Origin of the sequence: Pseudonocardia sp. EV170527-09, assembly GCF_008369905.1 — a bacterium.
GTDB lineage: Bacteria > Actinomycetota > Actinomycetes > Mycobacteriales > Pseudonocardiaceae > Pseudonocardia.
Genome location: NZ_VRMC01000020.1, coordinates 1 through 56705, shown reverse-complemented (window position 1 = coordinate 56705; position 56705 = coordinate 1). Strand labels below are relative to the sequence as shown.

The following is a 56705-nucleotide window of genomic DNA, read 5'->3' as shown; positions in this document are numbered from 1 at the left end:
GGTGGCACTGACCCCGGCGGCCGGGCCGGGGTTCGCCGCGCTGCTCGGCACCGGGTTCTGCGGGGCGTTCACCACCTACAGCACCTTCGGCTGGGAGACGCTGTCGCTGCTCGAACGGGGTCGCACCGCGCTCGCCGTGGGCTACGCGGCGGCCAGCGCCGTCGTCGGTGTCGCGGCGGCGCTGGCCGGACACGCGCTGCTCACCGCCGTGGCTGGCTGAGCAGGCCCGGAAGGCGGCGGCCGGGTCAGCGGATGCGGCCGCCGGTGGCGATGCGCAGCAGGTCACGGGCAGTGCCGCGGGGGGAGGTGCCCTCCTGCCAGACCGCGCGGAACTCCCGGGTCAGGTCGAGGCCGCGGACGTCGACGACGACCAGGGACCCGGCCGCCACGTCGGCGGCGACCACCGCACGCCCCAGCACCGCGGGGCCCGCACCGGCGCGGACGGCGGCACGCAGGGCGGCGTCCGCGGCGTACTCGCGACGCGGCGGAGCGAGCTCACCGGCGCCGGCGGCGTCGAGCGCGGCCTCCAGCGCGGGCCGGGCCCCGGCACCGGGCGGCCGGGTGAGCAGCGGGGTACCCGCCAGCTCCGTGGCGTCGACACCGTCGGCCGCGGACCACGGGTGCCCCGGGGCGACGACGAGCACCAGCGGGTCCGACGCCACCGTCGCCGCGTGCAGGTCCTCCAGCGGGCCGGGCGTGGACACCACACCGACGGCCGCGTCACCGGACCGGACCGCCGCGGCGGGGTCCGGCGTGTCGCGCAGCACGACCCGCCCGCCCGGACCGTCGCGCAGCTCGACCAGCCAGCCCTGCAGCAGACACTCCGCGACCACCGGGTTCGCCGCCAGGACGACCGTGTCCTCCCCGGCGTCCTCCCCGACCGGCTCCTCGCGCAGGGCCGCGACCGCGACGTCCAGATCGGCCGCGGCGGCCAGCAGCGGGCCCGCCCACTCCACGAGCAGGACCCCGCGGGTGGTGAGGCTGCTCGACCGACGCCCCCGGCGGCCGCGTTCGAGCACCGGCCCGCCGACCTGCTGTTCGGCGGCCCGGATCCGCGCCGACGCGGCCTGCACCGTCAGCCCGAGCCCCTCGGCCGCGGTGGCCATGCTCCCGGAGCAGGCGATGTCTCGGAGCAGGGCGAGAGCGGTCAGGTCGGGGACGCGTGCAGGTGCGGTGGCCATCGGAACCACCCTAGGTGGCGGGCGGGGTCACACTCCCAGCAGCCCGCGCAGATAGGCCGCCTGACCGGCGTGCTGGAGGTCGTCGCCGACCACGCTGACCAGGCGTTCGCCGAGGGTCACGTTCTCCCCCCCCAGGTGGGCGGCAGGATGCGGGACAGGTCCTCGTCGGCGAGGCCCGCGAGGTGCCCGACGGTGCGTTCGTGCACCGCCGCGCCGTAGCCGGTCAGCAGGTCGGCGGTCGTCCGCACGGCGTCGACCTGCGCCGAGGTGTGCCCGAACCCGGTGTCGGCGGGGTCGAGGTCGAGGCCGAACCGCTCGGCCCAGCCCTCGCCGGTCCAGACCTGCGCGGCGTCGAAGGCCTCGGCGACGTGGTCGTCCTGCACCCGCAGCAGGTGCCACACCAGCCAGCCGATCGGGTTGCCGGGGCCGTCCGCACCCTCCAGGCGGCGGGCGAGGTCGGCCTCGGACAGGCCGTCGACCACCTCGCGCACGAGCTCGTCGATCCGGCCGACGTGGTCGGTCAGCAGTTCCGCGGTCGTCGTCATGCGGCAGGCGTTCCCGTATGCAGGCCTCCGCATGCGGGTTCGTGCGGGTTACGGTGGGCCGTGGTGACCGAGAACGTGAGGACCCACAGCGCGCACTGGGGCGTGTTCCACGCCCGCTGGGACGGCAGCAGGCTGCGGGTCCGCCCGCACCCCGGCGACCCGGACCCGTCGCCGGTGCTGGACAACGTCCCCGCGGCCGTCGGGCACGCCGCCCGGGTCGCCGCACCGGCGGTGCGCCGCGGCTGGTGGGACCGGGGTCCCGGCCGTGACCCCGGCCGCGGGCGTGACGGCTATCGCACGGTGTCCTGGGACGCCGTGCTCGACCGGCTCGCCGAGGAGACCCACCGGGTCCGTTCCACCCACGGCGACGAGGCCGTCTACGGCGGCTCCTACGGCTGGGCGTCGGCCGGGCGGTTCCACCACGCGCAGAGCCAGCTGCACCGGTTCCTGGCGCTGACCGGGGGCTACACCCGCTCGGTCAACACCTACTCCGGCGGCGCCGCCGAGGTGGTCCTGCCGCACGTGCTGGGCACCTTCGACGCGGTGACCCGCTACGCGGTGACCTGGGACCAGGTCGCGGCACACACCGACACCGTCGTCGCGTTCGGCGGGATGGCGCTGAAGAACTCCGCGATCGCCGCGGGCGGGGTCAGCCGGCACGTCGAGCGCGGGGCGATGCGCGCCGCCCGTGAACGGGGCGCGGTGTTCGTGCTGGTCAGCCCGCTGCGCCCGGACCTGCCGGAGGGCCTCGACGCCACCTGGCTGCCGATCCGGCCGGGCACCGACGTCGCCCTGATGCTGGCGCTCATGCACACGATCGTCGAGGCGGGGCGGGCCGACACCGACTTCCTCGCCTCGCACTGCGACGGCTGGGACCGGCTGCGCGAGCACCTGTTCGCCGCCCCGGCGCGCGACGCCGGGTGGGCCGAGGGCATTACCGGTATCCCGGCCGCGACGATCCGGGAGCTGGCCTGGCGGATGGCGCACGGCCGCACCCTGGTCACCGTCGCGCAGTCGCTGCAGCGGGCCGAGCACGGCGAGCAGCCGGTGTGGGGCGGGACGGCGCTCGCCGCGGTGCTCGGCCAGATCGGCCTGTCCGGCGGCGGCTTCAACTACGGCCTCGGGTCGCTCGGGCACTACGGACGCCCGCGCAACGCGGTGCCGGTGCCCACGTTCTCCCGGGCGCCCAACCCGGTGACCTCGTTCATCCCGGTCGCGCGGGTCGCGGACATGCTGCTGCACCCGGGGGAGACCTACTCCTACCAGGGCGTCGACCACACCTATCCGCACGTGCGGATGGCGTGGTGGGCCGGGGGCAACCCGTTCCACCACCACCAGGACCTGCGCCGGCTGCGGCGCGCGGTCGCCGAGCTCGACACGTTCGTCGTGCACGACCCGATGTGGACGGCGACGGCGCGGCACGCCGACGTCGTGCTGCCGTCGACGACGACCCTGGAACGCGACGACATCGGCGCCACCAGCTCCGACCCGCTCGTCGTCGCGATGAAGCAGCTCGTGCCCCGGCACGGCCAGGCCCGCGACGACTACGACGTGCTCGCCGACCTGGCCGCGCGGCTCGGGCACGGCGAGGCCTTCACCGAGGGCCGGACGTCGCACGAGTGGCTGGTCCACATGTACGACCGCACCCGCAAGGGCCTGGCCGACCGGGGACTCGACGCGCCGTCGTTCGAGGAGTTCTGGGAGCGCGGCGAGCTGGAGCTGCCCCAGCGTCCCGACGACGGCGGGGTGCTCGGCCGCTTCCGCGCCGACCCCGCCCGGCACCCGTTGCCGACGGCGTCCGGCCGCGTCCAGCTCGGGTCCGGCCCGATCGCCGCGCTCGGGCTGCCCGACCACCCCGGCCACCCCGCGTGGATCGAGCCGACCGAGGTCCCCGACGACCGGCATCCGTTCTGGCTGGTCTCCAACCAGCCGGCGACCCGGCTGCACTCCCAGCTCGACTTCGGCGCCCACTCCGCCGGGGCGAAACGCTCCGGGCGCGAGGTCGTGCGCATCCACCCCGACGACGCCGCCCGGCTCGGGATCGGCGACGGCGACGTCGTCCGCATCCACAACGACCGCGGCGCCTGCCTGGCCGCGGCGCGGGTCACCGACGACATCCGGCCCGGCGTGCTGCAGCTGCCGACCGGAGCGTGGTGGGACCCGCGCCCCGACCCGGACCGTCCCGAGTTCGGCGACGACGGCCTCTGCGTGCACGGCAACCCGAACGCCGTGACCCGCGACCGCGGGACGTCGAGCTTCGCGCAGGGCTGCAGCGGTCAGCTGTGCGCGGTCGCCGTCGAGCGGTACCGCCACGACGCCCCGGAGGTCACCGCGCACGTACCGCCGGTCATGCGGTGACCGGGCCCGCCAGATCCTTCTCGATCTCCTCCAGGCTGCGGCCCTTGGTCTCCGGCAGGAGCCTCGTCGCGTACAGGTAGGCGGCGGCCGTCGTCACCGCGAAGAACAGGAAGTTCCAGCCCGCCCCGAACGCCTCGAGCAGCGACGGGAACAGCAGCGCGACGGTCATGTTGAACAGCCAGTTGAACGTCACGCAGAACGCGACCGCGCCGGCGCGGACCCGCAACGGGAACAGCTCCGGCAGCAGCACCCACTGCACCGGGCCCCAGGAGATCGAGAACGAGGCGATGTAGACGACGATCCCGGCCAGCGTCAGGCCGAGCAGCAGCGGTCCCTGCTCCAGGCCGACCAGGTTCGTGACCGCCAGGACGATCATCGCCAGGCACATGCCGACCGCGCCCCACCGCAGCAGCGGGCGTCGCCCGGCGCGGTCGATCAGCCACATACCGGGCAGCGTCATCAGCATGTTCACCGCACCGATGGCGACGTTGGCGCCGATCGCGTCGGTCGCCCCGAAGCCGACGTCGGTGAGCAGGGTCGGCGCGTAGTAGATGATCGTGTTGATGCCGACGAAGTTCTGGAAGAACACCAGGAGCATCCCGATCAGGGTCAGCCGCCGCAGCCGCGGGGAGAACAGCGTGCCGATCGCGACCTTCTCGGTGTGCTCGCGCTCGACGCGCACGCTCTCCCGGATCTCCGACAGCTCGGCCTCGGCCGCCTCCGGGGTGCCGCGCAGCCGCTCCAGGACGGCCCGGGCAGTGCTGACACCGTTCTCGCCACCGCCGGGTCCGTGCGCGACCAGCCAGCGGGGGCTCTCCGGCTGGGTGTAGATGCCGATCGCGAGGACGACCGCGGGGATCACGCCGAGCCCGATCATCCAACGCCAGTCCCGGGCGTCGGCGAAGGCGTAGTCGACGACGTAGGCCAGGAAGATCCCGACGGTCACCAGCAGCTGCATCAGCGAGGTGAGCCGCCCGCGGATCCGGGCCGGGGCCAGCTCGGACAGGTACATCGGCACGACCACCGACACGATCCCGACGCCGACGCCCATCACGAACCGGAACCCGACGAGCATCGCGACGTTCACCCCGAGGGCCGCGCCGAGCGTGCCGACGACGAACACGATGCCGCCGAGCAGGATCAGTGGCCGTCGGCCGAGGGTGTCGGCGAGCCTGCCGGAGACGCCCGCCCCGAGCATCGCGCCGACGAGTAGCCCGGACACCACGGTGCCCTGTTCCAGCGAGGACAGCGGGATGTCGTCGGGGATGAACAGGATCGCCCCGGAGATGACGCCCGTGTCGTACCCCCACAGGATCCCGCCGAGTGCCCCGAAGAACCAGATCGCCCACTGCGACGGCCGCTTCGCCGTCCCTGCCCCCGAACTCATCCGCCGATCCTCCGACGGGGTGTTGCGGGCCGCAACAGGAGGCGTCAGGTGCGGTGTCGGGAGGCGTCGAGCCGACGACGCCCGCCGTCGGTCGTCGCGTCGACCTCCCGGACTCCCAGTGCCTTCGCCAGTCCCGATGCCGGCATGTCCCCGTAGACCGTCTCGAACTCTCCGGCGACGAAGGTCTCGTGCCAGATGCCGACGGCCCCGGGACAGCGACGGGCCCGCCGGTTGAACGCGGCCCAGGCCGGCCGGTGCGTCGTCGTGGTGTCGCTCGCATAGGCGTAGAGGGACTCGCGGTCGCGCCAGTACTGGACGAGCAGTGGGCCGCCGGGGCCGAGCCCCGAGCGGGTCCCGAGCAGCCCGTGGGCGGGCTCGCGTTCCAGCTCGCGCAGCATCCCGGCCATCGCGGTCACGACCGGGAGCCAGGCCCGGACCTTCCAGGGCCGGTTGAAGCGCATCCCGATCAGGAACACGACGACCTGGTCCTCGGTCGGCTGGATGGTCGTGCGGGTGTAGGGCGCCATCGGTCCACTCCCTCGTACGGCGAGTTGTGGATACTGACACTATCCGATGGCGGTGTCATCCGTCGCGGTCGAGCCAGGCCCGGACCTCGGCGGAGTCGGCCCCGAGTGGCGGGGGTGAGCGGCGGTAGGACGGCGGGGTCACCGACCAGTCGACCGGGTTGCGGACGGTCGGGATCGCGGCGGCGTCGTCGGCCCGGACGACCGGGTCGAGCCCGAGCTCCTCGGCGAGGGCGACACCGCCGTCGACGGTGTTGATCGGGCCGCAGGGAACGCCGGCGGCGGTGATCGCGTCGTACCACTCCTGGGCGGTGCGGGTGGCGAGGCGGGCGCGCAGCCGCTGCTCGATCTCCTCGCGGTGGCCGATCCGGTCGGACATGGTCGCGAAGCGCGGGTCCTGCGCCATGGCCGGGTCGCCGAGGATCGTCGCGAGCTTGCGGAACTGGCCGTCGTTGCCGGCGATGACGATGAGGTCGCCGTCCGCGGTGGGCATCGGCTGGTACGGGAACACGCTGGGGTGGGCGTTGCCCATCCGGCGGCCGACCGCGCCGGCGGCGACGTAGGCCTCGCTCTGGTTGACCAGGGTGGACATCGCGACCGACAGCAGGTTGGTCTCCAGCAGCTGGCCCTGCCCGGTCCGCTCGCGGTGCCGCAGCGCCGCGCTGACCGCGAGTGCCGCGTGCAGCCCGGTGAGGACGTCGAAGACCGCGACCCCCGCGCGGAACGGGGGGCCGTCGGAGTCGCCGGTCAGGCTCATCAGCCCGGACACCGCCTGGACCAGCAGGTCGTAGCCGGCCAGGTGGGCGCCGCCGCGGGCCCCGAACCCGGTGATCGAGCAGTACACGACCCCGGGGTTGTCACGGGCGACGCTGTCGTGGTCCAGCCCGAACCGCGCCGCACCGCCCGGCCGGAAGTTCTCGACGACGACGTCGGCCCGCCGCGCCAGCTCCCGTGCCGCCGCGAGGTCGCCCGGGTCGGTCAGGTCGAGCACGACCGACCGCTTGTTCCGGTTGATCGACAGGTAGTAGGTGGAGATCTCGCCCTGCTCGGGGTCGCTGACCACCGGGGGCTTCCAGGTGCGTGTGTCGTCGCCGCCCGGGCCCTCGACCTTGATCACCGTCGCGCCGAGGTCGGCCAGCATCATCGTGGCGTAGGGCCCGGCGAGCACGCGGGAGAAGTCGGCCACCAGCACGCCGTCGAGCGGTCCGCCGGTGGGGTCGTCGCCGAAGGGGGAGTGGTCCACGTCCCGGCACGCTAGCCGCGACGACGCCCGGCCGCTTACGGTGGGGCGACCGCTCATGGCGGGTCGGTGTTGGATGACCAGGGATCATCCCAGGGAGAGCTGGATGTCCCCGTTCCGGACGGCGGCGTCGGTGAACGTCACCTCACCGCGATGGCCGACCTCCACGGTGTAGAAGTCCGAAGCCGGTACGTCGTCGACGACGAAGGAGAAGGTGCAGCCGTAGCTGCTGCCCGTCCCGCTGTCGAGCGCACCGACGCCGGCGATCCTGCCGGCGGAGTCCCGGACGGTCACCGCCGTCCCGGCGACGATGTCGTCGTAGCCGCTCGACAGGTGGCAGGAACCGTAGGACGAGCTCGAGTAGAGCGAACTCGTGCCGTTCATGACCGTCATGGCTCCGGTGATGCTCCGGGTCGAGGTGCCCGCCAGGGCGAGGAGCAGCCCGGTCGCGAGGGCCAGGACGACTGCGACCGCGGCGGCCGTCAGGACACGGCGGGAGGTTCGGGACCCGAGCTGGACATGGCCCGGCATCGCCGCGGCAGCGGCCCAGGGAGCCCGTGGCTGCGGGATCGGGGTCTGTGCGACCCGGGATTGGGCGACCCGGGATTGGGCGACCCGGGACTGGGCGACCTGGGACTGCGCGTGCTGCCACTCCCGGAAGCGGGCCCACTCGTGGCGCTCCTGCTCCGACATGGACTCCCACTGCTGCACGTTCATGGTCTCCCGATCTCCGCCGTCCGGCCGTTCCCGACTGGTCCGTTCGGACGGCATGTCGACGGTCGCGCCCGGCGCGTTGCACGAAGTCCCCAGTTCTGATGAGGCGGCCCTGATGAGGCGGCGCCTACCCGACCTCACCGTCGACGTAGAACCACAGCCCGTCCTCCCGGACGAACCGGCTGCGCTCGGCCAGCACCCCGTCCGTCCGGTGGGCCCGGAACTCGACGGTCCCCGCGGTCTCGAACATCGTCCCGCCCGAACGCGCGACGATCTCCAGCCCCGTCCACACCGACCCCGGCTCCAGCCGCAGCCGCCGCGGCCGCGTCGACGGGTGCCACGACGCCAGCAGGTAGCCGCGGTCACCCCGCACGAAGGCGGTGTAGCGGCTGCGCATCAGCGCCTTCGCCGTCGGCGCGGGGCGCCCGGCGAGCACGGGGGCGCAGCAGGTCTCCTCGGGGCGGCCGGTACCGCAGGGGCAGAGCACGGTCGTCGAGCATGCCGCACGGCGCATGTGAGGTGCCCGACCGACCCGACGGGACAGTTGACCACCTCGACGGACGTGTGGTCGTCTCATCCGTCGCCGTGCCGCGTACCGCAGGAGGAATGCCGACGTGACGGACTTCTACGACGTCCTGCACTCCCGCCGTGACGTCCGTACCGGCTTCCGGCCCGACCCGGTCGCCGACGACGTCCTCACCCGCGTCCTGGCGGCCGCGCACGCCGCTCCGAGCGTCGGGTTCTCCCAGCCCTGGGACTTCGTGCTGGTCCGCGACGCGGCCGTCCGCGAGCGCGTGCACGCCCTGGTCTCCGCCCAGCGCGACCGCTACGCCGCGTCGCTGCCCGCCGCCCGCGCCGAGGCGCTGCGCGCGATCCGGGTGGAGGCGATCCGGGAGACCCCGCTGAACGTCGTCGTGACCGCCGACGCCACCCGCGGCGGCCGCCACACCCTCGGCCGGCACGAACGGCCCGAGATGGGCCCCTACTCCGCCGCGCTCGCGGTGCAGAACCTGTGGCTGGCCGCCCGGGCCGAGGGCCTCGGCGTCGGCTGGGTGTCCTTCTTCGGCGACGAGGGGCTCACCGAGCTCGGCGCACTGCTCGGGCTGCCCGCACACGTCGAGGTCGTCGCCTACCTGTGCGTCGGCCACGTGGACGCCTTCCCCGACCGGCCCGAGCTGGAGCAGCACGGCTGGGCCCGGCGCCGCCCGCTGGACTGGGCGGTGCACCAGGACACCTGGGGCGCCCGCGGGCTGCCCGGTGCCGCACCCACCGCGCTGCTGGAGTCCACCGTGGAGGCCGTCGCGCCGGTCGACGAGGCCGCCCGGGCCGCGGCACGCGACCGGCTCGACCGCATGACCAAGCCGCGTGGCGCGCTCGGCCGGGTGGAGGACGTCGCCGTCGCGCTGGCCGGGATCGCCGGCGCCGAGGTGCCGCCGGTGCCGTCCCCGGCCGCGGTCGCGATCTTCGCCGGCGACCACGGCGTGCACGCCCAGGGCGTCACCCCGTGGCCGCAGGAGGTCACCGCGCAGATGGTCGCGAACTTCACCGCGGGCGGTGCGGTGGTGAACGCGTTCGCCCGTCAGCTCGGGGCGGAGGTGCTCGTCGTCGACGTCGGGGTGGCCGCGGAGCTGGATGCCGTCCCCGGGCTGCTCCCGCGCAAGGTCGCGTCCGGCACCGCGGACATGACCGCCGGGCCCGCGATGACCCGCGAGCAGGCCCGCGCGGCACTGGAGCACGGCATCGAGGTCGCCCGCGACCTGGTGGCCGCCGGGAACCGCTGCCTGCTCACCGGGGACATGGGCATCGCCAACACCACCGCCGCGGCCGCGCTGGTGTGCGCCTTCACCGGGGCCGACCCGGCCGTCGCGACCGGGCGCGGCACCGGCGTCGACGACGAGACGCTGGCCCGCAAGACCGACGTCGTGCGTCGTGCCCTGGAACGGCACCGGCCCGATCCGGCCGACCCGCTCGGGGTGCTGGCCGCCGTCGGCGGGCTGGAGCACGCGGGGCTGGCCGGGTTCGTCCTGGGCGCCGCCGCGCTGCGCACCCCCGTGGTGCTCGACGGCGTCATCGCCGGCTCCGCCGCGCTGGTCGCCGCCGCGTTCGCCCCGGAGATCGCCGGCTACTGCCTGGGCGGGCACCGCTCCGCCGAGCCGGGCGGTGCGCTCGCCCTGGACCACCTCGGCCTGGCGCCGCTCCTGGAGCTCGACATGCGCCTCGGCGAGGGCACCGGCGCGCTGCTCGCGCTGCCGGTGCTGCAGGGCGCGGCGCGGGCGATGGCCGACGTCGCCACCTTCGACGCCGCCGGGGTCACGGACAAGACCGGTGGGTGACCCGCTCACCGTCGTCGGGGTCGGCGCCGACGGGTGGGCCGGGCTGCCGGAGACCCACCGCGACGCCCTGCGCGACGCCGAGGTGCTGCTCGGCGGGCCCCGCCAGCTCGACCTGCTGCCCACCGACGTCGCCGGGGAGCGGCGGGCGTGGCCGTCGCCGCTGGTCCCGGCGCTGCCCGGGATCCTCGACGAGCTGTCCGGCCGCCGCGTCGCGGTGCTCGCCTCCGGCGACCCGATGTTCTTCGGGATCGGCGCCACGCTCGCCCGCGTCGCCGGACCCGACCGGCTGCGGGTGCTGACCCACCCGTCGTCGGTGGTGCTGGCGTGCGCCCGCCTGGGCTGGGGATCGGAGCACGTCGCGGTGCTCAGCGTCGTCGGCCGGCCGCTCGACGCGCTGCGCCGGGCACTGGCCCCGGGCGCCCGCCTGGTCGTGCTCTCGGCCGGCGCCGGGTCGCCCACCGAGATCGCCGAGCTGCTCGCCGGCGCCGGGTGGGGTGGGTCGCGGATGACGGTCCTGGAGCGGCTCGGCGCGCCCGACGAGCGCATGGTGTCCGCCACCGCCGTGGCCTGGCGGGGCGAGGTGGACGCGTTGAACGTCGTCGCGGTCGAGTGCGTGCCCGACGCCGGGCTGGTCCCGCCGGGGGAGACGCCCGGTCTCCCCGACGACGCCTACGACCACGACGGACAGCTCACCAAGCGCGAGGTCCGCGCCGTCACTCTCGCCCACCTCGCGCCGCGCGCGGGGGAGCTGCTGTGGGACGTCGGCGCCGGGTCCGGGTCGATCGGCATCGAGTGGATGCGGGCGCACCCGCGGTGCCGCGCGATCGCCGTCGAGAGCCGTCCCGAGCGCGCCGACCGGGTCGCCGCCAACGCCGCGGCCCTCGGTGTCCCCGGCCTGCGGGTGGTGACCGGCCCCGCGCCGGACGTGCTGGCCGGGCTGGAACGACCCGATGTCGTGTTCGTCGGCGGCGGGCTGACCCGCGAGGGCGTCCTCGACGCCTGCCTGGCCGCGCTGGGGCCGGGCGGTCGCCTGGTCGCCAACGCGGTCACGGTGCAGACCGAGGCGGCCCTGGCCGCCGCCCACGCCGCGCACGGCGGGGACCTCGTGCGGGTGCAGGTCGCCCGCGCCGTTCCCGTCGGCGGCTTCCACGGATGGCGCCCCGCCATGCCCGTGACCCTGTGGAGCTGGAGGAACCCCTCGTGAGGACCGAACCGTGACGGTGCACTTCATCGGGGCCGGACCCGGTGCCGTCGACCTGCTGACCCTGCGGGCCCGCGACCTGATCGCGGCCTCCCCGGTCTGCCTCTACGCGGGCAGCCTGGTGCCGCCGGACATGCTGGAGATCTGCCCGCCCGGGGCCCGCACCGTCGACACGGCGCTGATGACGCTCGACGAGATCCTGGACGAGATGGTGCGCGCGCACCGGCACGGGCTCGACGTCGCTCGGCTCGCCTCCGGCGACCCGTCGGTGTTCTCCGCGATGGCCGAGCAGATGCGCCGGCTTGAGGCGGCCGGCGTGCCCTACGACGTGTGCCCCGGCGTCCCCGCCTACGCGGCGGCCGCCGCCGCACTGGGCCGCGAGCTCACCGTCCCCACGGTCGCCCAGACGGTCACCCTCACCCGGATCGCGGCGCGCGCGACCCCGATGCCGGAGAACGAGGGTCTCGACAAGCTGGGCAATGCCGGCGGCACCGTGGTGCTGCACCTGGCCGTGCACCGCATCGCCGAGGTCGTCGACGCACTCGCCCCGTCCTACGGCGGCGACTGCCCGGCCGCGGTGGTGGCGCACGCGTCGCGCGCACACGAGATCGTGCTGCGGGGGACCCTGGAGCAGATGCCCAAGGCCGTCGACGAGGCAGGCATCCAGCGCACCGCCGTGATCATCGTCGGCGAGGCGCTCGCGGCCCGGCACTTCCCGGACTCGCACCTGTACAGCGCGGACCGCTGCCGGAGCTGACGACGCGGCGACCGCTCGTCGTCCGTTCGCCGCGGGAGGGTGGCATCCGGGCGCGCGACGATCATCGACGGAACGCGCACGTGGCCCACTGGACGCACCCGATCGGAGGATCGGCGTCGGTCGGTGGGAGGAAGCAGCCGTGCAGATCAGGAGCGTCGTCACCGGGATCGCGGCCGCGGTCGGCATCGTGCTGGCGGGCGTCGTCGCCGCCCCCACCGCGGGCGCGGCACCCGCCCCGCCGACCGGATGCCCGCAGATCGAGACGATCGCCGTACGCGGCAGCACCGAGGCCCAGGGCGGCGGCAGCATCGCGGGCCCGCAGGCGTCGTCGATCCAGTCACGGTCCGCGCAGACCGTCCGGACCCACGACCTGGTCTACCCGGCCTCGCTCGGCAACTACGCGAGCAGCGTGCGCCAGGGGGTGTCCGCGCTGCGCAGCAGGCTGGCGGCGACCTCCGCGCAGTGCCCGTCCACCCGGTTCGTCCTGATCGGCTACTCGCAGGGCGCCCAGGTCATCGGGGACACCCTGGCCGCGGGCGGCGTACCCGGCGCCGACCGCATCCCGGCCGTGCTGCTCTTCGGCGACCCGACGTTCAACGGTCGCGAGAGCTACAACACCGGCAGCTACTCCGCGGCCCGCAACGGCGTGTTCGCACGCTCGCGCGGCGCGCTGTCGGCCTACGCGTCGTCGATCCGCTCCTACTGCAACGCCACCGACAACTTCTGCCAGCGCGGGGCGAGCGGCGCGGGTCACTACCGCTACGCGAGCGACCGGACCGCCGCCACGACGTTCGCCGTGCAGCGGAACGGCGGCTGAGCCCGGCTCAGTAGTCCTCGTGCCAGGCCCGGCCGTCGCGCTCGATCAGCGCGGTGGCCGAGGCCGGGCCGTGGCTGCCCGCGCTGTACGGGCGCGGCCGCTGGTCGGTCGACTCCCAGGTCCGCAGGATCGGCTCGGCCCACCGCCACGCGGCCTCGATCTCGTCGCGGCGCATGAACAGCGTCGGGTTGCCGCGCAGCACGTCCATCAGCAGCCGCTCGTAGGCGTCGGGCAGCCGGTCGCCGAAGGTGCGGGCGAAGCTCAGGTCCAGCGGTGCCGGGATCGGGCGGATCCCGCCGGGGCCGGGCTGCTTGGCCGTCATGTGCAGGCGCACACCCTCGTCGGGCTGCAGCCGCAGGACGAGCCGGTTGGCCGGGATCTCCTCGCCGAACGCGGGGAAGATCGAGTGCGGGACCGGCTTGAACTGCACCACGATCTCCGACGCGTGGGTCGCGAGCCGCTTGCCGGTGCGCAGGTAGAACGGCACCCCGGCCCAGCGCCAGTTGGCGACCTCGGCGCGCAGCGCCACGAAGGTCTCGGTGGAGGAGCGCTCCCGCTCCTGCGGGGTCCCGGCGCGGGACTCGGCCAGCTCGGTGGCGTAGCCGGGCACCGCGGTGCCGTCGACGAGCCCCTCGACGTACTGCCCGCGCACGGTGTCGCGCACGACGTCCGGACCGTCGAGGGGCCGCAGCGACTGCAGGACCTTCAGCTTCTCGTCGCGCACGCCCTCGCCGTCGATCTTGGCGGGCGGCTCCATCGCGACCAGACACAGCAGCTGCAGCAGGTGGTTCTGCACCATGTCGCGCAGCGCGCCGGAGCCGTCGTAGTAGTCCGCGCGGTTCCCGACGCCGATCGACTCGGCGACGGTGATCTGCACGTGATCGATCTGCGAGGCGTTCCACAGCGGCTCGAACAGGGAGTTGCCGAAGCGCAGGACCAGCAGGTTCTGCACCGTCTCCTTGCCGAGGTAGTGGTCGATCCGGTAGATCTGCTCCTCGGCGAAGACCGAGCCGACCTCGTCGTTGATCGCCTGCGCCGACGCCAGGTCGGTGCCCAGCGGCTTCTCCAGCACGACGCGGGTGTGCTCGTCGACGATGCCTGCGGCCGCGCTGCCGACGCAGATCCGGCCGAACAGCTGCGGGGCGGAGGCGAGGTAGAGCACCCGGGTGCGGCCAGGCGAGGGCGGCCCGATCAGGTCCGAGAGCAGCGACCAGTCGTCGTCGGCGACGTCGAGGGTCACGTGGTGCAGCCGGTCCAGGAAGCGGCGGTGCTGCGTGTCGTCGGCGCAGGCGTCGGGGCCGGCCCAGCGCGGCGCGGTGCGCCGCAGCTCGGAGTCGACCTTGTCGCGGTAGCCGGGGTCGTCGAGCCCGGAACGGGACACGGCGACGATGCGGGTGTCGTCGGCGAGCTGGCCGTCCCGGTCGCGGAGGTAGAGCGCGGGCAGCAGCTTGCGCATCGCGAGATCGCCGGTGCCGCCGAACACGACGACGTCGGCGGGGGCCATGACGGGAAGGGGGTGCGGCACGAGCCGTCTCCTCGGTAAGCGAACGGGTGCGGGTCGAGCGGTGCCAGGGCCCGCATGACGGGCACTTCCGTACTGTACCGATTCCGTTCCGCCCGCGAAAGGCGGAAGGGGTGTGCGGTCAGGCCAGCCGCCCCGCCCCGTCCGACGGCGTTCCGGTGAACACGACCGGCTCGGTCCAGCCGCGCTGTGCGTAGGCCTCGCGCACCGACGCCGCGACCGCGGCCGCGCCGTCGGCCTCGACCAGCGCGATCACGCAGCCGCCGAAACCGCCGCCGGTCATCCGGGCGCCGGTCGCGCCACCGTCGCGGGCCGCCTCGACCGCCACGTCGACGTGCGGGACGGTGATCTCGAAGTCGTCGCGCATGGAGGTGTGCGAGGCGTCGAGCAGCGGCCCGATCGCCCGCGGGTCGGCGCCGCCGGTGAGCAGCCGCACGGTCTCCACGACCCGGTCGTTCTCGGTCACGATGTGCCGGGCCCGGCGGCGGATCCGCTCGTCGGCGATGCGGGGCAGGTCGTCCGGGCCCGCGTCGCGCAGGGCCGCGACGCCGAGCGCGGCGGCCGCGGCCTCGCAGTCGGCGCGCCGGGCGCCGTACTCGCCCGAGGCGTGTGCGTGCGGCGCACGGGTGTCGACGACCAGCAGCTCCAGGCCGTGCGCCGGCAGGTCGAAGGGGACGAGCTCGACGGTGTCGTCGCGGGTGTCGAGGAACACCAGCCGACCGGCGCGGCCGTGCATCGAGGCCATCTGGTCCATCCCGCCGGTGGGGGCGCCGACGAACTCGTTCTCCGCGCGCCGCGCGATCCGGGCCAGCGTCGTGGGATCGACGTCGACCCCGGCCAGCCCGGCGAGCGCGACGCCGACCGCGCACTCCACCGCGGCCGACGACGACAGCCCCGCCCCGACCGGCACGTCGGAGTCCAGCTCCAGTTCGACCTCGCCCACCGGGTACCCGGCCTCGCGGAACGCCCAGCAGGTCCCGGCGACGTAGGCCGCCCACCCGGGGACCTCGCCCGGCACCACCGACGCCGCGGAGAACTCCACCGCCCCGCCGGGCTCCTGCACCGACCGGACCCGGCTGCGGCCACCGGTCGCGGGCGCGGCGGCGACGACGGCCCGGTGCGGCAGCGCGAAGGGCAGCACGAACCCGTCGTTGTAGTCGGTGTGCTCGCCGATCAGGTTGACCCGCCCCGGGGCGAACCAGACCCCGGTCGGGGCCGCCCCGTGACGGGTGGTGAAGGCGTCGGAGACGATGGACATGGCAGCTCCGGTCGTACTGGTGCGTGATCGCTGGCGGACTCGGTGGCGGACTCGGTGGCCGGTCCGGGGGCGCGGGCACGGTAGCCGACCCCCGCGCCGCGGGGCCGGGGAGCCGGGGCACGATGACCTCCGTGCCCGACGTCTCCGATCGCCTCGAGTCCGTCCTGAACGACCCGGTGACCTCCACCCTGCGCGGGCGGCTGCGCGCCTTCGGGGCGACCCGCGGTGGCGCGGTGCGCTTCGACCCGGAGGTGTCGCCGTTCGGAGCACTCCCGCTCGACCGGGACGGCCACGGCAGCGCCGGTGACTGGGCCGACCTCGCGGCGCTGTGCGGGCCGGGCGGTGAGGTGGTCGTCGTGCGCGCCGCCGACGGGCCACCCCGGGTCCCGGCGGGCTGGGAGCTGCTGCGTGCGATCCCCGGGGTGCAGATGGACGGCTCCGCTGTGCCGGGCGCGCCCACCGACGACGTCGTCGAGCTGGGCCCGGCGGACCGGGCGGAGATGGCGGAGCTCACCGCGCGCACCCGGCCGGGGCCGTGGCTGGCGCGCACCGCCGAGCTGGGCCGCTACCTCGGCGTCCGCCACGACGGCCGGCTGGTCGCGATGGCGGGGGAGCGGATGCGCCTCGGCGGCGAGGGCGCCGCCGGGGCGACCGAGATCAGCGCGGTCTGCACCGACCCGCAGTACCGGGGCCGTGGCCTGGCCCGCCGCCTGGTCGACGCCGTCGCCGCCGGAGTCGTCGCCCGCGGCGAGCGCCCCGTGCTGCACACGGCCGCCGACAACCACGGCGCGATCCGGCTCTACGAGGCGATGGGGTTCACGCTGGCCCGCGCGATGCGGTTCGACCTGTTGCGCGTGCCGCACCGCTGAGCGGCTCAGGCCGACAGGGCGGCGTCGACGGAGCCGGGGGAGAGCACCTCGTCGAGCACCAGGATCGCGCAGCCCATCACGCCGGAGCGCCCGCTGAGCAGGCCCGGCTCGATGCGCAGGTTCTGGGTGGCCGCGGCCATCGAGCGTCGGTAGATCGCCTCCCGCACGCCCGCGACGAGCGGGTCGAACGCCCCGACCAGGTCCCCGCCGATCGCGACCAGCGCGGGGTTGACCAGGTTCACCGCGGCGGCGAGGACCTCGCCGAGCCGGCGCCCGGCGATGCGCACCAGCCGCACCGCGTCCGGATCGCCCTGCTTGACCAGCGCGACGACGTCGGCGATCGCGGTGACCGGCTGCCCGCACTCGGCGAGGTCGCGCACCAGGGCGCGGCCCGAGGCCAGCACCTCCAGGCAGTCGATGTTCCCGCAGCCGCAGCCGATGCCCGGCCCGTCGTGGACCGGGGTGTGCCCGATCTCGCCCGCCGCGCCCCAGGCGCCACGCTGCAGCACCCCGCCGCAGACGAGCCCGGCGCCGACCCCGGACCCGATCTTGACCATCAACAGGTCGTCGACGTCGGGATGCGCGTCGTGCTCGGCCAGGGCCATGACGTTCACGTCGTTGTCGACCAGCACCGGGGCCGGGAAGCGCGCGGTGAGCAGCGGCGGCAGCGCGATCCGCTCCCAGCCGGGCAGCGCGGGGACGCCCGCCGACCAGCCTCGCTCGCCGTCCACGGTGCCCGGGATCGACAACCCGATGCCGCGGATCGTCGCGTCGTCCACACCGGCGGTGACCAGCAGCTTCTCCAGCCGGATGACCGCCTCGGACAGCAGGTGCTCCGGACCGGCGGAGGTCGGGATGTCCACGACCTCCTCGGCGAGCACGGTGCCGGACAGGTCGCACACGGCGGCCTTGGACCGGCTGACCCCGACCGAGAGCGCCAGCACGGTGCCGCCCGCGGCGTTGAACTCCAGGCGCGCGGCGGGGCGCCCGCCGGTCGCGGCGGCGCCGACCACCTCGGTGACCAGGCCGTCGGCGAGCAGCCGGTCGACGCGTGCGGCGACCGCGGTCCGGGACAGACCGGTCTCGCGACCGATCTCGGTCCGGGTCCCGGCCACGCCGTCCCGGACCAGCCGGAAGATCTCGCCCGCCGTGGCGGGCGCGCTGGTCGGGGTGCGTCCTCGCATTCGTCCAGTGAACCACAGGGCTTCCACCTGGTGAAACGCTGATGGCGTCGCACTAACGTCTTGTGAGTACATAAGTCAGTCGATAGAGTGCTTATCGAACGGTTCGCCAGGCCCCCCACCCTCTGGAGATCGACGTACCGTGACCGCTTCCGTCCCGCTGCACCCCGTCGTCGACGCCGTCACCCGGCGGGTCGTCGCCCGCTCGGCCACCACCCGATCCGCCTACCTCGAGCGCATCCGTGCGGCCGCCGCCGCGGGGCCCGCAACCGGTCCCGGCCGCGCCGACCTCGGATGCGCCAACCTCGCCCACGCCGTCGCCGCGTGCGGCCCGGACAAGCTGACGCTCACCGCGTCGCCCGCCCGCAACATCGGCATCGTCACCGCCTACAACGACATGCTCTCGGCGCACCAGCCGTTCGAGACCTACCCGGCGCGGATCAAGGCCGCGGCCCGCGCCGCGGGCGGGGTCGCCCAGGTCGCCGGCGGGGTCCCCGCCATGTGCGACGGGATCACCCAGGGCCGCGCCGGCATGGAGCTGTCGCTGTTCTCCCGCGACGTCATCGCGATGTCCACCGCGATCGCGCTGAGCCACGACATGTTCGACGCCGCCGTCCTGCTCGGGGTCTGCGACAAGATCGTCCCCGGGCTGGTGATGGGTGCGCTGTCCTTCGGTCACCTGCCGGTGCTGCTCGCCCCGGCCGGCCCGATGACCTCCGGCATGCCGAACAAGGACAAGGCACGCGTCCGGCAGGCGTTCGCCGCGGGCGAGGCCGACCGCGCCGAGCTGCTCCGGGCCGAGTCGGCCAGCTACCACGGCCCCGGGACCTGCACCTTCTTCGGCACCGCGAACTCCAACCAGCTGCTGATGGAGGTCATGGGCCTGCACCTGCCGGGGTCGTCGTTCGTCAACCCCGGCACCGCGCTGCGCGACGCCCTGACCGACGAGGTCGCCCGCCGCGCACTCGACGCCGCGGGGGACCCGGACCGGGCGATGGGCGCCGTCGTCGACGAGAAGGCCGTGGTCAACGGGATCGTCGCGCTGCTGGCCACCGGCGGCTCCACCAACCACACGATGCACCTCGTCGCGATGGCCGCCGCCGCGGGCGTGCAGATCACCTGGGACGACTTCTCGGACCTGTCCGCGGTCGTGCCGCTGCTGGCCCGGATCTACCCCAACGGCTCCGCGGACGTGAACCACTTCCACGCCGCGGGCGGCACGGCGCTGCTGGTCCGCGAGCTGCTCGACCACGGCCTCGCCCACGACGACGTCCGCACCGTCGACGGCCCCGGCCTGCGCCGGTACACCCGCGAGCCCTTCCTCGACACCGGCAGCGGCAGCGGCATCGGCAGCGACACCGGCGTCCTCGTCTGGCGCGAGGGACCCACGGAGAGCCTGGACAAGTCGGTGCTCCGCTCGGTCGCCGACCCCTTCTCCCCGGACGGCGGGCTGCGCGTGCTGCACGGCAACCTCGGTCGGTCGGTGGTCAAGACCTCCGCCGTCGAGCCCGACCACCGCGTGGTCGAGGCCCCGGCGGTGGTCTTCGACGACCAGGACGACCTGCTGGCCGCGTTCGCCGCGGGCGAGCTCGACGGGCGCGACCTGGTCGCCGTCGTGCGCTACCAGGGCCCGCGCGCCAACGGCATGCCCGAGCTGCACAAGCTGACCCCCGCGCTGGGGCTGCTGCAGGACCGCGGCCACCAGGTCGCGATCGTCACCGACGGCCGCATGTCCGGCGCCTCGGGCAAGGTCCCGGCCGCGCTGCACGTCACCCCGGAGGCGGCACAGGGCGGACCGCTGCGCAGCGTCCGCGACGGCGACCTGGTACGTCTGGACACCCTGAACGGCACGCTGTCCCTGCTGGTCGACGCCGACGAGTTCGACGCCCGCGAGCCCGCCCGACCCACCCGCCCGTCCGGTCCGACGACCGGCACCGGGCGCGAGCTGTTCGGCGCGTTCCGGGCGGCCGTCGGACCCGCCGACGCCGGCGCGACCGTCGCCCTGCCCTACTGAGAGGACCCCGCCCGTGAGTGAGAAGCTGCTGGAGCTGGCCCCCGTCGTCCCCGTCGTCGTGCTGCACGACGCCGCGACGGCCGTCCCGCTCGCCCGCGCCCTGGTCGACGGCGGGCTCCCGGTCATCGAGGTGACCCTGCGGACCCCGGCCGCGATCGAGGGCGTCCGACGGATCGCGGCCGAGGTGCCCGACGCCGTCGTCGGCACCGGGACCGTCCGCACTCCCGACGACGTGCGCGCCTCGGTCGAGGCGGGCGCCCGCTTCCTGGTCAGCCCCGGCGCGACGCCGCGGCTGCTCGACGCGATGGAGGACTCCGGGCTGGACTTCCTCCCCGGCACCGCGACCATCTCGGAGATGATGGCCGTCGCCGAGCGCGGACACACCGCGTGCAAGTTCTTCCCGGCCGAGGCGGCGGGCGGGCGCCCGTTCCTGAAGGCCGTCGCCGGGCCGCTGCCGGACCTGCGGTTCTGTCCGACCGGCGGGATCACCGTCGACTCCGCGCCGGACTACCTCGCGTTGCCCACCGTCTCCTGCGTCGGGGGGTCCTGGCTGACCCCGGCCGACGCCGTCGCGGCGGGGGACTTCGACCGGATCCGCGGGCTCGCCGCGGCCGCCGCGGCGCTCGGCTGACGGTTCGGCGAACGCAGCACTGCCCGGGCCGCCAGCACGGCCAGCAGCACGTAGCCGAGGACCAGGGTCGCTCCGGCGATGTCGCTCACCGCGCCATGGTGGCGCCGCCGCGGCACGGGCGGGTGGGATCCGGACGCGATCCTGACGCCCGGGGACGGCACGAGGGGGCCGCTCCGGGGCGTCGGCCGCCGGTGGTGTGCGCCTCGAACGGGCTGACGCCGACGCCGGCGGCCGTTAGGATCCCGTACCGGTGTGCCGGGAAGTCTGGTCGGCGAGCGCTGCCCGCTGCCCGCCCGACCTCCCCGGAGCCCCGTGAACACCGGTCCCGTGCCCACCACCCCCACCCGCCGAAGCCTGTTCCCCCGCGGGTCCTGGCCGCGCGCACGCCGGGTCGCCGACGTGCTGCGCACCGAGACCGTCGGCGGTGTCCTGCTCGTGAGCGCGGCCGCCGCCGCGCTGCTGTTCGCCAACTCGCCCTGGCGCGACGCCTACACCGCGCTGGCCGGGTTCACCGTCGGCCCCGCCGCGCTGCACCTGGACCTGTCGCTCGCGACCTGGGCCGCCGACGGGCTGCTGGCGGTCTTCTTCTTCGTCGTCGGGCTGGAGCTCAAGCGCGAGTTCCTGGCCGGGGACCTGCGTGACCCGCGCACGGCGCTGCTCCCGGTCGCCGCGGCCGTCGGCGGCATGGCGGTGCCCGCCCTGATCTACGTCGCGATCAACCTCGCGAACCCCGACGCCCTGGTGGGCTGGGCCATTCCGACCGCCACCGACATCGCCTTCGCCCTCGCGGTGCTCGCCGTGATCGGGACCCACCTGCCGACCGCGTTGCGGACCTTCCTGCTGACCCTCGCCGTCGTCGACGACCTGCTGGCCATCACCGTGATCGCCGTGTTCTACACCGACCGGCTGTCGGTGGCCGCGCTGCTCGGCGCGCTCGTCCCGCTCGCGCTGTTCACCCTCGCCGTGCAGCGCGGGGTCCGGTCCTGGTGGGTGCTGCTACCGCTCGCCGCCCTGACCTGGGTGCTCGTCCACGCCTCGGGGGTGCACGCCACCGTCGCCGGGGTGCTGCTCGGCTTCGCGGTGCCGGTCCTCGGTCGGCGTCGGGTGCACGGGGTGTCGCTGTCGGAGCACTTCGAGCACCGGTGGCGTCCGTTGTCGGCCGGGTTCGCGGTGCCGGTGTTCGCCTTCTTCGCCGCCGGGGTCACCGTCGTCGGCGGGGGCGATGGCGGGGGCATCGGTGCCGCCCTGGCCGACACCGTCACCCTCGGGATCGTCGCGGGGCTGGTGGCCGGCAAGACCGTGGGCGTGCTCGGCGCGACGTGGCTGGTGCAGCGGTGCACCCGGGCCGAGCCGTCCGACGACCTGTCCTGGTGGGACCTGCTCGGCCTCGCGCAGCTGGCCGGGATCGGGTTCACCGTGTCGCTGCTCGTGGGTGAGCTGGCCTTCGGTACCGGCACCCCGCAGGACGACCACGTGAAGATCGGTGTGCTCGGCGGCTCGCTGCTCGCGGCACTGCTCGCGACCGTGGTGCTGCGCGCCCGCAACGCCCACTACCGGCGGATCCAGGAGATCGAGACCCGCGACGACGACCGGGATGGCGTCCCGGACGTGTTCCAGCAGGAGGACCGGACCAGCCCGGACGGCTGAGGGCCGGTCAGCGGTGGTCGGCGCGGGCCGCCGCGTGCTGCACCGCGGCCGGGGACAGGCCGCGACGCCCGCGGTCCCAGTCCCCGGTGTCCGGACGCGCGCACGGCAGGGCGTGCACGAAGCTGCGCACGGGTCCGCCGTCGGGCGCCGTCCCGCCGTGGGTGCGCATCCGCAGCGGCTCGATCGTGGGGTCGATCGGGTTGAGGCAGCGCTCGCAGAGCGCGTCCCGGATCACGCCGCCCACCGACCGGCCGGGACCACGGTGCCCGCGGGGACGCACGCCTCGACGTGCACGACCGCCTCGCGCCAGGTCACCTCGCCCGCCGCATCGGCCGACTCGGTGTGGGACAACCGGTAGACGCGCTCGGTCGCGGCGTCGACGGGGGCGAAGCAGCGTTCGCAGAGCTGGATCATCGGGCTCGACCTCGCGGCTCTCTCTCGGGATCGGACGGCCAGGATCCCCCCACCGGCCACCATCCGGACACCGGAACGTGACCGGCGCCGCTGTGTGGTGCGCCCCACCTGACCTGCGGCGCCGTCATCGGTGACCGGGCGGGCGGTGTCGCGGCGGGGATCGGCGAGGGCCCCGTCCTAGACTCGGCGGTTCCCCCGTACCCGACCGCTCCGGGAGTTCCTCCGTGCGCTTCGTGCACGCCGCCGACCTGCACCTCGACAGCCCGCTGCGCGGCCTGTCGCGGCTCGGCGACTCCGAGCTCGCCGCGACGCTGCGCGCGGCGACCCGGCGGGCCTGCGAGAACCTGGTCGACGCGGTCGTCGACTCCCGGGCCGAGGCGCTGGTGCTGGCCGGCGACGTCTACGACGGCGACTGGAAGGACTACGCGACAGGCGCGTTCTTCGTCCGGCAGCTGTCGAGGCTGCACGACGAGGGCATCCCGGTGTTCCTCATCAGCGGCAACCACGACGCCGAATCCGAGATCACCCGGTCGCTGCGGCTCCCGCCGACCACCCGCCGGCTCTCGGTGGACGCCCCCGAGACCGTCGTCGACGACGACCTCGGCCTCGCCGTGCACGGCCAGGGCTTCGCCCGCCGCGCGGTGCTGGAGAACCTCGTGCCCGCCTACCCCGACCGGATCCCCGGCCTGGTCAACGTCGGCATGCTGCACACCTCGGTGCAGGGCGACGACCGGCACGACACCTACGCCCCCTGCCGCCCCGAGGACCTGTCCGGCTGCGGCTACGAGTACTTCGCCCTCGGCCACGTGCACGAGCAGCGCGCGGTCTGCGAGGGCCCGCACCCGGCCTGGTTCTCCGGGAACCTGCAGGGCCGCCACCCGCAGGAGCGCGGTGCGAAGGGCGCCCTGCTCGTCGACGCGGCCCCCGGCGCAGCGGCGACGGTCACCCCGCTCGTCCTCGACGTCGCCCGCTGGGAGCTCGTCGAGGTCGACATCACCGGCCTGGGCGGCGCCGACGACGTCTACGACGCCGTCGAGGCCGCGCTGCGCGAGCGCTGCGTGGTGGCCGCGCCGCGGACCGTCGTCGCCCAGGTGACGCTGTACGGCGCGGGGCCGGCCGCCGCGGACCTCACCTCCGCGGACGGGGTCCGCACCGAGCTGGAGCTGCTCGCCGAGCGCTGCGGAGCGGTCCTGGAGAAGGTCCGCAACCGCACCCGGCCACCCGCCGGGGCGCTCGCCGTCGATCCGGAGCTGACGGCGGCGGTGTCCGCCGCCGCGGCCGGCCTGGCCGCCGAGCCGGACCGCATCCGCGAGCTCGCCGCCCCGCTGGAACGCGAGGTCGGCCGCCGGCTGCGCGAGGCGGGCCTGCTGGACCTGCGCGACGACGAGCGCCTCGCCGCGCTCGCCCGCCAGGCCGAGCAGCAGCTGCTGGCCCGGATGGCCGGGTCGTGAGTCCGACCGCCCGGCTGCGCACCCTGGTCCTGGAGCGCTACGGCGCCTACGAGGACCGCGAGCTGACCCTCGGCGAGGGTCTGACGATCGTGTCCGGACCCAACGAGGCGGGCAAGACCACCCTGCTCGACGCCCTGTCCGACCTGCTGTGGGGGATGCCCCGCCCGGTGCGTCACGCCTACGCCGTCGGCCCGTCGCGGCTGGCCGTCTCGGCCCGGGTCGCCGGCGCCGACGGGGAGACCGTGCTGCGCCGCACCACCCGCGGCCTGCACGACGACACCGGCGCCGTCGCCGATCCGCCCTGGGGCGAGTCCGGTGCCGACGCCCGGCGCCGCTGGCGGGAGGGCTTCGGGCTCGGCCACGAGGACCTGCGCGAGGGCGGGCGGGCACTGTGCGCGGGTGAGGGGGACCTCGCCGAGCTGGTGTTCACCGCGCGCAGCGGCCGCGACGCCCGGGCCCTGATCGCCGCACTGGACAGCGAGGCCGACGCCCTGTTCAAGGAGCACCGGGGCAACCGGTCGGTCGAGGTGCGGGCGGCGTTCGCCCGGTTCACCGCGACCGAGAAGGCCGTGGAGGAGCGGGTGTCGCGGGCCGGTGAGGTTACGGCGCTGGCCGAGGAGATCGCCCGGCTGGAGCGCCGCGCGGCGGAGCTGAACCGCACCCGTCGCGGGGCGGCGGTGGCGGCGGAGAAGGCCCGGCAGGCCGTCCGCGGTCAGGAGCCGGCCCGGGAGCTGGCCGCGCTGCGCGCCGAGCGCGCCGCGCTGTGCGCGACCGGCGCCGCCCTGGACGCGGCCTCCCTGGAGGAGTACGCCCGCGCCACCGCCGCGCTGGCCGACGCCGAGACCGCCCGCGACGAGCACCGCGCCACCGCCGACGCGCTGCGGGCCCGGCGCGCCGAGCTCGATCTCGACGAGGACCTGCTCGCCGACGCCACCCGGGTCCGCGAGCTGGAGTCCGCCGCCCAGGCCCGGCGCGCCGACGCCGAGCGGGCGGCCCGGCTGCGCGCCGAGGCCGCCGAGGCCCACCGTCGCGCCGAGACCGCGCTGGCCGGACTGGTCGCCGAGGACGGGCGCAGCCCCGCCGACCGGCTCGCCGCCGTGCACCTGCCGGCCGACCGCGCCCGTGATCTCGACGAGCACGCCCGCCGCCTCTCCGAGGCGATCGCCGAGCAGACCAGGGCGGAGCGGCTGCACGCCGACGCGCTCGCCGAGGTCCGCGAGGTGGCCGACGTCCCGGGCGGTCTCGACGCCGACCGGGTCGGCCGGGTCGCCGAGGTCCGGCGCGCGATCGAGGCCGAGGGCTCGGCCGCCGCGCTGTGCCGGGCCGCCGTCGCCGACCGCGACGCCGCCCGCAGCCGGCGTGCGGAAGCGCTCGTCGCGGCCGGGTACCACGGCACCCCCGACGGCCCCACGGTGCACGGCACGACGGTGGTCGGTCCCGGCGTGCTGGCCCCGCCACGCCGCGAGGTCCGGGAGCTGCGGGCCGCACTGCGCGCCGCGGAGTCCGACCAGCGGGGAGCCGAGCGGGCCGCCGCGGACGCCGCGGACCGCGCGCACCGCGCCCGGGCCGCCCGCGACGGGGTGGCCGCCGACGGCCGCCCGGTCGGCGCGGACGCACTCGCCGCCGCCCGGGCCGCCCGCGACACCGCGCTGGAACAGCTGCTCGCCGCCGGGCCGGACGGCGCCGCCGCGGCCGCGGGCAGGCTGTCGGCGGCCCTCGCCGGGGCCGACCGGGTCGCCGACGACATGATCGCCTCCGCGGACCGGGTCGCCGAGCTGGCGCACCGCGACGCCGAGCTCGACACCGCCGACGCCGAGGCCGCCCGCACCGCGGCCGCCGCCACCGCGGCCGCTGAGCGCACCGCCGCCGCGGCCGCGGCCTGGGCGACGCTGTGGCGGGCGCACGGCGTCGCCGTCCCGGACCCGGACGACGCCGACGCCGTCGTCGCCGCGCTGACCGAGGCCGCCCGCGCCGAGGACGACGCCGCCCGCGCCGACGAGCGCCTCGCCCGGCTGCGCGACCAGGCCGAGGTGCAGGAGCGGGCGCTGGGTTCCGCGCTCGCCGCGGCCGGGCGCCCGCGCGACGGCGCCCCGCTGGACGTGCTGCTCGTCGCCGCCGCGGACCTCGCCACCGAGGCCGAGCACGCCCGCGACCGGCGGGTGCTGCTGGCCCGGCTGCGCAGCGAGGCCGAACGCGCCGGGGGAGCGGCCGACGCCGCCCGGCACGAGCGCGAGCTGGCCACCCAGCGCTGGCGGTTCGCGCTGCGCGGCGCCGGACTGCCCACCGACCTGGAGCCCGCGGGCTGGGACACCCGCCGCGACACCGTCGCCGACGCCCGGACCGCGGGGGCACTCGCCCGCCAGGACGACGAGGAGGCCCGCCGTCTGGAACGTGCCGTCGCCGCACACGGACGGGCGGTCGTCGCGCTGGTGGAGCGGCACCTGGAGCCCGCGCCGACCGGTACCGCCGCCGTGGACCGGCTCGGTGAGCTCGCCGACCGGGTCCGCGAGGTCACCAAGGCCGCGGTCTCGGCGGGCCACCTCGACGACGGCATCGCCGCCGCCGAGGACGACGCCACCCGCGCCGCCCGCAGCGCGGCCGCGGCCACCGCGGTGCTGGACCGGCTCGCCGTCGAGCTGGCGCTGACCGAGGCCCCGGAGCCGGGCGGGCTGGAGGCCGCGGCGCAGCGCGGCGCGCACGTCGCCGTGCTCGACACCCGCATCGCCGAGCAGGAGCGGCTGCTGGCCGCCGCGGCCCCCGACCTCGACGCGGACGAGCTGGTCGCCGCCGCCCCGGACACCGAGCCCGGTGCGCTGACCGAGGCGCTCGACCGGGCGCAGGCCCACGAGCGCGAGCTCGGTGCCGAGCAGGACGAGGTCCGTGAGCAGCTGGGCGGGCTGCGGGCCCGGCGCCGCGAGCTGGAGGAGGCCGAGGGCGCCGCCGACCTGCACGCCCGCGCCCAGTCCGAGCTGGCGGGCGTCGCCGACGCCGCGGAGCGCTACCTGGTGCTGCACCTGCAGCGCGAGATCCTGCGCCGCGAGCTGGAGGCCTACGAACGCAGCCACGCCTCCCCGCTGCTGGTCCGTGCCGGGGTGGTGCTCGAACGCCTCACCGGCGGCCGGTTCGTCGCCCTGCGGCCCCCGGCCGAGACGGGCGGCACCGGACGCAGCCTGGTCGCGGTGCGGGCCGATGGCGAGGAGCTCGCGCCGACCCGGCTCTCGGAGGGCACCGCCGACCAGGTGCACCTCGCGCTGCGCCTGGCCGGGATCGAGCAGCTGCAGGCCGACCGGGTCGCCGCCGGGCTGCCGACGGTGCCGGTCGTGTTCGACGACGTCCTCATGACCTTCGACGACGAGCGCGGCGCCGCCGCCGTCGCCGTGCTGGGGGAGCTGGCCGCCACCGCGCAGGTGCTGCTGTTCACCCACCACGAGCACGTCGTCGGCCTCGCCCGGGACGCGAGCGTCGCGTTCACCGTGGCCGAGCTGGGGCCGCCCGCCCCGGTCGAGGTCGTCGGCGACCCCGACACCGCCCGCGCCACCCCGCTGGCCGGCTGAACGGAGCGATCACGGAGACTCACCGACGTGGACGCGTGCGGTGAACGGTTCGTGATCGTGAGCGGCGACTCCCGGGCCGAGGTCGACGAGGTCGGGGCGGCGCTGGCCGGGTTCTCCCAGGGCGGCCGGGTCCGGATCGAGCCGCACCCGCCCACGGCACGCCCGCCGAAGGGCTCCGGGGCGGTGCTCGCGCCCTGGCCGAACCGGGTCCGCGGCGGTGTCTGGACCCACCGCGGGACCCGCCACCGGCTCGCGCTGACCGAGCCCGACGTCGGCAACGCCATCCACGGCCTCCTGCGGCACGTGCCGTGGACACCGGTGGAGCGGGCGGGCGACCGGATCACGCTCACCGCCGTCGCGCCGGTGCAGCCCGGCTGGCCGCAGCCGGTACGGCTCACGGTGACCTACGCCGTGGGCCGCGACGGGCTCACCGTCACCACCGAGGTGGAGAACCTCGGGGACGCACCCGTCCCGTTCGGCCTGGGGTTCCACCCGTACCTGCGGGTCGGTGACGTCCCGACCGACGAGCTGGAGCTCACCCTGTCCGCGCGGACCGAGCTGCCGCTGCGCGAGCAGCTGCCCGACGGCCCACCGGCGCCGCTGCCCGCCCCGATCTCCCGCACGAAGCTCGCCGGCCTCGTCCTGGACGGCGCGTTCGGCGGCTGCACGCCCGGCGACGGCCCGGACGGCGGCGCCGACGGCCGGGTCCGGCACCGCGTCGGGGCCCGCGACGGCGGCGGCACCGAGCTGTGGGCCGACGCCGCGTTCGGCTGGGTGCAGGTCTTCACCCCGTCGGACTTCCCGCGCCAGGGCCCGGACGGGGTCGTCACGCCGTCGCGGGCGATCGCGGTCGAGCCGATGACCTGCCCGCCGGACGCGCTGAACTCGGGCACCGACCTGATCGAGCTGGTCCCGGGCGAGACGCAGGTGCTGCGCTGGGGCGTCCACGCCACCGGATGACCGCGGCACGTGACTCGTGTCACGGCGCAACGGGGAATGCGGGCGAAGTCGTTGAACGCTCCACGTTTCGTGACTGCTGAGACCGCTTCCCCGGTGCTCCTGCCCCGTCTCGACGAGGCCGGCCGCGCCGCGCTGTTCACCGAGGCCCGCACCGCCAACACCTTCACCGACGAGCCCGTCACCGACGAGACGCTCCGCGCGGTGTGGGACCTGGCGCAGTGGCCGCCGACCGCGGCCAACACCCAGCCGCTGCGCGTGACGTTCGTCCGCAGCGACGAGGGCAAGGCCCGTCTGGTGCCGCTGCTCGCCGAGGGCAACCGGGCCAAGTCCCAGGCCGCCCCGGTCGTCGCGATCCTGGCCGCCGACCTGGACTTCCACGAGCACTCGGACACCACGTTCCCGGTCAAGCCCGGCTTCCGCGAGGGACTGGAGTCCCAGGGACGCGAGGGCCGCGAGCCGATGGCCCGGTTCAACGCGTCGCTGCAGATCGGCTACCTCCTGCTGGCGGCCCGTGCACACGGCCTCGCCACCGGCCCGATGGCCGGCTTCGACGCCGACGCCGTCACCGAGGAGTTCTTTCCCGGCGGCCGGCACCGCGCGCTGCTCGTGGTCAACCTGGGCCACCCCGGCCCGGACGCCTGGCACCCGCGGCTGCCGCGCCTCGAGGCCGATCAGGTCCTCGACTTCGCCTGAGCGGGCGCGCCCGGACGGCCGTCACCGCGCGGCCGTCATCGACGGTGTGTGCTGCAGCAGGGTGCGGGTGTAGTCGTGCTGCGGGTCGGTGAGGACCTCGTCCACCGTGCCCTGCTCGACGATCCGGCCCTGCTGCAGCACCGCGATCCGGTCCGCGACCTCCCGGGCGAGGGCGATGTTGTGCGTCACGAACAGCATCGCAGTGCCCAGCTCGCGGCGGACCGTCGCCAGCAGCTCGACGATCGAGGCCTGCACCGACACGTCCAGCGCCGAGGTGACCTCGTCGCACACCAGCACGTCCGGGGCGGTGACCAGGGCGCGGGCGATCGCCGCGCGCTGACGCTCACCGCCGGACAGCCCGCCCGGATAGCGGTGGGCGAAGGATTCGTCGAGCCGCACCTGGCGCAGCATGTCCAGCACCCGGGCCCGGCGGGCGTCGGCGTCGAGGTCGGTGAGGTGCCGCAGCGGCACCTCCAGTGAGCTCGCGACGGTGCGCCGCGGGTTCAGCGACGCGAACGGGCTCTGGAACACGTACTGCACGCTGCGCAGCTGGGCGTAGCTGCGCGGGGTGGCGAGCGCCTCGCCGTGCAGGCTCAGCTCGCCCGCGTCGAGCGGCAGCAGCCCGGACAGGCCACGGGCCAGCGTGGTCTTCCCCGACCCGGACTCGCCCAGCAGCATCAGGCACTCCCCGGCGGCCAGCTCCAGGTCGACGCCGTCGAGCACGGGGCGGTCGTCGTAGCGCTTCCCGGCACCGCGCACCCGCAGCACCGGCTCCCCGGCCGGTGCCGGCCCCCGCCCGGTCTCCCGGTGCAGGTCCGGCACCGCCGCGATCAGCGCCCGGGTGTAGGGGTGCTCCGGCGCGGTGAGCACCGCGCGCACGGTTCCGGTCTCGACGACCTCGCCGGCCTGCATGACCGCGACCCGGTCGGCCAGCCCGGCGACGACGGCGAGGTCGTGGGTGATGTAGAGCGCGGCGGTCCCGGAACGGGTCACCAGCTCGCGCACGGTGTCGAGCACCAGGTCCTGGGTGGTGACGTCCAGCCCGGTCGTCGGCTCGTCGAGCACCACCACGTCGGGCCGGTGCACGAACGCCGCCGCGATCCCGACCCGCTGCTGCTGTCCGCCGGAGAGCTGGTGCGGGTAGCGGTCGGCGAAGGCGTCGTCGCCGGGCAGCCCGACGTCGGTCAGCACCTCCCGTACCCGGGCGGCCACGTCACCCTCCCAGCCGTGTGCGGTGAGGACCTCCGCGACCTGCGGTCCGATGCGCAGCACCGGGTTCAGCGACAGCGCCGGGTCCTGCGGCACGTAGGAGACCAGCCGACCCCGGATCCCGCGCAGCGTCGCCGCGGGCAGCGTGAGCAGGTCGTCGTGGGACTCGGTGTGCCCGGCGAAGCGCATCGTCCCGCCGGTGTGGGTCAGCCCGGCGCGGAAGTGGCCGAGCGCGGCCAGCGCCGCGGTGGTCTTGCCCGACCCGGACTCGCCGACCAGGGCCAGGATCTCGCCCGGTGCGACGGCCCAGTCCACGCCGTGCAGCACCTCGCGGCCGTGGGTCGTCGCGACCCGCAGCCCCGTGCACTCGATCGTCGGTGTCCGGCTCATGCCCCGCCCCCCGTCGTGTCCGCGGACTCCTTCGCCAGCGCATCGGTGATCATGTTCGTGCCGACGGTGAGGACCGCGATCGCGAGCACCGGCAGCAGCACCCCCCACGGCGTGACGATCAGCGCGATCCGGTTCTCGTTGATCTGCAGCCCCCAGTCCGACGCCGGCGGCTGCACCCCGAGTCCCAGGAACGACAGCGACGCGACGTAGCCGATCGAGTAGGTCAGCCGCAGGCCGAGCTCGACCATCAGCGGGCCGGTGATGTTGGGCAGGACCTCGGTGGCGAGGATCCGCCGCCGGGGCATCCCGTACATCCGGGCGGCCTGCACGTAGTCCTGCCCGGCGACCGACAGCGTCGCCTGTCGGGCGACGCGCGCGACCCGCGGGATGTGGGTGATGCCGATGACCAGCACCAGCAGCCAGCCCGACGAGCCGAGCACGGCGACCGCGAGCAGCGCCAGCACCAGCTGCGGGAACGACAGCAGCACGTCACCGCCCCGCATGATCAGCGTGTCCAGCCGGCTGCCGGTGGTGCCGGAGTAGCCGGCGAGCATGCCCAGCGCCGTCCCGCCGACGATGCCGATCGCGGTCGCGGCCAGCGCGTAGAGCAGCACCGGTCCGCCGCCGGCGAGGAACCGGGTGAACACGTCGCGGCCCAGGTCGTCGGTGCCGGCGATGCCCTCGGCGCGGAACGGCCGCCCGGCGAAGTCGTCGACGCCGTAGCCGGTCAGCAGCGGCCCGATGAGCGGGCCGAGCAGCGCGACCGCGACGACCAGGACGGTGAGGACGGCACCGATCCGCGCCTGCCGGCGGCGGAAGGTGCGGCGCAGCAGGCCGGCGGGGGCGGACGGCGCGGACGGCGCGGACGGCGCGGACGGGGCGGTCATGCGGAACCTCCGGTCGAGGAGTGCCGGATCCGCGGGTCGGCCAGAATCCCGGCGACGTCCGCGGCGAGGTTCACCACGACGTAGAACGCCGCGATGACGAGCGTGATCGCCTGCACGACCTGCACGTCCCGGTTGGCGACGGCGTCGATCAGCGCCTGCCCGATCCCGGGGTAGCGGAACAGGAACTCGACGACGACCACGCCCCCGGCCAGCCAGGCCAGCTGCAGGGCGATCACCTGGGCGACCGGGCCGATCGTGTGCGGCACGGCGTGCCGGAACAGCACGGTGCGCTCGGGCAGCCCCTTGAGCCGGGCCATCTCGACGTAGCCGGCGTCGAGGGTCTCCGACAGCGTCGCGCGGGTCATCCGCACCACGTAGGGGATCACCACCAGCGCCAGCGTCACGACCGGCAGCACCAGCTGCTCGGGTCGCGCCCACACCGGCTCGCCCGGCCGGGCGATCGTCACCGACGGCAGGATCCGCAGCACCGAGGTCGCGAACAGCACGACCAGCAGCACGCCGATGACGAACTCCGGCAGTGCGGCCAGCACCAGCGAGGCCCCGGACACCGCGGAGTCGGTCCGGGTGCCGCGCCGGACCGCGGCCCGCGCGCCCAGTGCGAGCGCGACCGGGGTGGAGACGAGCGCGGTCAGCACCAGCAGCAGGGCCGAGGCGCCGATCCGGTCGCCGAGCAGCTCCGACACGGGGCCGCCGGTGGCGGCGGAGAAGCCGAGGTCGCCGGTCAGGACACCGCCCAGCCAGGTGAGGTAGCGCTCGGGCGCGGGCCGGTCCAGGCCCAGCTGCGCGGTCAGCGCCGCCACCCGTTCCGGGGTGGCCTGCTGGCCGAGGATGGCCCGGGCGGGGTCGCCGGGCAGCAGCAGCGTCGCGGCGAAGATCAGCACCGACACGACGAGCAGGATCAGCACCGACAGCGCGAGGCGCCGCAGGATCATGCGGACGAGCGGGCTCATGCGTCCACCCACGCCTTCCGGAACTCGTAGCCGGACAGGGACAGCCCGGTGCGGTTCGGGACGAGCCCGCCGACGTAGGCCTGGTGGGCGTCCACCCGGTTCGGGAAGCCCCAGATCAGGTAGCCGCCGCGGTCGAACTCGATCCGCTGCGCCGCGCGCACCAGCTGGGCGCGCCGCCCGGTGTCGAGCTCGGACCGGGCCCGGCGGACCAGGCCCTGGTACTGCGCGTCGGTCCAGTGCGTCTCGTTGAACGGTGCGTCGGGCATTGAGGACTGCGAGGCCTGCGGCAGGTAGTTGCGGGTGTTCCAGAAGCTCTGCGCGAACTCCCACTGCAGGTACTGGTCGGAGAAGAACGTGGAGGTGTCGACCCGGCGCAGCCCGACGTCGATCCCGGCGCCGCGGGCCTGGGTGGCGAACACCTGCGCGGCCTCGACGGTGCCGGCCTGGATCGGGGAGGTCACCAGCTCCACCGCGAGGTTCGGCTTCCCGGCCGCGGCGAGCAGCTCGCGGGCCCGGGCTAGGTCCTGCTCGCGGGACGGGTCGAGGTAGTCCGGGTCGAAGCGGGCGTAGAGGTCGACGCCGGCGGCGCCCTGCCCGGACAGCACCTGGTTGACCAGCTCGCCGCGGCCGGTGACCAGACGCAGTGCCTGGCGGACCCGGACGTCGTCGAACGGGGCGACGTCGACGCGCATGGTGAACGGCAGCCACGACCCGGTCTCCGAGGTCAGCAGCCGCACCGAGTCGTAGGAGCCGACCACCTCGGTCAGCGACAGCGGGACCTGGTCGATCGCGTCGACCTGCCCGGAGAGCAGGGCGTTGATCCGGGCGTCGTCCTCGGAGAAGTTGATCAGCTCGAGGCGGTCGACGTACGGCTGGTCCGGGCGCCAGTAGCCGTCGTGGCGGACGAAGGCGCTCTGCTGGCCGGGGGTGAACGAGGCGAACCGGAACGCCCCGGTGCCGACCGGCCGCTCCAGCGAGAAGTCGGCCGGGACGATCCCGCACGAGTACTCGGCCAGGTACTGGTCGAAGATCGGGGACGGCTCGGACAGCACGAACCGCACCGACCGGTCGGAGGCGACGACGACGTCGTCGAGGATCCCGAACTGCGACGCCCCGGACTTCGGGTCGGCCGGGTCGGTGATCCGCGCGAAGGTGGCGACGACGTCGTCCGGGGTGACCGGACGGCCGTCGTGGAAGGTGATGCCGGCGCGGATCACCGCGGTCCAGGCCCGTGCCCCGGGCTCCGCCGTCACCGACTCGGCGACCGCGGGCTGCAGGGTGTAGGCGTCGTCCCAGTGCAGCAGCGGCTCGTAGAGGCTGAGCGTGCGGGCGATGTCGGGGTTCGTGGCGGGGCTGTGCGGGTCCAGGGTGTCCGACGATCCGCCGCCGGTCACCCCCACCCGCAGGACGCCGCCGCGGCGCGGGGGACCGGCGTCGCGGGCCGCGGCGGGGCCGCCGCACCCGGCGAGCACGGCCGCCGCGGCGAGTCCCGCCGCGCCGCCCAGCAGTCGTCGCCGGGACAGCGACGTCAGGGTCGGGCTGGTCATCGAGCTGTCTCCTCGGGGAGGGCCCCGCAGGTGCGGGGCCGCGGTCGCGGGTCAGGTCGGGGGCCGGGTCACCTCCTGCACCGCACGTCCGGCGTGCTCGGGTACGGGGTCGCCGGTGACCAGCGCGTCGAGGTCGGCGGCGACGCCGTCCGGGAACGGCGCGGTGCCGCCCGGGCCGACGTGCAGACACATCAGCTCCTCGGTGGCACAGAGCCGGCCCGCGGTGCGCAGCTCGTGCCACAGCCGCAGCCGTTTCGCGTCGCGGCCGAGCACCCGGGTCGTGACCTCCAGCTCCGCGTCCGCACCGATCTCGCGCAGGTACCGCACGTGCGCCTCGACGGTGTAGAGCGAGCAGCCGGTCGTGTCCCGGTAGCCGGCGTCCATCCCGGTGTGCTCCATCAGCGCTGTCGTGGCGTCGCCGAACACCAGCACGTAGTAGGGCTCGGACAGGTGGCCGTTGTAGTCGATCCACTCGGGGCGGACGACGTCACGGTGCGCCGGCAGCGCGCTCACCGGGCGGTCTCCCCAGTGGTCTGCACCGTGGTCTGCCGGGCCGCGGCCACGGCCCGGCGGACCGCGATCACCGCCCGGTCGCGCTCGGCCACCAGCTCGGCCATCGGCCGCCCACCCGCGGAGACTTCGGCACCGGCGACCATGTCGTCGCGCAGCTCCCGGGTGAGCTCCGGGGCCTCCAGGCGCGTCCACGGCGCCTTCAGCGACGGTCCGAAGTGGTCCAGCATGTGCGCCATCCCGCCCCGGCCGCCGGCCAGGTGGAAGGTCAGGCAGGGCCCGTGCACCGGCCAGCGCAGCCCCGGGCCGTCGGTGATCGAGCGGTCGATCTCCTCGGGAGTGGCCTCGCCCGCGGCGACCATGTGCAGCGCCTCGCGCCAGATCGCCTCCTGCAGGCGGTTCGCGATGAAGCCGGGCAGCTCCCGTTCCATCTCGATCACCGACTTGCCGATGTGCCGGTAGAAGTCCGCGGCCCGCGACGCCGCCCAGGCCGCGGTCCGCTCCCCGCCGACGACCTCGACCAGCGGGATCAGGTAGGGCGGGTTGAACGGGTGCCCGACGACGAGCCGGTCCGGGTGCGCCGCGGTGGTCGCCATGTCGGTCATCGGGAACCCCGAGGTCGACGACGCCACCACCACGTCCGGACCGGCCGCCACGGCGGCGTCGGCCAGCTCGGCCAGCAGGTCACGCTTGAGCGTCAGGTCCTCCGGGGCGCTCTCCTGCACGAAGTCCGCGCCCGCGACGGCCTCGGCCGCGGTCGGGAACATCGTCAGCGCGGCCCGGTCGGCGCCCTCGGCCAGTCCCAGCTCGGTGAGCGCCGGCCAGGCGGCGTCGACCACGCGACGCAGTGTCTCCTCGGCGTCCGGGGCGGGGTCCCAGGCCCGGACCCGCAGTCCGCGGGCCAGGAAGTACGCCGCCCAGCCCGCGCCGATCACCCCGGCGCCGATGCAGGCGACGGTCCGGATCGCGGTGACGGGACGGAGGTCGGACACGGGCTCGGTCACGGGCTCAGACACCGGTGCGCTCCTTCAGGCCGAGGATCGCGCGGGCGCGGTCCGGCGTCGCGACGCTCGCGCCGAGGTTCTGCACGATCTCCACCGCGCGCTCGGTCAGCTGCTCGTTGGTCGCCTTCACCCCGCGGGAGAGGTAGAGGTTGTCCTCCAGCCCGACGCGGGCGTGCCCGCCGGCCAGCACCGACTGCGCCACCCACGGCAGCTGGTCGCGCCCGATCGCGAAGGACGCGAAGTTGGCGCCCTCGGGCAGCAGGTTCACCTCCGCCGCCAGCACACCCGGGTCGGCCGGGGCGCCGTAGGGGATGCCCATGCACAGCTGGAACAGCGACGGGGCGTCGATCAGCCCCTCCTCGACCAGGACGGTGGCGAACCACAGCTGCCCGGTGTCGAAGATCTCCAGCTCGGGCTTCACCCCGAGCTCCTGTACCCGCTTGGCCCCGGTGCGCAGCATGTCCGGGGTGGAGACGTAGAGCTGGTTGCCCTCCCCGAAGTTCAGCGAGCCGCAGTCCAGCGTGCAGATGTCGGGCAGCAGCTCCTCGACGTGCGGGAGCCGTTCCAGGGCGTTGACGAGGTCCGTGCCGTCGACCGGCTTGAGCGGGTCCTCGGCGTCGAGCACCAGGTCACCGCCCATGCCGGCGGTCAGGTTCAGCACGACGTCGACGCCCGAGTCCCGGATGCGGGTCACGGTCTCGCGGTAGAGCTCGACCGCCCGCGACGGGCTCCCGGTCTCCGGGTCGCGCACGTGGATGTGCACCACGGCGGCCCCCGCCCGGGCCGCGGCGATCGCGTCCGCGGCGATCGCGGCCGGGGTGACGGGCACGTGCGGGCTGCGGCCCACCGTGTCGCCTGCCCCGGTCACCGCGCAGGTGATGATGACGTCACGGTTCATCCGTTCTCCGTTCGTTCCGTGCCTGCCGGCGCCGCGAGCACGGCCCGGTCGATGAAGTCGTGCAGCAGCGCGCGCATCCGGTCGGTCCCGGCCCGCGGGGTCATCGCCAGCACCTGGATGCCGAGCCCGTCGATCAGCGCGGTGAGCTGGTCGGCCAGGGCCTCGGTGCGGCCGGACACGAACACCCCGGCCGCGGCACCCTCGGCGATCGTCATGGCGATGCTGCGGTACCAGCGGTCGTAGGCGTCCCAGTACAGCGCGCGCCGGGCCGGGTCGATCGCCGACTCCGCCCACACCTGGATCCAGATCGACCACTCGCGGCGCAGCAGGGCGCCGTCGGGGAGCTGCAGGTCGATCAGCCGCAGCAGCCGCTCGTGCGGGTGGGCGATCGTGTCGAGCTCGGCGACCTGGCGGTCGAAGGCGAGGCGCACGTTGTGTCGCAGCGCGGAGTCGAGCAGCTCCGAGCGGGTGGGGAAGTGGTAGTGGATCGCCGCCGGGCTGGTCCCCGCCGCCCGCGCGACGTCGGCGGTGCGGACCCGGTGGTAGCCGTGGTCGGCGATCAGCTCCCAGGCCGCGTCGAGGATCCGGCCACGGGTGCCGTGGGCCCCGCCGGGCTCGCGTCCGGTGTCGGGCTCGGCCGCGGCGGCGGCGGCCCCGGTGGGGACCGCGGTCCTGGCGCGGGCGCCGTCGCGGCCGTGCAGCAGCCGGGCCACGGTCTCGCCGGTGACCTCGGCGATGCGGACGAGTTCGTCGGCGGCGAAGCGGCGACGCCCGGCCAGGGACTTCGACAGCTTGGTCTCCTCCAGCCCGATCGCGGCCGCGAACCGGCGCTGGGTCCAGCCGTCGCGCTCCAGCAGGGCGCGCACCCGTCCGGCCACCGCGTCCTCGGCGGTCCGGGTGGCACGGGGGTCGGTCACCGGGCGACCGTAGGCCCTGACTTGCGATATGCGCAAGCACTGATCTCTGATCGTCGCAGCGTACGACGTTGTTTCGTGGGCGTTACCGGTTGCAGGACCAGTTCACGGGGCTTCTCGCGGAAGCGCTTGCGTGCGACGGTGCGAGCGGTAGGGTCGGCGTCTCACCCGACGGCGCCGTGGGGCGCGGGGGACGTGGCAAGGGGGACCATGCGTTCGCTGGACGAGACCGGGATCTGGGCCGACGGGATCGAGGGCGTGGAGGTCCCCGGCTACGACCGGGACGCCGTGGGGCGCGGGATCGTCCACATCGGCGTCGGTGGGTTCCACCGCGCGCACCTCGCGATGTACGTCGACGCGTTGCTCGCCTCCGGCGGGGCGTCGGAGTGGGGGATCTGCGGGGTCGGCGTGCTCGCCGCCGACGACCGGATGCGTGACGTGCTGGCCGCCCAGGACGGGCTGTACACGCTCGTGCTGAAGGAGGCCGACGGGACGCTGACGCCCCGGGTGGTCGGGTCGCTGGTCGACTACCTCTACGCCCCCGACGACCCCGAGGCCGTCATCGAGCGGATCGCCCACCCCGACACCCGGATCGTCTCGCTGACGATCACCGAGGGCGGCTACGCGATCGACCAGAAGACCGGCGAGTTCGACCCGGACTTCCCCGGCATCCGCGCCGACCTGGACGCGATGGCCGCCGGCTCCGCCCCGACCGGGGCGTTCGGGCTGGTCGTCGAGGCGCTGGCGCGTCGCCGGGAACGCGGCACCGGCCCGCTCACGATCATGAGCTGCGACAACATGCAGGGCAACGGCGACGTCGCCCGCCGCGTGTTCACCGGTGTCGCCCAGCTCCGCGACGCCGAGCTGGGCGCCTGGGTCGCGGAGTCGGTCACGTTCCCGAACTCGATGGTCGACCGGATCACCCCGGCCACCGCCGACACCGACCGCGAGGCACTCGCCGAGCGCTTCGGGCTGCGCGACGGCTGGCCGGTCGTGTGCGAGCCGTTCACCCAGTGGGTGCTCGAGGACCACTTCGCCGCGGGCCGCCCGGAGTTCGAGCGGGTCGGGGTCCAGCTCGTCGACGACGTCGTCCCCTACGAGTTCATGAAGCTGCGCCTGCTCAACGCCACCCACCAGGCGCTCGGCTACCTCGGCTACCTCGCCGGGCACCGCTACGTGCACGAGGTCGCGCAGGACCCGACGTTCGCGGCGTTCCTGCGGTCCTACATGGACGAGGAGGCCACCCCGACGCTGCGCCCGGTGCCCGGCATCGACCTCGACGCCTACAAGGACACCCTGCTGGAACGCTTCGCGAACCCGGGTGTCGCCGACACGCTGATGCGGATCAACTACGGCAGCTCCGACCGGATCTCGATCTTCCTGTTGCCGGTGGTGCGCGAGCAGCTGGCCGCGGGCGGGCCGGTCGCGCGGGCGGCGGCCGTCGTCGCCGGGTGGTGCCGCTACGCCGAGGGCACCGACGAGCAGGGCCGCGAGATCCCCCAGCAGGACCGTCTCGCCGAGGAGATGACCGCGCTGGCGCGCGCCGAACGGGACACCCCGGGGTCGTTCCTGTCCCATCGCGGGGTGTTCGGCGGCCTCGGCTCCGACGAGCGGTTCGCGGGCGCGTTCCGCCGCGCGCTGGAGTCGCTGTGGTCGCGCGGCGCGGCGTCCACCGTCGCGGACCTGGCCTGAGCCGAGCCGATGAGCTCGGGGCCGGGCCGCGGTCCCACCTCCGTCACCTCCGTACCGGACCCCGGGAGACCACGGTGGGCACCATCGACGTGCACGAGTTCATCAGCCTCGACGGGGTCGTGTCCGACCCGTCGTGGACGGCCGAGTACGGCTTCCCCGACGCGATGGGGGAGGCGATCGGCCGGCTGACCGACGCGGCGATCCTGCTCGGCCGCACCACCTACGAGATGTTCCACCCGGCCTGGTCGGCCCGCGGCCACGACGTCGAGTCCGGCGGGGCGTTCTTCAACGGCGCGCCCAAGCACGTCGTCACCTCGACCCTGGCCGACCCGCTGGAGTGGGAGAACTCCCGGGTGCTCGGCCCGTACGACCCGGCGCGGATCCAGCGGCTCAAGGACGCGACCGACGGCGGCGTCTACGTCTCCGGCAGCGTCACCCTGGTCCGTGCGCTGCTCACCGACGGCCTGGTCGACACGCTCAACCTGTTCGTCTACCCGGTGTCGCTCGGGACCGGGCTGCGGCTGTTCGCCGAGGGCGTCCGGGTGCCGTTGCGGCTGCGCGAGTCGGAGGCCTACGAGAACGGCGTGGTCCGACTGACCTACGGACCGCCGGTGGCCTGAGTGCGGGGCGCGTTCAGTCCGGCAGCGCCGCGAAGGACTCCCGGGCGGCCGCCAGCACGTCGCCGTAGACCTGGCGGGCCGCCGGGCCCTCCGGGTCGGCCAGCCAGCCGGCGACGGCGACCTGCATGACCGCCATCGCGGCGGCCGCGGCGAGCCGGTGGGCCGTCGTGGGGGTGTCGGTGCCCTCGCGCTCGGCGAGTGCGACGGCGACGGTCTGCTCCACGGTCCGTCCGACGTGGGCGATCCGTGGGCGCAGCTCGGGGTGGGTGCGCAGCAGCTCCATCTGTCCGTGCCAGGTCGGGCTGGTCGTCAGCGCCTCGGCGACCTCGGCGAGCACCGCCGTCGCGGCCCCGAGCGGGGACGACTCGGGCCGGGCGCGGACCTCGGTGGCGAGCTCGGCGAGGGAGGCGGCGTCCCAGTCGAACAGCACCGCGTCCTTCGACGGGAAGTGGTTGAAGAACGTGCGCGGCGCGACGTCGACGTCGGCGCAGATCTCCTCCACGGTGAACGCGTCCGGGCCCTGGGTGCGGGCGCGTTCCAGTGCCGCGGCGCGCAGCGCCTGGCGGGTCCGCACCTTCTTGCGCTCCCGCAGCCCGTGGCAGCGTGCCTCCTGGTCGGTCAGCATCTCGCCGATCATGCCCGTCCCGCCTCTCCCGCTGGTCCCGGCGCGCGGCTCGCACCCTCGACCCGAGCGGGGAGTGCAGTCGTGCAGTCACTGCAGTGTGCTCGCAGGATCGTGAGCACCGCAAACCACTGCACGACGGAATCCGGCACCGGACGAGGGTCAGCCGTGCGCCAGCAGCGCTGCCCCGATGATCCCGGCCTCGTTGAGCAGCCCGGCCGGGACGAGCTTCGTGCGGGTCCGCACGTAGGGCGACCACTTCTCGAACTTCTTGCTGACCCCGCCGCCGACGACGATCAGGTCCGGCCACAGCAGGTTCTCGACGTGGGTGAAGTAGCGCTGGAGCCGCCCGCCCCACTGCTCCCAGTCCAGGTCCTCGCGCTCGCGGGCGGAGTCGGCGGCGCGCGACTCGGCGTCGAACCCGTCGAGCTCCAGGTGCCCGAGCTCGGTGTTGGGCACCAGCTTCCCGTGGTTGACCAGCGCCGACCCGATGCCGGTCCCGAGGGTCACGACGAGCACCAGCCCGTGGTGGTGGTCGGCAGCCGCACCGAACTCGGCCTCGGCGACGCCCGCGGCGTCGGCGTCGTTGACCAGCACCGCGTTCCGGCCGGTGACCCGGCGCAGCACCGCGGCCGCGTCGCAGTCGACCCAGGCCGGGTCGACGTTGGCCGCGGTGCGGGTCACCCCGTGCGTGACGACCGCCGGGAACGTGCAGCCGAAGGAGTGACGCCAGTCGAACTCGTCGAGGATCTGCGTGACGGTCTCCGCGACCGCCTCCGGTGTCGACGGCTGCGGCGTCGGGATCCGCACCCGTTCCGCGGCCAGCCGGCCCTTGTGCAGGTCCACCGGGGCGCCCTTGATGCCGGAGCCGCCGATGTCGATGCCGAACCCGAGTGCGTGCTTGCTGCTCACGCGCCCGATCCTGCCAGGGCCGCCGAGACCACGCCGCGCGCCTCGTCCTGGATGCGTGCGAGGTGCTCCGGCCCGCGGAAGCTCTCGGCGTAGACCTTGTAGACGTCCTCGGTGCCCGAGGGGCGGGCGGCGAACCACCCGGTGCCGGTGAGGACCTTCAGCCCGCCGATCGCGGCGTCGTTGCCCGGGGCACGGGTGAGCTTCGCGGTGATCGCGTCCCCGGCGAGCTCGGTGGCGGTGATGGCGTCGGCGTCCAGCTTCGACAACGCCGCCTTGTCCTCCCGCGAGCAGGCGACGTCGGTGCGCGCGTAGGCGGGAGCGCCGAACCGCTCGGTCAGCCGGGCGTAGTGCTCGCTGGGGGTCGACCCGGTGACCGCGGTGATCTCCGAGGCGAGCAGGGCGAGCAGCAGGCCGTCCTTGTCGGTGCTCCACGGCGAGCCGTCCCGGCGCAGGAACGACGCGCCCGCGCTCTCCTCGCCGCCGAAGCCGATCTCCCCAGAGCGCAGGCCGGGCACGAACCACTTGAACCCGACGGGCACCTCGACGAGCGTCCGGCCGAGGTCACCGGCGACCCGGTCGATCATCGACGAGCTGACCGCGGTCTTGCCGATCCCGGCGGCCGCGGGCCAGCCGGGGCGGTGGGCGAACAGGTAGCCGATGGCGACGGCGAGGTAGTGGTTCGGGTTCATCAGGCCGCCGTCGGCGGTGACGATGCCGTGCCGGTCGGCGTCGGCGTCGTTGCCGGTGGCGATGGTGAAGGGAGCCGGATCGGACTCCATCCGGGCCCGCAGCGACGCCATCGCCCACGGCGAGCTGCAGTCCATCCGGATCTTCCCGTCCCAGTCCAGGGTCATGAACCCGAACGTCGGGTCGACGGCCGGGTTGACCACGGTGAGGTCCAGGCCCCAGCGTTGCGCGATCGCGCCCCAGTAGTCGACCGAGGCGCCGCCGAGCGGGTCGGCGCCGATGGTGACCCCGGCGTCGCGGACCGCGGCCATGTCGAGGACCTGGTCGAGCTGGTCGACGTAGGTGCCGAGGTAGTCGTAGCGGTGCGCGGCCGCGGCGTCGAACCGGGCGGCGCGGCGCACCTCCTTCAGGCCGTTCTCCAGCAGCTGGTTGGCCCGGTCGGCGATCCAGGTCGTCGCCTCGGTGCCCGCGGGGCCGCCGTCGGGTGGGTTGTACTTGAAGCCGCCGTCGGCGGGCGGGTTGTGCGAGGGCGTGACGACGACGCCGTCGGCCAGGTGCCGGCCGTCGCGCCCGGCGTTGGTGACCAGGATCGCGTGTGAGATCGCGGGGGTCGGGGTCAGCCCGTCCCGGGAGTCGACGACGACGTCGACGTCGTTGGCCGCGAACACCTCGGCCGCGGTGCGCCAGGCCGGCTCGGACAGCGCGTGGCTGTCGCGGCCGAGGAACAGCGGGCCGTCGGTGCCCTGGGCGGCCCGGTACTCGACGATCGCCTGGCTGGTGGCGGCTATGTGGTCGTCGTTGAAGGTCGCGGTGAACGCCGACCCGCGGTGCCCGGACGTGCCGAACGCGACCCGCTGCACGTCGACCGACGGGTCGGGGTGGGTCGAGGTGTACGCGGCCAGCAGCGCGTCGACGTCGACGAGGTCCTCGGGGCGGGCCGGGGTCCCGGCGCGCTCGTGCACGGTCATGCGGCGATCCTTCCCTCTCGTCGCGGCGCACGCCACCGCCTACCGTTGCGCGGTGTGCGGATCGCGTCGCTGCTCCCGGCCGGGACCGAGATCGCCGGGCGGCTCGGCCTGGCCGCCGACCTGGTCGGCGTCACCTTCGAGTGCGACGACCCGGCGGGGGTGCGGGACCGGGTGCCGGTGGTCGTGGACACCGCGCTGCCGCCCGCCGCGTCGCCGGGGGAGATCGACGCCGTCGTCCGCGAGCGGGCCGCGGCCGGGCTGCCGCTGTACGAGGTGGACCGTGCCCGCCTCGCCGCCGCCGACCCGGAGCTGATCCTCACCCAGGACCTGTGCGCGGTGTGCGCGCTGCCCGGCTCGACCGTCGCGCAGGTGCAGGTCGAGCTGGGTACCCGGGCCCGGGTGCTGTCGCTGGACCCGCACCGGCTGGCCGACGTGCTCGACGTGGTGACCGCGGTCGGCACCGCGGCCGGGGTGCCGGACCGGGCCGGCGAGCTGGTCGCGGGCCTGTCGGCGCGCCTGGACGCGGTGGCCGCCGCGGTGCAGGGCCGCCCGGCTCCGCGGGTGCTGGTGCTGGAGTGGACCGACCCGCCGTTCCTGCCGGGGCACTGGGTGCCCGACCTGGTCACCGCTGCGGGCGGGTCCCGGTGGCCGCCGCACCGGGTGGGCGCAGCACCGCGGTCGACCGGGCCGACCTGCCCCCGTGCGACGCCGTGCTGGTCGCGCCCTGCGGGTTCGGGCTCGACGACGCGCTCGCCCAGGCCCAGGCGGCGCTGCCGTGGCTGCCCGCCGGGGTCCCGGTGCACGTGATCGACTCGGCGTCCTACGTCGTGCGGGCCGGCCCGCGCCTGGTCGACGGGGTGGAGGCGGTCGCGGCCCTGCTGCACCCCGGTGCGGTTCCGGCGCCGCCGCCGGGACGGGTCGCGCGGGTCCGCTGATCGGGCCTCACTCCCCGGTGCCCTGGCCCAGCCGCCGCCCGACCATCCGCGCGGTCCACGGTGCGACGAGCAGCATCAGGATCACCCGCAGCACCTGCACCGCGACCACCGAGGTGACGTCCACCCCGGACGAGATCGCCGTCGCCAGCACCGCGTAGATCCCGCCCGGGGTGGTCGCGAGGTATCCCTCCAGCGGGGTCATGCCGGTGAGGGAGGACAGCAGCAGCCCCAGCAGGGCACACAGCGCGACGACGCCCAGGATCAGGACGGTCGCCAGCGGCAGCACCCGCGCGACGGTGCCGAGCGCGGCCCGGGTGAAGCGCAGCCCGGCCTGCCAGCCGATGACGGCGTAGGCGACGTCGACGATCGGGAGGGGCACCGACGCGTCGAAGGAGAACCCGGCCAGGCTGATCACCAGCGCCACCACCATCGGCCCGAGCAGTGCCCCTGCGGGGACCCGCGCGACCTTCCCCAGCGGGACGCCGACGCCCACGCACAATGCGGTCACCGCGAGCCCGACCCACCACGGCGCGCCGGGGCCCGTGCCCGCGGCGGCCGGGGCACCGGGGGAGGCGCCGTAGACGAACGCGGCGACCACCGGCATCGTCGCGGTGACCAGACCGACCCGCAGGTACTGGATGACGGCGACGGTGCGCTCGTCACCGCCGAGCTCGCGGCTGATCGCGACCAGACCGGACGCGCCGCCCGCGGTCTGCGCGAGCATCCCGGTGAGCGGGGTGACCCCGCGCTGCAGTCCCATCAGCAGCCCGGACCCCATGCTGACCAGCAGCGTCGCGAGGCTGATCAGCAGTACCGGCAGCCACTCGGCGGCCACCGTCGCCAGGGTGTCCGGTCGGGCGAGCAGGCCGATGACGACGCCGATGACCGCCTGGGCGGCCGACGTCGCCGGTCGGGCGACCCGGGTGGGGCCGAGCCCGGACAGCGCGAGCACGGTCGCGACCAGCAGCCCGGCGAACAGGGCGGGGGAGGGCACGTCGACCGTGGCGAGCCCGGCGGTCACCAGCACGGTGAGGGCGGCGAGCAACGGCCAGCGCCACCATCCGGACAGCGACGGGCGGGAGCTCACCGTGGGATCACGACCCGAGCCTAAATGGTACGGACGTACTGGGGTGTGGTGAGTCCGGACACGATCGTTGTCGTGAGCGAACGATCACGGCTTCCGTCGGAGCGGCCGCCGGGGTAGGACGGACGGGCACGAGGAGGTGCGCCGATGGGAGACACCCCGAGGAACGACACCGGAGCGGCGACGACGGGGCTCGGCCCGGTGATCGCGGCGCTGACCGCACCCGGCGGGGAGTTCGAGCTGGTCGACGCCGAGGTGCGCGGCGTCGCGATGCGGGTCTACCGGCGTGGCCCGCACACCCTGACCGACCTGTGGGCGGCCACGGCGGCCTGGCCGGAGCGCACCTTCACCGTGTACCAGGGCGAGCGGCGCACCTACGGCGAGCACCGGAGCCTGGTCGCCGACCTGGCCGGCGTGCTCACCGGGCGGTTCGGGCTGCGCCCCGGTGACCGGGTCGCCATCGCGATGCGCAACCTGCCGGAGTGGCCGGTGGTCTTCTTCGCCGCGCAGGTCGCGGGGCTGGTCGTCGTACCGCTGAACGCCTGGTGGAGCGCGCCCGAGCTGGCATGGGCGGTGGCCGACTCCGGTGCCCGGGTGGTCGTGGCCGATCCGGAGCGGTGTGCCGCCCTGTGCGGGCGCGGCACCGATGGCAGCGCTCGCGGCCTCGGGGTGCCCGTCGTGCGGGTCCGCGGTGGCGGCGCGCCCGCGCCCGGCCCGGTGGTCGAGTGGGAGGACCTCGGGCTGCGCACCGACGGTCCCGGTGACCCGGGCGGCCACAGCGCGCCCGGCCCCGACGACGACGCGACGATCCTCTACACCTCCGGCACCACCGGCCGCCCGAAGGGCGCGGTCGGTACCCACCGCAACCACGTGACGAACCTGCTCAACGTCGCGCTGACCGCCCGGGCGAGCGCGCTCGACGCCGGAACGGAACCGCCGTCGGGGCAGCAGGGGACGCTGCTGATGTACCCGATGTTCCACATCGCCGGGATCAACGGCCTCGTCGGCGCCGTGCTCGGCGGGGCGAAGCTCGCGACCCTGCACCGCTGGGACCCGGCCGCGGCGCGGGCGGTCGTCCGGTCCGAGCGGCTGACCCGCTCCAACGGTGTCCCGTCGACGACGGCGGAGCTGCTCGACGGCGCCGACCCCGCCGACCTCGCCTCGCTGCGGACGGTCGGCATGGGCGGGGCACCCGTGCCGCCGGAGCTCGTCGCCCGGATCGGACGCGACCTCGGCGCCGGTGCGGCGAACGGCTACGGCCTGACCGAGACGACCTCGGCGATCTGTGCCAACACCGGGCCCGAGTACCGGGCCCGCCCCGACTCGGTCGGCCGGCCCGCGCCGGGGGCCGAGCTGCGGGTCGTGGGCCCGTCCGGGGAGACGCTGGTCGACGGCGAGGTCGGCGAGCTGTGGTTCCGCGGCCCGAACGTGGTCCGCGGCTACTGGAACCGGCCCGACGCCGATGCCGAGGCGTTCGTCGACGGCTGCTTCCGCACCGGCGACCTGGGGCACGTGACCGACGGCTGGGTGTACGTCGTGGACCGGTGCAAGGACGTCGTGCTGCGCGGTGGGGAGAACGTGTACTCCGCGCAGGTGGAGGCGGCGATCCACACCGTCGACGGGGTGCTGGAGGTGGCCGTGCTCGGGGTGCCGCACCCGCGCCTGGGCGAGGAGGTCGCCGCGCTGGTCCGGGCCCGCCCCGGAGCGGCCCGCGACGACGACGCCGTCCGCGCCGCCGTCGCCGCGAGGGTGGGGGAGTTCGCCGCGCCCGCGCACGTGCGGTGGACCGACGAGCCGCTGCCCAGGACCGCGACGGGGAAGATCCGCAAACGGGAGCTGCGGGCGGGGCTCACCGCTCCGACGTGAGGCTCCTGCGGGCCGCCGACGCGGCGTCCAGCCGGGGGCGCGGGTCCGGGGCGCCGGCCGGCGGGACCAGGACGACGGTGTCCAGCCCGGCCGCGGCGTGGGTCGCGAGGATGGACTCGACCGCCCGCCGCCGCTCCGGGAGTGCGGGATCCTCCGGCAGCGTGACGTAGCCGATGCGCCGGAAGCCGTCCGCGGCGCCGCCCGGACCGCACGACCCGGTTGCCGACCTGGCCCATCCAGTCGAGCACGCCGTGCCCGAGGACCGGCAGGTACCGGCCGGGGAACAGCCGGGCGAGCGAGGCGATCTCCATGGCGACGACCGCCGGGTTCCGCAGCGGCACCGGGAACAGCCCGACGCCGACGGTCAGGGCCTCGGTGCGGGCCGGCGCGACGGCGGCGGTGGCGGTCCCGCCGTGCAGGAAGCAGTCCTCCCACAGCCACAGCTGGTCCAGCCCCGCGGTCTCGACGTCGCGGGCGGCACCCGGCAGCTCCTCGGGGGCAGCTCGGGCCGGAAGACGATGCCGATGTCCCTACGACCGTCCATGGGACGCTCAGGCCGGGTCGATGCGGAACACCGGGCAGATGCCGGTCAGCGCACCGAGTGCCTCGGGCGTCGGCTCGGTGACGAGCCCGTTCTCCATCATGATCGCGACGCCGTCCGGGGTGACCTCGGGCCACGCCTCGAGCACCGGACGCGCCTGCTCGGGCGGCACCTCCACCAGCACGACGGGCTCCGGCTCGGCGTCGTGCCCGGTGCTCAGCGTGGCGTGCCCGCCCGCGGCCCGGACGTTGACGATCCAGTCCGCGCCCGGGAACCCGCCGACGACGAACCGCTCCCCGTCGGTCGCGTAGACCGTCAGCGGGGTGTGCCGCGGCCTGCCGCTGCGCCGGCCGGGGACGGTCAGGACGGGCAGCTCGAACGGAAGGTCGCCGCGGTCACGCCGGGCGAGCAGGTCGTCGTTGTGGTCCTTGATCTGCTGGGGGGCACGGATGTGACGGCGGGGATCGTCGGACACGGGAGCTCCTCGTTGTCGGATCCGGGCCAGGATGCCACGGGTCCGCGGCCGGGCCGCGGCACCGCTCGCCGCCGTGCCCGGTGGCGGCCGGGGAGGGATGCGTCCTCCTCAGTCCGACCGCAGCCCGTCCAGGATCTCCTCGGCGCGGGCCAGGTCCTCCCCGGCCCGGTCGGCCCGGGCCGCCGCGTCCCGGGCGGCGCGCTCGGCCTCGTCCCGGGCGCGGTCGGCGTCCTCGGCGGCGGACCGGGCTCGGGTCAGCTCGGCGGTCAGCAGCGCCACGCGGCGGTGCGCGTCGTCGCGGCGCCCCGAGGCCAGCGCGGCGCGGTCGCGGGTGTCCTCGCGTTGCCGGTCGGCGTCGTGGGCGGCCAGCCGGGCGGTCTCGACGGCCTTCTCGGCCTCGGCGACCGCCCGTGCGTGCCGTTGCGCCGCGCGCCGCTCCTGCTCCTCGGCGGCCCTGCGCTCGGCCTCCCGGCGCCGGGCCTCGCGCCGGCGCCGGGACAGCTCCCCGTCGCCGTCCGGCCGGGTGGGGCCGGTGTCCGGGGGAGCCCCGGTGCCGGGTGCGGGCTCGGCGTCGCGGTCCGTCGAGGTGGGCGGTGACGAGGTGGGCGGTGGCGAGGTGGGCGGTGGCGAGGTCCGCGGCGCCGGTGGCCCGGAGTCCGGCTCCGCGAGCGGGCCGAAGCCGCTGTGTCGCTCGTAGCGCTCCAGCCGTCCCGACCGCACGCGGTCGGCCAGCTCCGGGTCGGCCAGCGCCGACTCCAGGATCCACCGCACGTCGCGTTCCAGGCCGGGGTCCACCCGGGCCCCCGCGGCGCGGCCGAGGGCCGCGGCCCGCCGGGCCAGCGCACCGACCAGCCGGGTGCGCTGGGCGGACACCTGCCGCAGGGCCGCACCGTCGAGCGAGCGCTGGGCGTCGGCGAGCACCGGGGCGAGCGCCAGGAGCCCCTCGACCTCGTCGCGGGCGTCGTCGACCAGCAGGTTCGCCAGCCACGCGGCCCGGGTCGGCCGCCGGGCGGCGGCGATCCTCCGGGCGGCGTCGGTGTCGGTCTCGGCGCGGGCCCGGGCGACGGCGGCGGCGCGCGCGGCGACGAAGTCCGCCGGCGGGACCCGGTAGAGCAGGTCCAGCTCCGCGTCCGCGTCCACGCCGGCGGGCCTCAGCTCAGGTTCGCGTGCGTCCCGACCAGGACGGCACGGCCGACGGTGTGGCTGAACAGGGTGAAGGCGAGGAACGTGGGCGTCGCGGTGGCGGGCACGTCCAGCGTGGGCACGTCGACGGCGTGCACCACGAAGAAGTACCGGTGCGGGCCGTGCCCGGGCGGCGGGGCGGCGCCCAGGTAGCGGGCCAGGCTCGCGTCGTTGCGCAGCTGGACCGCGCCCTCGGGGAGGCCGGAGCCGGTGTCGTCACCGGCGCCGGACGGCAGCGAGGTCACCGACGCCGGCAGGTCGAACACCGCCCAGTGCCAGAACCCGGCGACGGTCGGGGCGTCCGGGTCGTAGCAGGTCACGGCGTAGGACTGCGTGCCCTCCGGCGCGCCGGACCAGGACAGCTGCGGTGAGACGTCCTCGCCGCCCGCGCCGAAGATCCCGGACAGCTGGGGGGTGGCGAGCGCGGTGCCGTCGGTCAGGTCGGTGCTGGTCACCCCGAGCTCATCCTGCCGCTGTTCCTGCCGCCACTGCTGTTCGCCACCGCGCAGCGCACGTCGTGGGCGGTGTTCCGGGCCCGGTGGCGGTCCATTGCGCTGCTGGCCGTCGCGCTGGTGCTGGTCACCGCGACGGTCGTGGCGGGCACGGTGTGGCTGCTGGTCCCGGGGATCGCGGTGACCGCGGCGATCGCCCTGGGCGCGATGGTGGCCCCGCCGGACCCGGTGGCGGTCGAGGCCGTCGCCGGGCAGGTCCCGATCCCGCGCCGGGTGGTGGCCGTGCTGCAGAGCGAGGGGCTGTTCAACGACGCGACAGCGCTGGTCGTGTTCCAGGCCGCGGTGCTCGCCACCGTCTCCGGCGGCGAGCTGAGCCCGCTGGGACTGGGGCTGCGGTTCGTCCTCGGCGCGGCCGGGGCGGTGCTCATCGGTCTCGGGGTCGCCTGGCTGGCCCGACGGGTGCTCGGCCGGGTCACCGACGCCACCGGACGCAGCGCGCTCACCCTGGTCCTGCCCTTCGCCACCTACCTGGCGGCCGAGGAGCTCGGCGCGTCCGGGGTCATCGCGGTCGTCGTGCTGGCGTTGCAGCTGCGCGCCGGGGCGGACGCCGACGAGGCGGCCGAGCGGCTCACCCAGTCCTCGCTGTGGAACGTCGTCGAGCTGCTGGTGACCGGGCTCGCGTTCGGCCTGATCGGGCTCGACCTGCGCCTGGTCGTGCTCGCCGCGGGTGACGAGCTGCCGACGATGCTCGCGCACGCGGCGGTCGTGTGCGTGGTCGTCGTCGCGGTGCGGGTGCTCTGGATGGTCGTCGCCTGGCGGGTGCTGGCCCGCGACGCCGACGGGGCCGCCGCGGCCGGCGCCGCCCCGCTCACCGGACGCGAGGCCGTGCTCCTGTCCTGGTGCGGCATGCGGGGCCTCGCGACGCTCGCCCTCGCGCTGTCGCTGCCGCTGCAGACCGCGTCCGGGGCGCCGTTCCCCGCCCGCGACGAGCTCGTCCTCATCGCGGTGTCGGTGCTGTTCGTGACGCTGCTCGTGCCCGGCTTCACCCTGGGCATGCTGGTCCGCGCCCTCGACATCGACGACGAGGCCGACGCCGAGGAGCGGGCCGAACGCGAGATCGTGCTGCGGGCGCGCCGGGCCGCCGTCGCCACCCTGGAGTTCGAACGCACGGTCCGCGGCCTGCCCGAGGAGGTCGGCACTGCCATGCGGGAGCGCGTGGAACGGCTGGAGCGGGTGCTGTCGGGGGAGACGCCCTCGGAGGAGGAACGGTCCCGGATCGCGGCGGTGAAGAAGGCCCGCCGGGCGTTCGCCGAGGCGCAGGCGTCGGCGCTGGCCGCCGCCCGGACCGAGGTGCTGGCCGCGCGGCGCGAACCCGGTGTCGACCCGCACGCCGTCGACCGGGTGCTGCGCCGCCTCGACCTGCGCACGGTGTTGCTCGACTGAGGACCGCAGGTGTCCGCGTCCGCGGGCACGCTCGAGCCATGACGTGCCCGTTCACCGCCCGCACCCGCTCGCTGTCCGAACCGGACCCCGCGCCGGCCGGAGGTCCGGTCGTGCCCACGACGCTCCCCGGCGGGCCCGCCGTGTGGGTGGTCACCGAGGAGGCGCTCGCCCGCCGGGTGCTCACCGACCCGCGGTTCGCCGAGGACCCCGCGCTCGCCCCGCCCGGCGTCACCGACCTCGAACCCCCGGCCTCCGAGCGGCTGTCGCTCACCACCGCCGACGGTGCCGGGCACGCCCGGCTGCGCCGCGCGCACGCCCCGCTGCTGTCGGCCCGCGCGCTCGCTCCGTACGCCGGACGGATCCGGTCCCTCGCCGCTGGCCTGCTCGACGGCCTCGGCCCCGGCGAGGTCGACCTCACCGAGGACGTCACCATCCGGTACCCGCTGGCCGTCGTGCTCGAGGTCGTCGGTGCCCCGGCGGGGCTCCTCGACGACGCCGTCGCCGCCTGCCGCGCGATGTGGAGCGCCGACCCGGCCGTGGCCGGTGCCGCGTTCGGACCGTCGACCTCGCCGGACGGGCGCTGCCCGCCGGGGCTCCGGTGCTCGTCGACATCCGGGGGATCGACGCCCGCCCGACCCACGGGCATCCGCTGACGTTCGGGCACGGCCCGCACTTCTGCGCCGGTGCGCACCTGGCCCGGCTGGAGCTGCGCACGATGCTGGAGGTGCTCCGCGACGACTTCCCCGACGCCCGGCTCACCGTTCCGGCCACCGGCCTCGTCGAGGTGCACCCGGGCGGGTCCGGCGGACCGCGGCTCGCCGCGTTACGGGTGCACCTGCGTCCCACCCGGTGATCTTCCCCGCAGCCAGCGAGCTGCCGCCACATGATGAACTGTGCAGGTGTGGGAACGACGGTCGGTGCGCTCCGCGACGGTGACGGTGGCCCTGGCCACGCTGCTGGCGGTCGCACTCCTGGGCTCGCTCGCCTTCGGCGCCGAGGTCCTCCCGGTCACGAAGGTCGTCGACGCGGTGCTGCAGGACCGCCCCGGCCCTGTCTCGACGATCGTCTGGGACCTGCGGATGCCCCGCTCGCTGCTCGCCGCGATCGTCGGTGCGGGCCTCGCGCTCGCCGGCACCGGGGTGCAGACGCTGGTGCGCAACCCGCTCGCCGACCCCTACCTGCTCGGGGTGTCCTCCGGCGCGAGCGTCGGAGCCACGGCCGTCATCACCACCGGGGTGCTGGGTGCGCTCGGCACCTGGGCGCTGTTCACCGGGGCGCTGCTCGGCGCCCTCGTGGCCGGGGCGCTGGTCGGGGCAATCGCCGTCGCGCAGGGCGGGATCACCCCGATCCGGCTGATCCTCACCGGCACCGTGCTCGGCTCGGCGTTCTCGGCGACGGCGAGCTTCCTCGTGTTCCGCGCCGGCGACCCGGCCGCCGCCCAGTCCGTGCTGTTCTGGCTGCTGGGGAGCCTGTCCGGGGCACAGTGGGACCGGGTCGCGGTGCCCGCGGTGACCGTCGGGCTGCTGCTCGTCCTGTTCCTGGCCTCCAGCGGCTGGCTCGACGCACTGAACGCCGGGCCCGACACCGCGGCGGCGCTCGGTGTGCCGGTCACCGCCGCCCGGGCGGCGCTGTTCGCGGTCTGCGCGATCGCGGTCGGGGTGCTGGTCGCGGTCTCGGGCGCGGTGGGCTTCGTCGGCCTGGTCGTGCCGCACCTGGCCCGGCTGCTCGTCGGCTCCCGGCACCGGGTGCTGGTCCCGGTGTCCGCGCTGGCCGGGGCGCTGTTCCTGGTCGTCGTCGACGTCGCCGCCCGGATCGCGGTGCGGCCCACCGAGATGCCGCTGAGCGTGGTCACCGGGCTGATCGGCGCCCCGGTGTTCCTGGTCCTGATGGGGCGCCGCCGCTACCGGACCGCCGGGAGCACGGCATGAGCCTGCGTGCCGAGACCCTCACCTGCGTGCTCGGCGGGCGCACCGTGCTGGCCGGGGTCGACCTCGCGGTCGAGCCCGGCGAGGTGCTCGGCGTCGTCGGGCCCAACGGCAGCGGCAAGTCCACCCTGCTGCGCGCCCTCGCCGGGATCCGCAGACCCGCCGCGGGCCGCGTGCTGCTCGACGGCACCCCGCTGACCGCGCTGCGGGCCCGGCAGCGGGCCCGGCGGATCGCCTTCGTCGGCCAGGAGGAGGACCTCCCCGCGGACCTGTGCGTCGGGGAGGTCGTCGCGCTCGGCCTGGTCCCGCACCGGCCGCCGTGGTCCGGCGGCGACGCGGCCGAGCGGGCTGCGGTCACCGCCGCGCTGGCCGCGGTCCACCTCGACGGCCTCGCCGACCGGCCGGTCGACCGGCTCTCCGGCGGCGAACGGCGCCGGGTGCTGCTCGCCCGCGGCCTCGCCCAGGACGCCGGTGTCCTGCTGCTCGACGAGCCCACCAACCACCTCGACGTCCGGCACGCGCTGGGTCTGCTGGAGCTCGTGCGCTCCCTCGGCCGGACCGTCGTGGTGAGCCTGCACGACCTCGACCTCGCGGACCGCTGGTGCGACCGCCTCGTCGTGCTGCACGACGGCCGGGCCCTCCCTGCCGTGCCCGACCTCGACCCCGACACCGTCTCACGGGTCTTCGGGGTCGCCGCCGCCCGCGTCACGCACCCAGTGACCGGGCGGTCCCGCCTCCTGCTCGACCTACCCGGGGAGACTCCGTGACCCGCCTACCGACCCGCCCACCGACCCTTCTGCCGGCCCGCCCGCGAACCCGTCCACTGCGCCTGTCCGCCGTCCTCGCCGCGGGGGTGGTCACCCTCGCCGCCTGCTCTGCCCCGGCCCCGGCACCGCCCGCCGCCGATGCCCCCGCCGGCACGGTCACCGTGACCAACTGCGGGGCCCCGGCGTCGTTCCCGTCCCCGGCGCAGCGCATGTTCGTCAACGACGGCAACATGATCTCGATGGTCCTGGCGCTCGGCGCCCAGGACCGGGTCACCGCGGTGTCGAGCATGCAGCGCGACGCCGAGACGCTGCGCCGCCACTACGGCGCCGCCGTCGACGGCCTGGCCCAGGCGGCACCGCAGTACCCGACCCTGGAGACGGTCCTGGCCCGTGACCCCGACGTGATGGTCGCCGGCTGGAACTACGGCTACAGCGAGGAGAAGAACCTCACCCCGGCCCGGCTGCGCGAGCAGGGCATCGCCCCGTACGTGCTGACCGAGTCCTGCCGCCAGACCGACGGGCAGCGCGCCCGCGGCATCGTCGACCCCTGGACGGCGCTGCGCGACGACCTGCACAACCTCGGCACGATCACCGGGCACACCACCGACGCCGACCGCGTCGTCGCCGACCTCGACAACCGGCTCGCCGCGCTGGGGAGGGCACCGAAGGCCGCGACCCCGCCGACGGTGTTCCTGTTCGACAGCGGCACCGAGTCGCCGTACTCCAGCGGCCGCTTCGGCGCCCCGCAGGCGATCATGGAAGCGGCCGGGGCGCGCAACGCGCTGTCCGATGTCGACGACACCTGGACCCAGGTCTCCTGGGAGCGGGTCGCGACGGCGCAGCCCGCCGCGTTCCTGTTCGTCGACTACCCGCCACAGACCTTCGCCGAGAAGGTCGCGGTGCTCAAGAGCCGCCCCGACACCCGCGACCTGCCCGCGGTCCGGGAGAACCGGTTCCTGAACCTGCCCTACGCCCTGTGGACCTCGGGCCCGCTCAACGTCGACGCCGCCGAGCAGGTCCGGGCGGCGCTGGAGCGCTGGAACCTGGTGCCCGCCTCCGGCCTGACCCCGACGTCCGACGACGTGCCCCGCAACTGAGTGCGCAGGTCCCGGGGGTGCCGCGCGGCACCCCCGGGACCTCCGATCCCGGCCGGTCGGGTCGGGTCAGGTGATCGTCATGCCGCCGTCGACGGCCCAGGTCTGACCGGTGACGTAGCCACCGGCCGCCGAGGCGAGGAACAGCACGGCCGCCGTCAGCTCCTCCGGGTCGCCCTTGCGGCCCACCGGGATCCGCTCGGCCATCCGCTCCAGGTACCCGTCCGGGTACTGCTCGGTCATCTCCGAGGCGAAGAAGCCGGGCGCGACCGCGTTGACCCGGATCCCGCGCCGCCCGGTCCACTGCTGGGCCAGGTCGCGGGTCAGGCCGACGATCGCCGCCTTGGACGCGGAGTAGGCCGCCTGTGGCAGCGACGCCGTGGTCAGACCCAGGATCGAGGAGATGTTGACGATGCTCGACCCCGGCGACATGTGCGCCGCGCAGGCCTGGGCCATCCAGTAGGAGCCGTTGAGGTTCACGTCGATGACCGAGGTGAACTGGTCGGGTGTCTCCTTCAGGGCCGGGACGGCGGTGCCGATCCCGGCGTTGTTCACCAGCACGTCGAGCCGACCGAACTCGTCGACGGCGGCCTGCGCCAGCGCCCGGCAGTCCTCGGGCTTCGCCACGTCGGTGGCGACGGCGACCGCGCGCCTGCCCGTCGCCTCGACCAGCGCCACCGTGTCGGCCAGCTTGTCGACCCGTCGCGCGCCCAGGACGAGGTCCGCACCGGCCTCGGCGAGACCCTGCGCGAAGGCCACACCGAGGCCGGACGACGCACCGGTGACGACGGCGACCCGGCCGTCCAGTCGGAACCGCTCCATCACAGTCACGCAGGGACCCTAACCCGGATCAGTCGCGGAGCTTCTCGGCGAGCTGGGGGACGAGCCGCTCCAGGGCGAACGGGGCCGAGAGCACGCTGTTGTAGGTCATCGCGCCCCGGGTGTCGGCGTCGGGCACGACCATGTCGCCGCGGGCGACGACCGGGACCTGGCGCAGGACCGGGTCGGAGTCGACCTGCTGCTTCGCGGCGCCCTCGTCGGCCAGCATCACCAGCACGTCGCCGTCGAGCAGGCCGGACTGCTCGGAGGAGACCTCGACATAGAAGCTCTTCCGGTCGTCGCGCTCGGCGATCGCCGGCGGCTGCACGAAGCCGAGGCCGGTCATGAACTGCCCGCGTGCGTCGGCGGCGGTGAAGGCGCCGTACTTGCCGTCGAAGGGCAGCACCGTGGCGCCGACCTTGCCGCGGAACTCCGGGTGCGCGGCGACGGCGTCGGAGAACGCGGCGTCGGCGGTGCGGATCAGCTCCTCGCCGCGCGCGGTCTCACCCAGCGCGGTGGCGACGGCGCGCATCTGGTCGGTGCGGCTCACCCCGAACGCGATCGTGCCGGCGGGCCGCGCGACGACCGGCGCGATCGCGGTCAGCTGGTCGTGGGTCTGTAACGAGAACGGTGGTTCCGGCGATGTTGTCAGTAGTGCTCGGCGCCCGGCCAGCGGTCACCGAAAGTGATGGCGAAGGCGTTGAGGACTGGCTTCCAGCGCATCATCCATCGGGTGTGGCCTCGTCCGGTCGGGTCGAGGCTGCGGGTGACAAGGTACAGACATTTCATCGCGGCCTGCTCGCTGGGGAAATGCCCTCGCGCTCGGACCGCTCGCCGGTAGCGGGCGTTCAACGATTCGATCGCGTTCGTCGTACAGATCACCCTCCGGACCTCGATGTCGTAGTCGAGGAACGGCACGAACTCGGTCCAGGCGTTACGCCACAAACGTATCATCGCCGGATAGGCTCGCCCCCACTCGTCATCGAGATCATCCAGCGCGGCTGCAGCGGCATCGGCGGTGGACGCGGTGTAAATAGCTC

Annotated in this window: 54 protein-coding genes and 2 pseudogenes (1 of these 56 running past the window's edge); 25 read left to right on the top strand and 31 right to left on the bottom strand. The window is 75.3% G+C overall.

The genetic code is table 11. The features are described 5' to 3' along the window. On the top strand, window positions 1–220 hold the 3' portion of the coding sequence (crcB, locus tag FVA95_RS08635; protein WP_149663729.1) for a fluoride efflux transporter CrcB. It extends 149 nt beyond the left edge of the window; the window shows 220 of its 369 coding nt (coding positions 150–369); its start codon lies off the left edge, out of view; its stop codon occupies window positions 218–220. 25 nt (window positions 221–245) lie between these two features. Here the strand turns inward: crcB and FVA95_RS08630 are convergent, their stop codons facing one another. Then, the gene (locus FVA95_RS08630; protein ID WP_149663728.1) at window positions 246–1181 is read right to left on the bottom strand and encodes a LysR family transcriptional regulator; all 936 of its coding nucleotides are present in this window, start codon (window positions 1179–1181) and stop codon (window positions 246–248) included. A 27-nt stretch (window positions 1182–1208) separates the two neighbouring features. Continuing rightward, window positions 1209–1726, bottom strand: a pseudogene (locus FVA95_RS08625) (DUF664 domain-containing protein). Window positions 1727–1789: 63 nt separating this feature from the next. Between FVA95_RS08625 and FVA95_RS08620 the strand changes: the two are divergent. Then, on the top strand, window positions 1790–4084 hold the full coding sequence (locus FVA95_RS08620) for a molybdopterin-dependent oxidoreductase (RefSeq protein WP_240051359.1): 2295 nt from the start codon (window positions 1790–1792) through the stop codon (window positions 4082–4084). Here the strand turns inward: FVA95_RS08620 and FVA95_RS08615 are convergent. The 5 genes from FVA95_RS08615 to FVA95_RS08595 all read right to left on the bottom strand — a co-directional run bounded on the left by FVA95_RS08615 (window position 4074) and on the right by FVA95_RS08595 (window position 8463). After that, window positions 4074–5471 carry a sugar porter family MFS transporter gene (locus tag FVA95_RS08615; RefSeq protein ID WP_149663726.1) on the bottom strand — a complete coding sequence of 466 codons (1398 nt, stop codon included), beginning with the start codon at window positions 5469–5471 and terminating at the stop codon, window positions 4074–4076. The two genes, FVA95_RS08620 and FVA95_RS08615, sit on opposite strands and share 11 nt — an antisense overlap. A 44-nt stretch (window positions 5472–5515) precedes the next feature. Further along, window positions 5516–5998, bottom strand: a complete 483-nt coding sequence (locus tag FVA95_RS08610; protein ID WP_149663725.1) for a DUF4188 domain-containing protein — start codon at window positions 5996–5998, stop codon at window positions 5516–5518. 55 nt (window positions 5999–6053) lie between these two features. Next, complete coding sequence (locus FVA95_RS08605) at window positions 6054–7238, bottom strand: CaiB/BaiF CoA-transferase family protein (RefSeq protein ID WP_240051358.1); 1185 nt, start codon at window positions 7236–7238, stop codon at window positions 6054–6056. Window positions 7239–7322: 84 nt separating this feature from the next. Continuing rightward, entirely contained in the window at window positions 7323–7952 is a 630-nt protein-coding gene (locus FVA95_RS08600) for a hypothetical protein (RefSeq protein ID WP_149663723.1), read from the bottom strand. 124 nt (window positions 7953–8076) lie between these two features. Further along, on the bottom strand, window positions 8077–8463 hold the full coding sequence (locus tag FVA95_RS08595) for a YchJ family protein (RefSeq protein WP_149663722.1): 387 nt from the start codon (window positions 8461–8463) through the stop codon (window positions 8077–8079). 100 nt (window positions 8464–8563) lie between these two features. On the opposite strand from FVA95_RS08595, the gene cobT reads away from it, so the two are divergent. From cobT to FVA95_RS08575, 4 genes are all read left to right on the top strand, one after another. Further along, entirely contained in the window at window positions 8564–10282 is a 1719-nt protein-coding gene (gene cobT, locus FVA95_RS33850) for a nicotinate-nucleotide--dimethylbenzimidazole phosphoribosyltransferase (protein ID WP_205015804.1), read from the top strand. Beyond that, window positions 10275–11486: a precorrin-6y C5,15-methyltransferase (decarboxylating) subunit CbiE gene (gene cbiE / locus FVA95_RS08585; RefSeq protein WP_149663720.1), complete on the top strand. Its 1212-nt coding sequence runs from the start codon at window positions 10275–10277 to the stop codon at window positions 11484–11486. The genes cobT and cbiE overlap by 8 nt, the downstream gene beginning before the upstream one ends. A gap of 10 nt (window positions 11487–11496) precedes the next feature. Next, entirely contained in the window at window positions 11497–12240 is a 744-nt protein-coding gene (cobM, locus tag FVA95_RS08580) for a precorrin-4 C(11)-methyltransferase (protein WP_149663719.1), read from the top strand. Between the two features lie 139 nt (window positions 12241–12379). Beyond that, window positions 12380–13057, top strand: coding sequence for a cutinase family protein (locus FVA95_RS08575; RefSeq protein ID WP_205015803.1), 678 nt, complete (start codon window positions 12380–12382; stop codon window positions 13055–13057). Between the two features lie 7 nt (window positions 13058–13064). Here FVA95_RS08575 and zwf read toward each other — a convergent pair whose 3' ends face one another. Then, window positions 13065–14582 (bottom strand): glucose-6-phosphate dehydrogenase, encoded by a 1518-nt coding sequence (gene zwf, locus FVA95_RS08570; protein ID WP_205015802.1) that lies wholly within the window; start codon window positions 14580–14582, stop codon window positions 13065–13067. 118 nt (window positions 14583–14700) lie between these two features. After that, window positions 14701–15837 carry a galactokinase gene (gene galK / locus FVA95_RS08565; protein ID WP_149663717.1) on the bottom strand — a complete coding sequence of 379 codons (1137 nt, stop codon included), beginning with the start codon at window positions 15835–15837 and terminating at the stop codon, window positions 14701–14703. 122 nt (window positions 15838–15959) lie between these two features. On the opposite strand from galK, the gene FVA95_RS08560 reads away from it, so the two are divergent. Then, entirely contained in the window at window positions 15960–16706 is a 747-nt protein-coding gene (locus tag FVA95_RS08560; protein WP_149663716.1) for a GNAT family N-acetyltransferase, read from the top strand. Between the two features lie 5 nt (window positions 16707–16711). Here the strand turns inward: FVA95_RS08560 and FVA95_RS08555 are convergent, their stop codons facing one another. After that, complete coding sequence (locus tag FVA95_RS08555) at window positions 16712–17890, bottom strand: ROK family transcriptional regulator (RefSeq protein WP_149663715.1); 1179 nt, start codon at window positions 17888–17890, stop codon at window positions 16712–16714. A 139-nt stretch (window positions 17891–18029) separates the two neighbouring features. Here FVA95_RS08555 and edd point away from each other — a divergent pair, with 139 nt between their 5' ends. The 3 genes from edd to nhaA all read left to right on the top strand — a co-directional run bounded on the left by edd (window position 18030) and on the right by nhaA (window position 22179). Then, entirely contained in the window at window positions 18030–19901 is a 1872-nt protein-coding gene (gene edd, locus FVA95_RS08550) for a phosphogluconate dehydratase (RefSeq protein WP_149663714.1), read from the top strand. A 13-nt stretch (window positions 19902–19914) separates the two neighbouring features. Beyond that, window positions 19915–20532: a bifunctional 4-hydroxy-2-oxoglutarate aldolase/2-dehydro-3-deoxy-phosphogluconate aldolase gene (eda, locus tag FVA95_RS08545; protein WP_149663713.1), complete on the top strand. Its 618-nt coding sequence runs from the start codon at window positions 19915–19917 to the stop codon at window positions 20530–20532. A 327-nt stretch (window positions 20533–20859) separates the two neighbouring features. Further along, window positions 20860–22179, top strand: a complete 1320-nt coding sequence (nhaA, locus tag FVA95_RS08540; protein WP_149663712.1) for a Na+/H+ antiporter NhaA — start codon at window positions 20860–20862, stop codon at window positions 22177–22179. Between the two features lie 7 nt (window positions 22180–22186). On the opposite strand, the gene FVA95_RS08535 is transcribed toward nhaA, so the two are convergent. Both FVA95_RS08535 and FVA95_RS08530 read right to left on the bottom strand, forming a co-directional pair. Continuing rightward, entirely contained in the window at window positions 22187–22414 is a 228-nt protein-coding gene (locus tag FVA95_RS08535) for a hypothetical protein (RefSeq protein WP_149663711.1), read from the bottom strand. After that, window positions 22411–22593, bottom strand: coding sequence for a hypothetical protein (locus tag FVA95_RS08530; RefSeq protein WP_149663710.1), 183 nt, complete (start codon window positions 22591–22593; stop codon window positions 22411–22413). The genes FVA95_RS08535 and FVA95_RS08530 overlap by 4 nt, the downstream gene beginning before the upstream one ends. 224 nt (window positions 22594–22817) lie before the next feature. On the opposite strand from FVA95_RS08530, the gene FVA95_RS08525 reads away from it, so the two are divergent. The 4 genes from FVA95_RS08525 to FVA95_RS08510 all read left to right on the top strand — a co-directional run bounded on the left by FVA95_RS08525 (window position 22818) and on the right by FVA95_RS08510 (window position 29251). Further along, window positions 22818–24044 (top strand): DNA repair exonuclease, encoded by a 1227-nt coding sequence (locus FVA95_RS08525; RefSeq protein WP_149663709.1) that lies wholly within the window; start codon window positions 22818–22820, stop codon window positions 24042–24044. After that, window positions 24041–27598, top strand: a complete 3558-nt coding sequence (locus tag FVA95_RS33670; RefSeq protein ID WP_149663708.1) for an AAA family ATPase — start codon at window positions 24041–24043, stop codon at window positions 27596–27598. Before FVA95_RS08525 ends, FVA95_RS33670 begins: the two co-directional genes overlap by 4 nt. Window positions 27599–27655: 57 nt before the next feature. Next, the gene (locus FVA95_RS08515; protein ID WP_240051356.1) at window positions 27656–28558 is read left to right on the top strand and encodes an aldose 1-epimerase family protein; all 903 of its coding nucleotides are present in this window, start codon (window positions 27656–27658) and stop codon (window positions 28556–28558) included. Window positions 28559–28651: 93 nt separating this feature from the next. After that, window positions 28652–29251 (top strand): malonic semialdehyde reductase, encoded by a 600-nt coding sequence (locus FVA95_RS08510; RefSeq protein ID WP_149663752.1) that lies wholly within the window; start codon window positions 28652–28654, stop codon window positions 29249–29251. A 21-nt stretch (window positions 29252–29272) separates the two neighbouring features. On the opposite strand, the gene FVA95_RS08505 is transcribed toward FVA95_RS08510, so the two are convergent. The 8 genes from FVA95_RS08505 to FVA95_RS08470 are packed head-to-tail and all read right to left on the bottom strand — an operon-like array spanning window position 29273 to window position 37584. Then, window positions 29273–30850, bottom strand: a complete 1578-nt coding sequence (locus tag FVA95_RS08505) for an ABC transporter ATP-binding protein (protein ID WP_149663706.1) — start codon at window positions 30848–30850, stop codon at window positions 29273–29275. Continuing rightward, the gene (locus tag FVA95_RS08500) at window positions 30847–31737 is read right to left on the bottom strand and encodes an ABC transporter permease (protein ID WP_240051355.1); all 891 of its coding nucleotides are present in this window, start codon (window positions 31735–31737) and stop codon (window positions 30847–30849) included. Before FVA95_RS08500 ends, FVA95_RS08505 begins: the two co-directional genes overlap by 4 nt. Then, window positions 31734–32708 carry an ABC transporter permease gene (locus FVA95_RS08495; protein WP_149663705.1) on the bottom strand — a complete coding sequence of 325 codons (975 nt, stop codon included), beginning with the start codon at window positions 32706–32708 and terminating at the stop codon, window positions 31734–31736. The genes FVA95_RS08500 and FVA95_RS08495 overlap by 4 nt, the downstream gene beginning before the upstream one ends. Beyond that, a complete protein-coding gene (locus tag FVA95_RS08490) occupies window positions 32705–34255 on the bottom strand; it encodes an ABC transporter substrate-binding protein (protein ID WP_149663704.1) in 1551 nt (516 codons plus the stop codon). Before FVA95_RS08490 ends, FVA95_RS08495 begins: the two co-directional genes overlap by 4 nt. 51 nt (window positions 34256–34306) lie before the next feature. Then, window positions 34307–34768: a thioesterase family protein gene (locus tag FVA95_RS08485; protein ID WP_020622745.1), complete on the bottom strand. Its 462-nt coding sequence runs from the start codon at window positions 34766–34768 to the stop codon at window positions 34307–34309. Next, window positions 34765–35781 carry a 3-hydroxyacyl-CoA dehydrogenase NAD-binding domain-containing protein gene (locus tag FVA95_RS08480; RefSeq protein WP_240051354.1) on the bottom strand — a complete coding sequence of 339 codons (1017 nt, stop codon included), beginning with the start codon at window positions 35779–35781 and terminating at the stop codon, window positions 34765–34767. Before FVA95_RS08480 ends, FVA95_RS08485 begins: the two co-directional genes overlap by 4 nt. Beyond that, entirely contained in the window at window positions 35774–36667 is an 894-nt protein-coding gene (locus tag FVA95_RS08475) for a 3-keto-5-aminohexanoate cleavage protein (RefSeq protein WP_149663703.1), read from the bottom strand. The genes FVA95_RS08480 and FVA95_RS08475 overlap by 8 nt, the downstream gene beginning before the upstream one ends. Beyond that, window positions 36664–37584 carry a TetR/AcrR family transcriptional regulator gene (locus FVA95_RS08470; RefSeq protein WP_240051353.1) on the bottom strand — a complete coding sequence of 307 codons (921 nt, stop codon included), beginning with the start codon at window positions 37582–37584 and terminating at the stop codon, window positions 36664–36666. Before FVA95_RS08470 ends, FVA95_RS08475 begins: the two co-directional genes overlap by 4 nt. A 207-nt stretch (window positions 37585–37791) precedes the next feature. On the opposite strand from FVA95_RS08470, the gene FVA95_RS08465 reads away from it, so the two are divergent. Both FVA95_RS08465 and FVA95_RS08460 read left to right on the top strand, forming a co-directional pair. Next, entirely contained in the window at window positions 37792–39273 is a 1482-nt protein-coding gene (locus tag FVA95_RS08465; protein ID WP_149663702.1) for a mannitol dehydrogenase family protein, read from the top strand. Between the two features lie 74 nt (window positions 39274–39347). Continuing rightward, window positions 39348–39893, top strand: coding sequence for a dihydrofolate reductase family protein (locus FVA95_RS08460; RefSeq protein ID WP_149663701.1), 546 nt, complete (start codon window positions 39348–39350; stop codon window positions 39891–39893). Between the two features lie 13 nt (window positions 39894–39906). Here FVA95_RS08460 and FVA95_RS08455 read toward each other — a convergent pair whose 3' ends face one another. From FVA95_RS08455 to pgm, 3 genes are all read right to left on the bottom strand, one after another. Next, window positions 39907–40518 carry a TetR/AcrR family transcriptional regulator gene (locus FVA95_RS08455; RefSeq protein WP_161992235.1) on the bottom strand — a complete coding sequence of 204 codons (612 nt, stop codon included), beginning with the start codon at window positions 40516–40518 and terminating at the stop codon, window positions 39907–39909. A 159-nt stretch (window positions 40519–40677) separates the two neighbouring features. Beyond that, on the bottom strand, window positions 40678–41427 hold the full coding sequence (ppgK, locus tag FVA95_RS08450) for a polyphosphate--glucose phosphotransferase (RefSeq protein WP_149663699.1): 750 nt from the start codon (window positions 41425–41427) through the stop codon (window positions 40678–40680). Continuing rightward, window positions 41424–43082 (bottom strand): phosphoglucomutase (alpha-D-glucose-1,6-bisphosphate-dependent), encoded by a 1659-nt coding sequence (gene pgm, locus FVA95_RS08445; protein WP_149663698.1) that lies wholly within the window; start codon window positions 43080–43082, stop codon window positions 41424–41426. Before pgm ends, ppgK begins: the two co-directional genes overlap by 4 nt. 54 nt (window positions 43083–43136) lie before the next feature. Here pgm and FVA95_RS08440 point away from each other — a divergent pair, with 54 nt between their 5' ends. Both FVA95_RS08440 and FVA95_RS32740 read left to right on the top strand, forming a co-directional pair. Further along, window positions 43137–43889 carry a hypothetical protein gene (locus tag FVA95_RS08440; protein WP_240051352.1) on the top strand — a complete coding sequence of 251 codons (753 nt, stop codon included), beginning with the start codon at window positions 43137–43139 and terminating at the stop codon, window positions 43887–43889. Next, window positions 43880–44017, top strand: a complete 138-nt coding sequence (locus FVA95_RS32740) for a hypothetical protein (protein WP_240051351.1) — start codon at window positions 43880–43882, stop codon at window positions 44015–44017. Before FVA95_RS08440 ends, FVA95_RS32740 begins: the two co-directional genes overlap by 10 nt. A gap of 7 nt (window positions 44018–44024) precedes the next feature. On the opposite strand, the gene FVA95_RS08435 is transcribed toward FVA95_RS32740, so the two are convergent. Next, window positions 44025–45104 carry an AbrB family transcriptional regulator gene (locus FVA95_RS08435; RefSeq protein ID WP_240051350.1) on the bottom strand — a complete coding sequence of 360 codons (1080 nt, stop codon included), beginning with the start codon at window positions 45102–45104 and terminating at the stop codon, window positions 44025–44027. A 144-nt stretch (window positions 45105–45248) separates the two neighbouring features. On the opposite strand from FVA95_RS08435, the gene FVA95_RS08430 reads away from it, so the two are divergent. Beyond that, window positions 45249–46967 carry a class I adenylate-forming enzyme family protein gene (locus tag FVA95_RS08430; protein ID WP_149663697.1) on the top strand — a complete coding sequence of 573 codons (1719 nt, stop codon included), beginning with the start codon at window positions 45249–45251 and terminating at the stop codon, window positions 46965–46967. A 305-nt stretch (window positions 46968–47272) separates the two neighbouring features. On the opposite strand, the pseudogene FVA95_RS33845 reads toward FVA95_RS08430, so the two are convergent. The 4 genes and pseudogenes from FVA95_RS33845 to FVA95_RS08410 all read right to left on the bottom strand — a co-directional run. Then, a pseudogene (locus tag FVA95_RS33845) lies at window positions 47273–47410 on the bottom strand (LLM class flavin-dependent oxidoreductase); the annotation flags it as partial. Between the two features lie 108 nt (window positions 47411–47518). Continuing rightward, the gene (locus FVA95_RS08420; RefSeq protein ID WP_205015801.1) at window positions 47519–47983 is read right to left on the bottom strand and encodes a nitroreductase/quinone reductase family protein; all 465 of its coding nucleotides are present in this window, start codon (window positions 47981–47983) and stop codon (window positions 47519–47521) included. 108 nt (window positions 47984–48091) lie between these two features. Beyond that, on the bottom strand, window positions 48092–49123 hold the full coding sequence (locus tag FVA95_RS08415; RefSeq protein ID WP_149663696.1) for a hypothetical protein: 1032 nt from the start codon (window positions 49121–49123) through the stop codon (window positions 48092–48094). Between the two features lie 11 nt (window positions 49124–49134). Next, a complete protein-coding gene (locus FVA95_RS08410) occupies window positions 49135–49620 on the bottom strand; it encodes a YbhB/YbcL family Raf kinase inhibitor-like protein (protein WP_240051349.1) in 486 nt (161 codons plus the stop codon). Between FVA95_RS08410 and FVA95_RS08405 the strand changes: the two genes are divergently transcribed. From FVA95_RS08405 to FVA95_RS08385, 6 genes are all read left to right on the top strand, one after another. Further along, a complete protein-coding gene (locus FVA95_RS08405) occupies window positions 49573–51060 on the top strand; it encodes a Na+/H+ antiporter (RefSeq protein ID WP_149663695.1) in 1488 nt (495 codons plus the stop codon). The genes FVA95_RS08410 and FVA95_RS08405 overlap by 48 nt on opposite strands. A gap of 38 nt (window positions 51061–51098) precedes the next feature. After that, the gene (locus FVA95_RS08400) at window positions 51099–51713 is read left to right on the top strand and encodes a cytochrome P450 (RefSeq protein WP_205015800.1); all 615 of its coding nucleotides are present in this window, start codon (window positions 51099–51101) and stop codon (window positions 51711–51713) included. After that, window positions 51659–51913, top strand: coding sequence for a hypothetical protein (locus FVA95_RS31955; RefSeq protein WP_205015799.1), 255 nt, complete (start codon window positions 51659–51661; stop codon window positions 51911–51913). The genes FVA95_RS08400 and FVA95_RS31955 overlap by 55 nt, the downstream gene beginning before the upstream one ends. Window positions 51914–51977: 64 nt before the next feature. Next, on the top strand, window positions 51978–52988 hold the full coding sequence (locus FVA95_RS08395) for an iron ABC transporter permease (protein WP_149663694.1): 1011 nt from the start codon (window positions 51978–51980) through the stop codon (window positions 52986–52988). After that, complete coding sequence (locus tag FVA95_RS08390; protein ID WP_149663693.1) at window positions 52985–53752, top strand: ABC transporter ATP-binding protein; 768 nt, start codon at window positions 52985–52987, stop codon at window positions 53750–53752. Before FVA95_RS08395 ends, FVA95_RS08390 begins: the two co-directional genes overlap by 4 nt. Continuing rightward, on the top strand, window positions 53749–54849 hold the full coding sequence (locus tag FVA95_RS08385; protein ID WP_240051348.1) for an ABC transporter substrate-binding protein: 1101 nt from the start codon (window positions 53749–53751) through the stop codon (window positions 54847–54849). Before FVA95_RS08390 ends, FVA95_RS08385 begins: the two co-directional genes overlap by 4 nt. A 66-nt stretch (window positions 54850–54915) precedes the next feature. On the opposite strand, the gene FVA95_RS08380 is transcribed toward FVA95_RS08385, so the two are convergent. The 3 genes from FVA95_RS08380 to FVA95_RS08370 form a co-directional block, all read right to left on the bottom strand. Then, window positions 54916–55677 (bottom strand): SDR family NAD(P)-dependent oxidoreductase, encoded by a 762-nt coding sequence (locus FVA95_RS08380; RefSeq protein WP_149663692.1) that lies wholly within the window; start codon window positions 55675–55677, stop codon window positions 54916–54918. Between the two features lie 19 nt (window positions 55678–55696). Continuing rightward, window positions 55697–56269, bottom strand: coding sequence for an ABC transporter substrate-binding protein (locus FVA95_RS08375; RefSeq protein WP_255474623.1), 573 nt, complete (start codon window positions 56267–56269; stop codon window positions 55697–55699). A gap of 44 nt (window positions 56270–56313) precedes the next feature. Further along, on the bottom strand, window positions 56314–56705 hold a 392-nt coding region (locus tag FVA95_RS08370; RefSeq protein ID WP_193564271.1), incomplete at its 5' end, for a transposase.

Excerpts from the sequence above, each read along its gene's own strand:
- FVA95_RS08630 (WP_149663728.1), bottom strand. The coding sequence starts at position 1,181 with ATGGCCACCGCACCTGCACGCGTCCCCGACCTGACCGCTCTCGCCCTG.
- FVA95_RS08615 (WP_149663726.1), bottom strand. The coding sequence starts at position 5,471 with ATGAGTTCGGGGGCAGGGACGGCGAAGCGGCCGTCGCAGTGGGCGATC.
- FVA95_RS08610 (WP_149663725.1), bottom strand. The coding sequence starts at position 5,998 with ATGGCGCCCTACACCCGCACGACCATCCAGCCGACCGAGGACCAGGTC.
- FVA95_RS08600 (WP_149663723.1), bottom strand. The coding sequence starts at position 7,952 with ATGAACGTGCAGCAGTGGGAGTCCATGTCGGAGCAGGAGCGCCACGAG.
- FVA95_RS08595 (WP_149663722.1), bottom strand. The coding sequence starts at position 8,463 with ATGCGCCGTGCGGCATGCTCGACGACCGTGCTCTGCCCCTGCGGTACC.
- galK (WP_149663717.1), bottom strand. The coding sequence starts at position 15,837 with ATGTCCATCGTCTCCGACGCCTTCACCACCCGTCACGGGGCGGCCCCG.
- FVA95_RS08560 (WP_149663716.1), top strand. The coding sequence starts at position 15,960 with ATGACCTCCGTGCCCGACGTCTCCGATCGCCTCGAGTCCGTCCTGAAC.
- FVA95_RS08555 (WP_149663715.1), bottom strand. The coding sequence starts at position 17,890 with ATGCGAGGACGCACCCCGACCAGCGCGCCCGCCACGGCGGGCGAGATC.
- FVA95_RS08530 (WP_149663710.1), bottom strand. The coding sequence starts at position 22,593 with ATGATCCAGCTCTGCGAACGCTGCTTCGCCCCCGTCGACGCCGCGACC.
- FVA95_RS08505 (WP_149663706.1), bottom strand. The coding sequence starts at position 30,850 with ATGAGCCGGACACCGACGATCGAGTGCACGGGGCTGCGGGTCGCGACG.
- FVA95_RS08500 (WP_240051355.1), bottom strand. The coding sequence starts at position 31,737 with ATGACCGCCCCGTCCGCGCCGTCCGCGCCGTCCGCGCCGTCCGCCCCC.
- FVA95_RS08495 (WP_149663705.1), bottom strand. The coding sequence starts at position 32,708 with ATGAGCCCGCTCGTCCGCATGATCCTGCGGCGCCTCGCGCTGTCGGTG.
- FVA95_RS08490 (WP_149663704.1), bottom strand. The coding sequence starts at position 34,255 with ATGACCAGCCCGACCCTGACGTCGCTGTCCCGGCGACGACTGCTGGGC.
- FVA95_RS08475 (WP_149663703.1), bottom strand. The coding sequence starts at position 36,667 with ATGAACCGTGACGTCATCATCACCTGCGCGGTGACCGGGGCAGGCGAC.
- FVA95_RS08465 (WP_149663702.1), top strand. The coding sequence starts at position 37,792 with ATGCGTTCGCTGGACGAGACCGGGATCTGGGCCGACGGGATCGAGGGC.
- FVA95_RS08455 (WP_161992235.1), bottom strand. The coding sequence starts at position 40,518 with ATGCTGACCGACCAGGAGGCACGCTGCCACGGGCTGCGGGAGCGCAAG.
- pgm (WP_149663698.1), bottom strand. The coding sequence starts at position 43,082 with ATGACCGTGCACGAGCGCGCCGGGACCCCGGCCCGCCCCGAGGACCTC.
- FVA95_RS08430 (WP_149663697.1), top strand. The coding sequence starts at position 45,249 with ATGGGAGACACCCCGAGGAACGACACCGGAGCGGCGACGACGGGGCTC.
- FVA95_RS08400 (WP_205015800.1), top strand. The coding sequence starts at position 51,099 with ATGACGTGCCCGTTCACCGCCCGCACCCGCTCGCTGTCCGAACCGGAC.
- FVA95_RS08390 (WP_149663693.1), top strand. The coding sequence starts at position 52,985 with ATGAGCCTGCGTGCCGAGACCCTCACCTGCGTGCTCGGCGGGCGCACC.